The sequence below is a fragment of the Methylobacter sp. genome, from assembly GCF_036845245.1.
In the GTDB taxonomy this organism is placed as follows: domain Bacteria; phylum Pseudomonadota; class Gammaproteobacteria; order Methylococcales; family Methylomonadaceae; genus Methylobacter_A.
Window position 1 is genome coordinate 57,672 of record NZ_DAIUEH010000013.1, and the last position, 40,801, is coordinate 98,472.

Annotated in this window: 42 protein-coding genes (1 of these 42 running past the window's edge); 31 read left to right on the forward strand and 11 right to left on the reverse strand. The window is 46.6% G+C overall.

Going from position 1 to position 40,801, the window contains the following annotated elements; translation table 11 throughout:
• The 3 genes from hemW to V7051_RS07775 form a co-directional block, all read left to right on the forward strand.
• Positions 1–341 carry the 3' end of a radical SAM family heme chaperone HemW gene (gene hemW / locus V7051_RS07765; protein WP_333874370.1) on the forward strand. Its footprint begins 793 nt before the window's first position, so 341 of the gene's 1,134 nt are visible here — the last part of the coding sequence; its start codon lies beyond the left edge, outside the window; it ends in the stop codon at positions 339–341.
• Between the two features lie 30 nt (positions 342–371).
• Positions 372–1,028 (forward strand): orotate phosphoribosyltransferase, encoded by a 657-nt coding sequence (gene pyrE / locus V7051_RS07770; RefSeq protein WP_333874369.1) that lies wholly within the window; start codon positions 372–374, stop codon positions 1,026–1,028.
• Positions 1,029–1,253: 225 nt separating this feature from the next.
• Positions 1,254–3,185: a dynamin family protein gene (locus V7051_RS07775; RefSeq protein ID WP_333874368.1), complete on the forward strand. Its 1,932-nt coding sequence runs from the start codon at positions 1,254–1,256 to the stop codon at positions 3,183–3,185.
• A gap of 49 nt (positions 3,186–3,234) precedes the next feature.
• Here V7051_RS07775 and trmB read toward each other — a convergent pair whose 3' ends face one another.
• From trmB to V7051_RS07790, 3 genes are read right to left on the reverse strand one after another with little or no spacing between them, the layout of a single operon-like run.
• Positions 3,235–3,924, reverse strand: a complete 690-nt coding sequence (gene trmB / locus V7051_RS07780; RefSeq protein WP_333874367.1) for a tRNA (guanosine(46)-N7)-methyltransferase TrmB — start codon at positions 3,922–3,924, stop codon at positions 3,235–3,237.
• Positions 3,925–3,969: 45 nt separating this feature from the next.
• Positions 3,970–4,947, reverse strand: a complete 978-nt coding sequence (gene thiS, locus V7051_RS07785; protein WP_333874366.1) for a sulfur carrier protein ThiS — start codon at positions 4,945–4,947, stop codon at positions 3,970–3,972.
• Complete coding sequence (locus V7051_RS07790) at positions 4,944–6,032, reverse strand: 3-deoxy-7-phosphoheptulonate synthase (RefSeq protein ID WP_333874365.1); 1,089 nt, start codon at positions 6,030–6,032, stop codon at positions 4,944–4,946. Before V7051_RS07790 ends, thiS begins: the two co-directional genes overlap by 4 nt.
• A gap of 456 nt (positions 6,033–6,488) precedes the next feature.
• On the opposite strand from V7051_RS07790, the gene V7051_RS07795 reads away from it, so the two are divergent.
• The 13 genes from V7051_RS07795 (at position 6,489) to V7051_RS07855 (ending at position 22,348) form a co-directional block, all read left to right on the forward strand.
• Entirely contained in the window at positions 6,489–8,978 is a 2,490-nt protein-coding gene (locus V7051_RS07795) for a TonB-dependent receptor (protein WP_333874364.1), read from the forward strand.
• Positions 8,979–9,077: 99 nt separating this feature from the next.
• A complete protein-coding gene (locus tag V7051_RS07800; protein WP_333874363.1) occupies positions 9,078–11,531 on the forward strand; it encodes a TonB-dependent receptor in 2,454 nt (817 codons plus the stop codon).
• 134 nt (positions 11,532–11,665) lie between these two features.
• Entirely contained in the window at positions 11,666–12,919 is a 1,254-nt protein-coding gene (locus V7051_RS07805; protein ID WP_333874362.1) for a sialidase family protein, read from the forward strand.
• Positions 12,920–13,083: 164 nt separating this feature from the next.
• The gene (locus V7051_RS07810) at positions 13,084–13,809 is read left to right on the forward strand and encodes an ABC transporter ATP-binding protein (protein WP_333874361.1); all 726 of its coding nucleotides are present in this window, start codon (positions 13,084–13,086) and stop codon (positions 13,807–13,809) included.
• Positions 13,806–15,218, forward strand: a complete 1,413-nt coding sequence (locus V7051_RS07815; RefSeq protein WP_333874360.1) for a DUF3526 domain-containing protein — start codon at positions 13,806–13,808, stop codon at positions 15,216–15,218. Before V7051_RS07810 ends, V7051_RS07815 begins: the two co-directional genes overlap by 4 nt.
• Positions 15,215–16,570 (forward strand): DUF3526 domain-containing protein, encoded by a 1,356-nt coding sequence (locus V7051_RS07820; protein WP_333874359.1) that lies wholly within the window; start codon positions 15,215–15,217, stop codon positions 16,568–16,570. Before V7051_RS07815 ends, V7051_RS07820 begins: the two co-directional genes overlap by 4 nt.
• Positions 16,571–16,661: 91 nt before the next feature.
• Positions 16,662–17,318: a VTT domain-containing protein gene (locus tag V7051_RS07825; protein ID WP_333874358.1), complete on the forward strand. Its 657-nt coding sequence runs from the start codon at positions 16,662–16,664 to the stop codon at positions 17,316–17,318.
• A gap of 113 nt (positions 17,319–17,431) precedes the next feature.
• Positions 17,432–18,226, forward strand: coding sequence for an energy transducer TonB (locus tag V7051_RS07830; RefSeq protein WP_333874357.1), 795 nt, complete (start codon positions 17,432–17,434; stop codon positions 18,224–18,226).
• A 92-nt stretch (positions 18,227–18,318) separates the two neighbouring features.
• Positions 18,319–18,984: a MotA/TolQ/ExbB proton channel family protein gene (locus tag V7051_RS07835; RefSeq protein WP_333874356.1), complete on the forward strand. Its 666-nt coding sequence runs from the start codon at positions 18,319–18,321 to the stop codon at positions 18,982–18,984.
• A 2-nt stretch (positions 18,985–18,986) separates the two neighbouring features.
• Positions 18,987–19,397 (forward strand): ExbD/TolR family protein, encoded by a 411-nt coding sequence (locus tag V7051_RS07840; RefSeq protein WP_333874355.1) that lies wholly within the window; start codon positions 18,987–18,989, stop codon positions 19,395–19,397.
• Between the two features lie 318 nt (positions 19,398–19,715).
• Positions 19,716–20,033 carry a hypothetical protein gene (locus V7051_RS07845; protein ID WP_333874354.1) on the forward strand — a complete coding sequence of 106 codons (318 nt, stop codon included), beginning with the start codon at positions 19,716–19,718 and terminating at the stop codon, positions 20,031–20,033.
• Positions 20,018–20,209: a hypothetical protein gene (locus V7051_RS07850; protein ID WP_334181131.1), complete on the forward strand. Its 192-nt coding sequence runs from the start codon at positions 20,018–20,020 to the stop codon at positions 20,207–20,209. The genes V7051_RS07845 and V7051_RS07850 overlap by 16 nt, the downstream gene beginning before the upstream one ends.
• A 252-nt stretch (positions 20,210–20,461) precedes the next feature.
• On the forward strand, positions 20,462–22,348 hold the full coding sequence (locus V7051_RS07855; RefSeq protein ID WP_333874352.1) for a potassium transporter Kup: 1,887 nt from the start codon (positions 20,462–20,464) through the stop codon (positions 22,346–22,348).
• Between the two features lie 99 nt (positions 22,349–22,447).
• Here V7051_RS07855 and V7051_RS07860 read toward each other — a convergent pair whose 3' ends face one another.
• Entirely contained in the window at positions 22,448–22,963 is a 516-nt protein-coding gene (locus V7051_RS07860) for a hypothetical protein (protein ID WP_305268334.1), read from the reverse strand.
• 274 nt (positions 22,964–23,237) lie between these two features.
• Between V7051_RS07860 and V7051_RS07865 the strand changes: the two genes are divergently transcribed.
• Positions 23,238–23,843: a peroxiredoxin gene (locus V7051_RS07865; RefSeq protein ID WP_333874351.1), complete on the forward strand. Its 606-nt coding sequence runs from the start codon at positions 23,238–23,240 to the stop codon at positions 23,841–23,843.
• A 174-nt stretch (positions 23,844–24,017) separates the two neighbouring features.
• Here the strand turns inward: V7051_RS07865 and V7051_RS07870 are convergent, their stop codons facing one another.
• Together V7051_RS07870 and hslO are read right to left on the reverse strand one after the other, a co-directional pair.
• Positions 24,018–24,770, reverse strand: coding sequence for a hypothetical protein (locus V7051_RS07870; RefSeq protein WP_442919637.1), 753 nt, complete (start codon positions 24,768–24,770; stop codon positions 24,018–24,020).
• Positions 24,771–24,815: 45 nt separating this feature from the next.
• Positions 24,816–25,685: an Hsp33 family molecular chaperone HslO gene (gene hslO / locus V7051_RS07875; RefSeq protein ID WP_333874349.1), complete on the reverse strand. Its 870-nt coding sequence runs from the start codon at positions 25,683–25,685 to the stop codon at positions 24,816–24,818.
• An 87-nt stretch (positions 25,686–25,772) separates the two neighbouring features.
• On the opposite strand from hslO, the gene msrA reads away from it, so the two are divergent.
• From msrA to V7051_RS07895, 4 genes are all read left to right on the forward strand, one after another.
• Positions 25,773–26,405, forward strand: a complete 633-nt coding sequence (gene msrA / locus V7051_RS07880; protein WP_333874348.1) for a peptide-methionine (S)-S-oxide reductase MsrA — start codon at positions 25,773–25,775, stop codon at positions 26,403–26,405.
• A gap of 267 nt (positions 26,406–26,672) precedes the next feature.
• On the forward strand, positions 26,673–28,055 hold the full coding sequence (locus V7051_RS07885) for an ATP-binding protein (RefSeq protein ID WP_333874347.1): 1,383 nt from the start codon (positions 26,673–26,675) through the stop codon (positions 28,053–28,055).
• Positions 28,033–28,581 carry a response regulator transcription factor gene (locus V7051_RS07890; protein ID WP_333874346.1) on the forward strand — a complete coding sequence of 183 codons (549 nt, stop codon included), beginning with the start codon at positions 28,033–28,035 and terminating at the stop codon, positions 28,579–28,581. Before V7051_RS07885 ends, V7051_RS07890 begins: the two co-directional genes overlap by 23 nt.
• A gap of 509 nt (positions 28,582–29,090) precedes the next feature.
• Positions 29,091–29,282 (forward strand): hypothetical protein, encoded by a 192-nt coding sequence (locus V7051_RS07895; RefSeq protein WP_333874345.1) that lies wholly within the window; start codon positions 29,091–29,093, stop codon positions 29,280–29,282.
• A 243-nt stretch (positions 29,283–29,525) separates the two neighbouring features.
• On the opposite strand, the gene lpxD is transcribed toward V7051_RS07895, so the two are convergent.
• Both lpxD and moaC read right to left on the reverse strand, forming a co-directional pair.
• A complete protein-coding gene (gene lpxD / locus V7051_RS07900) occupies positions 29,526–30,566 on the reverse strand; it encodes a UDP-3-O-(3-hydroxymyristoyl)glucosamine N-acyltransferase (RefSeq protein ID WP_333874344.1) in 1,041 nt (346 codons plus the stop codon).
• Between the two features lie 191 nt (positions 30,567–30,757).
• A complete protein-coding gene (gene moaC / locus V7051_RS07905) occupies positions 30,758–31,252 on the reverse strand; it encodes a cyclic pyranopterin monophosphate synthase MoaC (protein ID WP_333874343.1) in 495 nt (164 codons plus the stop codon).
• A gap of 142 nt (positions 31,253–31,394) precedes the next feature.
• Here moaC and V7051_RS07910 point away from each other — a divergent pair, with 142 nt between their 5' ends.
• The 7 genes from V7051_RS07910 (at position 31,395) to V7051_RS07940 (ending at position 37,269) form a co-directional block, all read left to right on the forward strand.
• On the forward strand, positions 31,395–31,628 hold the full coding sequence (locus V7051_RS07910) for a MoaD/ThiS family protein (RefSeq protein WP_333874342.1): 234 nt from the start codon (positions 31,395–31,397) through the stop codon (positions 31,626–31,628).
• Between the two features lie 2 nt (positions 31,629–31,630).
• The gene (locus tag V7051_RS07915; protein WP_333874341.1) at positions 31,631–32,077 is read left to right on the forward strand and encodes a molybdenum cofactor biosynthesis protein MoaE; all 447 of its coding nucleotides are present in this window, start codon (positions 31,631–31,633) and stop codon (positions 32,075–32,077) included.
• A gap of 37 nt (positions 32,078–32,114) precedes the next feature.
• Entirely contained in the window at positions 32,115–32,957 is an 843-nt protein-coding gene (locus V7051_RS07920) for a DUF2797 domain-containing protein (RefSeq protein ID WP_333874340.1), read from the forward strand.
• A 258-nt stretch (positions 32,958–33,215) separates the two neighbouring features.
• A complete protein-coding gene (locus V7051_RS07925) occupies positions 33,216–34,952 on the forward strand; it encodes an acetolactate synthase 3 large subunit (RefSeq protein ID WP_333874339.1) in 1,737 nt (578 codons plus the stop codon).
• A complete protein-coding gene (gene ilvN, locus V7051_RS07930; protein ID WP_333874416.1) occupies positions 34,952–35,443 on the forward strand; it encodes an acetolactate synthase small subunit in 492 nt (163 codons plus the stop codon). The genes V7051_RS07925 and ilvN overlap by 1 nt, the downstream gene beginning before the upstream one ends.
• 60 nt (positions 35,444–35,503) lie before the next feature.
• A complete protein-coding gene (gene ilvC, locus V7051_RS07935; protein ID WP_333874338.1) occupies positions 35,504–36,520 on the forward strand; it encodes a ketol-acid reductoisomerase in 1,017 nt (338 codons plus the stop codon).
• A 92-nt stretch (positions 36,521–36,612) separates the two neighbouring features.
• Positions 36,613–37,269 (forward strand): FMN-binding negative transcriptional regulator, encoded by a 657-nt coding sequence (locus V7051_RS07940; RefSeq protein WP_333874337.1) that lies wholly within the window; start codon positions 36,613–36,615, stop codon positions 37,267–37,269.
• Positions 37,270–37,572: 303 nt separating this feature from the next.
• Here the strand turns inward: V7051_RS07940 and V7051_RS07945 are convergent, their stop codons facing one another.
• The 3 genes from V7051_RS07945 to V7051_RS07955 form a co-directional block, all read right to left on the reverse strand.
• A complete protein-coding gene (locus V7051_RS07945) occupies positions 37,573–38,922 on the reverse strand; it encodes a cytochrome P450 (RefSeq protein WP_333874336.1) in 1,350 nt (449 codons plus the stop codon).
• 137 nt (positions 38,923–39,059) lie between these two features.
• Positions 39,060–39,458, reverse strand: coding sequence for a type II toxin-antitoxin system VapC family toxin (locus V7051_RS07950; RefSeq protein WP_333874335.1), 399 nt, complete (start codon positions 39,456–39,458; stop codon positions 39,060–39,062).
• Positions 39,455–39,658, reverse strand: a complete 204-nt coding sequence (locus V7051_RS07955; RefSeq protein ID WP_333874334.1) for a hypothetical protein — start codon at positions 39,656–39,658, stop codon at positions 39,455–39,457. The genes V7051_RS07950 and V7051_RS07955 overlap by 4 nt, the downstream gene beginning before the upstream one ends.
• Before the next feature lie 195 nt (positions 39,659–39,853).
• Here V7051_RS07955 and V7051_RS07960 point away from each other — a divergent pair, with 195 nt between their 5' ends.
• From V7051_RS07960 to V7051_RS07970, 3 genes are all read left to right on the forward strand, one after another.
• Positions 39,854–40,015 carry a hypothetical protein gene (locus V7051_RS07960; protein ID WP_333874333.1) on the forward strand — a complete coding sequence of 54 codons (162 nt, stop codon included), beginning with the start codon at positions 39,854–39,856 and terminating at the stop codon, positions 40,013–40,015.
• 133 nt (positions 40,016–40,148) lie between these two features.
• Entirely contained in the window at positions 40,149–40,403 is a 255-nt protein-coding gene (locus V7051_RS07965) for a type II toxin-antitoxin system HicA family toxin (RefSeq protein WP_333874332.1), read from the forward strand.
• Positions 40,400–40,732, forward strand: a complete 333-nt coding sequence (locus V7051_RS07970; protein WP_333874331.1) for a type II toxin-antitoxin system HicB family antitoxin — start codon at positions 40,400–40,402, stop codon at positions 40,730–40,732. Before V7051_RS07965 ends, V7051_RS07970 begins: the two co-directional genes overlap by 4 nt.
• Positions 40,733–40,801 lie beyond the last annotated feature (69 nt).

Genomic DNA, 40,801 nt, shown 5'->3' on the forward strand with positions numbered 1-40,801 from the left:
CTCACGGGAAAATCAGCCAAACTTTGCCGCACTCTATTATTCGCAGTTTTAAGCCCAAAAAACCGGAACAATATTTAACCAACACGCATCAAAACGGTGGAGCCGACGTTATTGCTGTAGCGGAGTTGCCGTTGGAATTTATCATGAATCATTTACGCCTGAAGCAGGGTTTTAGCCTGGATGCTTACCAGGCAGCAACAGGTCTTGCTCCTACTACGCTGGAGCCCGCGCTATCCGCTTGTGTGAAACAAAATTTGCTTATCCGGCAAAACAATCACTATTATTGTTCAGAACAAGGCTGGAATTTTCTGGATAATATTTTAGAGAACTTCATTCCTTAATCCCTGCAAACATACTATTCATAATTCATCATGCTTGATTATCAAAAAGACTTTATTTCCTATGCACTAAATTGCGGCGTTCTCAAATTCGGCGAATTCCAGTTGAAATCAGGCCGCATCAGTCCTTATTTTTTCAACACCGGTTTATTCAATACCGGCGCCCAGTTGGGTAAACTGGGTCAGTTCTATGCACAGGCATTGATTCAATCCGAACTTAAACCGGATATTCTTTATGGTCCTGCGTATAAAGGTATCCCACTGGTAAGCGCTACATCAATTGCGTATGCCCGCTTAACCGGTGAAGATATTCCGTTCGCGTTCAACCGCAAAGAAGCAAAAGATCATGGCGAGGGCGGCAGTTTGGTAGGAGCTCCGCTACAGGGCTCGGTACTTATTCTTGATGATGTAATTACTGCCGGTACTTCGGTCAGGGAATCCGTCGACATCATAAAAAATGCGCATGCGACACCGGCAGGCGTATTAATCGCTCTGGACAGGCAGGAAAAAGGCCAAAATGACGTTTCCGCTATTTCGGAAGTTAAAGAGCAATTTGCAATGCCGGTGATTGCAATTATTACCTTGGCAAATATCATTGAATATTTAACAGATGATGCTGACGCAGAAGCGTTGCATGACAGCTCTTTGCTCAACGAAATAAAAGCCTATCAGCAGCGTTACGGTATTTAAAAACACTCAAGCTTGGTTAGATAAACACCTTAAGCTAACAGTTCTTAATATATAGACTACAATTACCCAAAAAATTATCGTCATCCGGCGACTGCATGGGCAGATTCGCTCCTCGGTAATGACTCCTGCATCAATCGATTAGACGCTATCCATGGCGTTATGCAGGAGTACAAACCGATAATTTCGACTAACTTATAAAATCATGTTAGCAACAAAAGGCGCACCATGAGGATTATGGAATTTAAAGAACAAATGCACGACTATTCGGTATGGCGTGCAAAATTGGTTCAGGCTATAGAAATGTATCACCAATGGCGCAGCCGCTATGGTATGAACGATCCTCACAGTACTGATACCATTTTAAATATCCTTAATGGCCTGCAATCAGACAAAATCACCTTGGCTTTTGTTGCTGAATTTTCCCGCGGTAAAACCGAACTGATCAATGCGCTGTTTTTTGCTGAAACAGGCGTCAGGCTACTCCCGTCTTCACCGGGGCGCACCACGATGTCGCCGACCGAACTTTTTTATGATGAAAAAGGCGGCAATTATATCCGTTTGCTGAATATCGAAAGTCGTCTTGAAGACATTTCACTGGCTGAGTTTAAAAAAAATCCGGATCGTTGGACTCAAATTGATCTTGATTTCGATTCGCCGACGCAAATGCAGGAAGCGTTTAAGGAATTGGTCGCTACCAAGCATGTTGATCGAAACATTGCCGACAAGTTGGGCTTGTGGAATGAGCGTGAAGCGGCAGAGCAGGGCATTATCAATCCTGAAAAAGTTGAAATCCCCTGCTGGCGTCATGCCTTGATCAGCTTTCCCCATCCGTTATTAAAAGAAGGCTTATCGATTTTGGATACGCCCGGCTTAAACGCTCTAGGAACCGAGCCCGAACTCACCTTAAGCATGCTACCCAATGCTCAGGCCATTATTTTTGTGCTTGCCGCCGATACCGGCGTTACCAAAAGCGACCTGGAAATGTGGCACAATCATGTTTGTCATAGTCGTGGCGGCAGCAGACAGGGCTTGGCTGTAGTGATGAATAAAATCGATGCGATGTGGGATGATCTTGTCGACGAAAACGGCTATGACGATTCCATTCGCTCACAAATAAAAACGTCGGCGATTACTTTAAAAGTAAAGGAGAGCGTGATTTTTCCGGTGTCAGCCAAACAAGCTCTGCTTGCCAAGGTTAAAGCCGATGGACCTTTACTTGAGAAAAGCCGTCTGGCCGCCTTGGAAAGCTATCTTGCTGATGACATCTTAAAACAGCGTAAAAATATTCTACTCGGCACCATTACTCGTGATATCGGCTTTCTGGTTAATGAGTCGTCCAACCTAACAGGCGCTTCGTTGGCGAATGCTGTTGCACAGCTTGAGGAATTCAAAAAAATCGATTTTCAAAACCAGGACATGACCGGCAAATTGATGGCCGAGACGAGGGATAGACAAAATCTTTATATGACCAATGTCGAAAACTTTCAGGCCAGCCGCCGGGTTTTTGCCGTTCAAGCCCAGATGCTGATTGATTCATTCGCCAAAGAAAAAATTGATAGCATCATCAAAACCACCAAACATGACATGGCAAAGAGCCTGACAACTTACGGCATGAAGCAAAACATCCGTAAATTGTTCGATGAGTTGCGTGATCTGCTGCAAGACTCCGTCGATATTACCAATGAAACCCGGCGCTTGGTAAAGGCGATACACAAAAAATTTAAAGATGAATACGGTTTTAAGGAAATCGAACCGCAGTTGTTTTCGATCAAACAATATCAGATCGAGCTGGAACAGATTTTTGATGAAGGCGAAGCATTTCGTGCCAGCGCAAAAACCACGATGTCGGAACAAAGCATTGTCATCAACAAGCTTTACAGTACGCTGATTGCCAAAGCCAGAAATATACTCAGGCAGGCGCATGCCGATGCGACAACGTGGAGTAACGGCGTTTTAACGCCTTTGATGCACCAAATTAAGGATCACAAAAAACAGATTGAAGGCCGTTTGCATATGCTGAGGAAAATCAACGAATCGAAAGACAGCATTATTGAAAACATTATCAGTCTTGAAGCGGAATTGGAGCCGTTAAAACGACAACGTGATGAATTGGCTATCATCATTAACGCGATGCAGCTGGATGTCCACAACTCGTAACATGTAGGATGAGAACCATGATGGGTTTCGGCTAGCGCCTCTACCCATCCTACGTCTTTCTAAAAATCAAATCCCAAACACCGTGTCCTAAGCGTAGACCGCGCTGCTCGAATCTTGTTAGCGGACGGTACTCGGGGCGTTCGCAATAGTCGCCGCTAGGGCTGGTATTAGTGATACCCGTACCTACCGACAATATTTTCAGCATGTGTTCCGCGTAATTTTGCCAATCCGTCGCGGCATGAAAATAACCGCCCGGCTTCAATTTTTTGGTTAATAGCTCAACAAAACTGGGGCGGACAATACGACGTTTATGATGCTTTTTTTTAGGCCACGGATCGGGAAAGAACAAATGCACGCCGGTCAGGCTATTGTCGGCAATCTTGTGTTCAATAATATCCATCGCATCGTGGCAATAGATTCTGACGTTGGTCAGGCCTTGTTGATCCAGTAGCAGCATTAAATGGCCGACACCCGGCTTATGCACTTCAATACCGATGTAATCATTATCAGGATTGGCTTCCGCCATTTTCGCCAGACTGTCACCGGTGCCGAAACCTATTTCAACAATCAACGGCGCTGCACGGCCGAATATCTGGTTGAAATCATAGTCGGCATCAGGGTCGAGACAATATTTTTCCCAATGACACTCCAAAGCCAATTGCTGGCCTTGGGTAATGCGTCCTTGTCGACGAATAAAGCTACGGATTCTATGCGCGGGAGTTTGTTCTGGAGAGAGCATGGTAATTAAGAGACATAAAGGACGCCCGGCCGACGCCCTACAAAATTAAAAAAACAAACCGTCTATTGGCGATGACGCGGAAGCAAAGCGCCTGCGCGGCATACGTCCCGCTAAAAATGCTTCCCTGCCGGCTTCGATACCTTTACGCATGGCCGAGGCCATCAATATCGGATTTTTAGCGGCGGCAATCGCGGTATTCATCAATACCCCGTCGCAACCCAGCTCCATCGCAATGGCGGCATCAGAGGCGGTACCGACACCGGCATCGACCAGAATGGGCACATTGGCATTTTCAACAATGGTCAGAATATTATAGGGATTACGCACGCCCAGGCCGGAACCGATCGGCGCGGCCAGCGGCATGACCGCCACGCAACCGATATCTTCCAGCCGTTTGGCGGCAATCGGGTCGTCATTGGTGTAGACCATCACATCAAAACCGTCTTTAACCAGCAGTTCCGCGGCTATATAGGTTTCCGCGACATCGGGAAACAAGGTAAGCTGATCGGCCAATACTTCCAGCTTGACCAGTTTGTGTCCGCCGAGCAATTCCCGGCCCAGACGGCAGGTTCTTACTGCATCTTCTGCAGTATAACAACCGGCGGTATTAGGCAGAATGGTGTATTTATCCGGCGAGATGACATCCAGTAAATTAGGCTCGCCGGGATTCTGGCCGATATTGGTACGGCGAATCGCCACGGTCACAATTTGTGCGCCGCTGGCTTCAATAGCCAGCCGGGTTTCTTCCATGTCCTTATATTTGCCTGTGCCAACCAATAATCTTGAATGATACTTTACCCCTGCCAGCATGAAAGAATCATCCTGCCCGCCGCCGATAGCATGGACAATTTCCAGGCGATCCCCGGTTTGTAATACTTGGGTATCGTATTGCTGGAACGGCAGAATTTCTTTATTCAATTCAATCGCAATTTTTTTGCCGGTCAGCCCCAACTCGGCAACCACATCGGCAACCCTGCTGTTTTCGGCGCAGTCACGGGTTTCGCCGTTAACATGAATCATCATCTACTTAAACTCCGGCTGGTGTCTACCGTTCTGCGTTTTTGCACCGCTAACGCCAGCTCTTTCAATAGCGGCACAGTATCGTCCCAGGACAAACAGGCATCGGTAATGCTTTGGCCGTAAACTAACGGTTGTCCGTCGATGACTTTTTGACTGCCTGCCTTAAGATGGCTTTCTATCATCACACCCATAATCCGATGATCACCGCTGGCGATTTGTCCGGCAACATCATCGCCGACTATCAATTGCCGCTGGCATTGTTTCAAACTATTGGCATGACTGAAATCAATCATGATATTCGGCTTTAGCTCGGCTTTTGCCAAGCCTTCGGCGACCTGCTCCACGCTGACTGCATCATAATTAGGGCGATCATTGCCGCCTCTTAAAATGATATGCACATCTTCATTGCCGGTGGTTGAAAAAATAGCCGAATGACCGGCTTTGTTCAACGAGATAAAGTGATGGGGGCTCATCGCCGCGCCTATCGCGTCGATGGCGATTTTGATCGTGCCGTCGGTGGAGTTTTTAAAACCGATAGGGCAGGATACGCCCGAAGCCAATTCGCGATGTCCCTGGCTTTCCGTGGTTCTGGCGCCAATTGCGCCCCAGGCGATCAAGTCGGAAACATATTGCGGCGTGATTAAATCCAGGTACTCGGTAGCAGCTGGAACGCCCGCTTCATTCACATCCAGCAACAAACGTCTGGCGATGCGTAAACCTTTGTTGATATTAAAACTGGAATCCAGGTCAGGGTCGTTAATCAGGCCTTTCCAACCGACCGTAGTGCGCGGTTTTTCAAAATAAACCCGCATTACGATCACAAGGTCATCGGCTAACTCATCTTTAACCACTTTCAGAAGACGGGCATATTCATGCGCAGCTATCGGGTCATGAATGGAGCAAGGTCCCACGACCACGACCAATCGATCATCCAGGCCGGTCAGTACTTTATGTATGTCTTGGCGGGCCAATGCCGTCGTCTGCGCCGCAGCTTCGCTAATCGGCATTTCGGTATGAACTTGAACAGGTGCAATGACTTCTTTAGTCCCACAAATTCTCAAGTCATCAGTGTTATATTTTGTATGCATGAATGCTATCAACCCATTGCAGGATTATTGTCAGAATTTTTCATTTTAACCGATTTTGAAATTCTTTTGTTAGCGTTCTTGCCGCGTTAGACGTGGTTACTTCAAGTCGAGCCAAGCAATTTCGGGCATAAGCAAACTGCTTAAATAACGCCATGCCTTTGAAACGAAGTCAGGGCAGTAGCTAATTAAGTTTATTATCTAATTAAACTGCGTTATTTAACGTAATAAAAATAAGTCATATGGCTCACTTTTATTGAAAACATAGCTCTCGATAAAAGCTTATCGCCTACACTGGCCGGACCCAGCAAAATAATAATAAGCAAAATCGATTTGTAAAAAAGAGTAAGTAATTGATTACGATAAATTAAAAAAGTTAAGTGGATTGGTCTTGATAGTCGGCATTGCCATGGACTTGGTAGCTTGGCATGTAATCTGCCTTGTATGAGTAGATCTACTATGACTATAAAAATTAAAACAATGAAAAAGTATCTATTCTTGCTGGGCGTGAGTTATTTAGGCAGTGGGATTGCTGCCGAACCGGTAAAGGTTAAAAAAACGGATAAGCAACAACACGCTAACCAAACCCAGAGCAAAGCAGAGAAGCAGAACGCTTCGTCGATGGTATTGTCCGATATTATAGTGACAGGCGAGTCCGAAGACGGCAGGCCTGAAACGCCTTCAAAAACCGATTTTGCAACGCCTGGCGTCAAGGTCACCAAAAAAGATATTGAAAAAACCAATGCCGTTACCACCTCCGATTCGGTTAAATACGAATCCGGCGTTTTTGTCCGTCAACGTTATATCGGCGATCCTAATGCACCGGTCGGCATGCGTGGTTCCAATCCTTATCAAGGGGGCCGGGTCATGGTATTCATGGACGGCATGCCGATCTGGAACTCATTGCAATATACCTTTAACGGTTCGCCGCGCTGGGGCTTGATCGGTCCCGGTGAAATCAAGTCGGTCGACGTGCTTTCCGGTCCTTTTTCAGCGGAATACAGCGGCAATGCGATGGGCGGCGTGATGAATTTCAATACTTTGATGCCGCAAAAGCGCGAGGTTTACACCGAAGCGACCTATATGCTGCAACCGTATTCTTACCAAGGCACCAACCAAAACCTGCAAGGCTTTAAAACCTTCGGTTCTTACGGCGACAAGTTCGGCGATCTCAGCACCTATTTCTCCTACAACCATCTGGAGAACGAAGGCCAACCGATGACGACTTACGGTTCTTCGAATTCAGCCGGAGCAAACGGCGGGCCATTACTTGCAGCCGGTAATAATTTAACCCGGGTCAACGGCGCTTATCTGGAACAAAATCCCAAAGCCATCGGCACTCAAGCGAACCAAGGCGGCTACGCCGGGCAACCGCGTATTTCCTATGGCGATAGCGGCGTGACGCAGTCGGTGGATGACCTGTACAAATGGAAAGGAGGTTATGCGATCAATTCGAAACTGGACGCTTTATTTACCGCCGCTTTCGAAAACCTGGATGTAACCAGCACCGGCCAAACCTATCTGACCAATGCCGCAGGCGCTCCAATATATGGCACTTCTAGCAACACAACCTATAACTTTAACGGCTTACAGGTCGTTCCCGCCGCCAACAATTTCGGAACAAGCCAGCAAAACAGGCAAACATTGACCTTGGGAGGCGGATTAAAAGGCAACCTGTTCGGCAACTGGAATACCAATACCAATATCAGTTATTTCGATGTGCTCCACGACCGAACCATTGCATCAACCCTAAATCCCAACGATCCGAACAACAGGAATCAGGGCCAGGTTACCGATGTCGACAGCATGGGCTGGGTTAATATTTCGACGAAATTCGATAATCAGGAATTTCTGGGGCGCAAGGATTTATCATTCGCTACCGGCTACGAGTACCAGCATTCAAAGTTGTTCACCACCCAATACGGATCGAACAATTATCTTACTGCCCAACAAACCAATGTATCGCTGAAAAGCGGTGGCGCAACCGATACGCACGGACTTTTCGGTCAATTATCCTGGCGCTTCCTGCCGTCTTGGGACGCCACCGTCGGCACCCGCCTGGAACGTTGGAATATGTCGGATGGCGTATACACGGCTAACACACTTAACGGTAACAACGTTATAACCGCTACGTCAAACAATGCCCCGGCAGACCGTCAAGCCTCGGCCTTCTCGCCCAAATTTTCATTGGGTTTCGAACCGGGTCGCTGGAAATTCCGTTACTCTGTCGCCAAGGCTTACCGCTTTCCACTGGCCGGCGAATTGTTCGACAACTCGAACAGCCTGACCGGAAGCTCAAGTCTCGGAAACGCTTCCTTGAAACCGGAAGACGGTACGCATCACAACCTGTTAGGCGAATATGATTTCGATAACGGTTATATTCGATTGAACTTGTTCCACGAAAATGTCCGCAATGCCATTTACAGCTCGTTTATCTCAAACTCGGCGCTTGGCAAAACACCGGCGGGAAACTATACCAGCGCCGTTTCCAATATCGGCGAAGTTGAGATTAACGGTATCGATTTTACGATCAATCAAAACCAGATTTTCGACTCCAATTTTGATGTAAAACTGGATACCACAATCTTGGACTCGAAAATCCTGAAAAACGACAACGACCGCAACTTTGTCGGCAAAGACTTTCCATTATTGCCGGATTATCGGGCTAACCTGCTGACGACTTACCACTATGGCAAGGATTGGGATTTTTCGGTGGGTACCCGTTATCAAGGCCGGATGTTTTCACAATTGGACAACAAAGATTTACAATTGCCCTATTACGCAGCCTTTACCGAATCAGTTTATGTGGATTTGAAAACCACTTACCATTTCAACGATAAAAAAGGTCACGTGTCAGCCGGGATAGACAATATCAACGACTACCAAGCGTTTTTCAACCATCCCTTGCCGCAACGCACATTTTTCATGCAAGTGGGTTACAAGTTTTAAGGGCTGGAACGTTTATTAACACTCTATATAAAAATACGCACAAGGATGTGCGGTGTTTAAATACTACATAATAATAATAATTTTAGGAGGACTCTTTAAATGATGCATTTCAAACCGCCGTACCCGCTTAATCCCAGACGGGCCATGATCTGCCTGCTGATGCTGACATCCCCGTTGGCCGTAGCCGAAACCAGTCAAAATAGCGCTCCTTCCGATGACAAACCTGCTGTCAGTAAAAAAGCGAAAGCCGATAAATCCAAAGCGGAACTATCGGAAATGACGATAACGGAGAAAATAACGCCTACCGCCAAGGAACGATACAAACTGCCGACAACGACAGAAAGTGTTACGCGCGAAAAAATCGACGACACCATCAATGCGATGACTGCCGAAGATACTATTAAATACCTACCCAGCATCCAAGTGCGTAAACGTTATATCGGCGATACCAATGCGCCGGTGGGTTGGCGTACATCGGGCACAGGCGCCAGTGCACGCGGTTTGATTTATGCCGACGGCATTCTGCTGTCTTCATTGCTTGGCAATAACAACGGCAACACCGGTTCACCGCGCTGGAATATGGTATCGCCTTCTGAAATTGAGCGGGTCGATGTGATGTACGGGCCTTTTTCAGCGGCTTATTCGGGTAATTCGATGGGCGGCGTGATCGATATTACTACGCGTATGCCGGAAAAATTCGAGGCTGGCGGCGATATCAGGTCGACTTGGCAGGATTACGGTTTCTACGGCAAGAAAAAGACATTTGATAGCCAGGAATATTCTTTCAATGTCGGCGATCGTTACAAAGACCTGTCATTCCGATTCGATGTCAGCCATCTGGACAGCCACAGCCAGCCAATAGCCTTCGTTAATCCTATTACGTCGACGGCCAATGCAACCGCTGCGGACAGAGTAGTAACGGGAGCCGTCTCTAACTTGAATCCATACGGGGTTAATGCGCTGGTGCTGGGCGAGTCTGCGCTCAATCACACGGTACAGGACAACTTCAAATGGAAATTCGGCTATGATATCACTCCGAGCATTCATGCGGCCTATACGCTGGGATTATGGCAGAACGAAAATAATGCCGGTTTTAACAGCTTTTTACGTGACAGCGCCGGTAATATAGTCAATAGCGGTACCGTTAATATCGGCGGCAGGCAATATAACCTGAGCGCTGCGAATGCCCCCAGTTTCGCGGAAACCAGGGCGGAACAAATGCACTGGTCGCACGGCATGAATATTAAATCCACCACCGGCGGAATATTCGATTGGGATTTGGCGGGCAGCGTAGTCGAATACGGCACAGACCTTAGCCGGACATCGACACAAACGCCTGCGCAAGCGGCGGGCAACGGTGCCGGCAGAACCACCAGCTTGACCGGAACCGGCTGGCATACTGCCGATGCCAAAGGGATATGGCGGCCAAAAGCAATGGGGCCGCATGAGGTCAGTTTCGGTTTCCATCATGATTTATATAATTTGGATAACCCGGTTTATAACGCCACCAATTGGCAAACTAGCAGTGGCGGCACTATTTTTTCCAATTCGCAAGGCAAAACCCAGACCGAAGGCTATTGGCTGCAAGACGCCTGGGACTTCGATAAAAAATGGAATTTCACGCTGGGCGGACGCCTGGAAAACTGGCACGCATTCGACGGCTATAATGCGGCGACAGTGGGCACCACACTCAGGTCGATCAACCAGTCGGACCGTAATGACCTGGAATTTTCACCAAAAGCCAAGTTGACCTGGAAACCGATGGATCGCGTACAAACAGGCTTAGCCATCGGCCAGGCTTATCGATTCCCTACCGTGACCGAGTTGTTTCAAACCACGACCACTACAGTGGGAGGGATACAAAACATTATTAACGGCAACCCCAACCTCAGGCCCGAAGAAGCGCTGTCTTCTGAATTGTCGGGAGAATATTTCCTGGATCAAGGCAAATTGCGTCTTAGCCTGTTTCAGGAGCGCGTAAAAGATGCCATTTTTACCCAGCAAACTTTTCTGGCCAACGGCGCTGTTGCCAGCACGCCTTCAAATGTCGGTGAAATTCAAAGCTACGGTGTCGAAGTTGCGGGCGAAGCCAGTGATGTCGGCATAAAAGGCCTTGATCTTTCCGGTAACGCCACGTGGACTGATTCCAGAATTACCGAGAACGCTATCGCCGATGCCGCCGCGTCTGCGGCCGGTCCTACGGCAGCCAACCCCAACGCCAATCAGCCTTCAGTGGGCATGCGTCAACCCAGGGTGCCTGAATGGCGAGCCAGCGCAACAATTTCCTATCGACCGACTGACAAACTGATTACCTCGATAAGCGCTCGTTACAGTGGTTTGCAGAGTGGTCAGTTGAATAACAGTGACGTCAATCTAGGGACTTACGGATCGGGCGGTACCTCTTATTACGTAGTGGATTTAAAGGCTAAATATCAATTTACCAAACAAATCAGCGCTTCTGCGGGTATTGATAACGTCAACAACTACGAGTACTGGTTATTTCATCCTTTCCCATCTCGCACTTACTTTGCTGAGTTGAAATATAATTATTGATAATCTAATTGTATTTAAAATGGCAACATAAAGCCGGGCTCTAATAATCCCGGCTTTATGTGCAAAGGGCGGGAAAATACTTGCTCCGCTATTCTTTAATAATTCGGCTCGACTCTTTAACTCGGATGAAATCCATGAAATCGCTAACCTTTTTTCTGTTTTTGGTAACGCTGGCACTATCCGGTTGTGCAAATGACGCGATGGTAAAAGCTGCAGACGATGCCAATCAGCAACATTCCCATCATGCGGCAGAAGCAAAAGGCGCTTGCGCTGATGCCAATGCATTGCCGTCAAACCAATGTGCAGAAACGGTAAGCGCTGCTTTTGATAATAAGGGTGTGCTATGGATTACCTGGACAAGCAATGATCACGTTTATGTGCAATCATCGGAAGATAAAGGGCTAAGTTTTTCCGAGCCGGTCATGGTCAATCCCGTCGCTGAAAAAATAGAAGCCAAAGGCGAGTATCGCCCGAAAATAAAGCCGGATGCAAAAGGCAATATTTATTTAACCTGGACGTTGAAGCTGGAAGGCAAGCATAGCGGCCATATCCGCTTTAGCCGTTCGACTGACGGCGGAGAGCATTTTTCCGCTCCGGTGACCGTCAACGATAATCTGGATATCATCAGCCATCGCTTCGACAGCATGGCGATCGGTAAAAACGGCGAAATTTTTATCGCCTGGCTGGATGCGCGTGACGTTGAAGAAGCCAAAAAAGCCGGCAAACAATTTGAAGGATCTTCGCTGTATTACAGCTGGTCGGACGATGGCGGCCAACATTTTTACCCCAATAAAAGAATCGCGATGCATACTTGCCAATGCTGCCGCCTGGATACCGCAATAGCGCCGGACAATACGCCGGTCATCACCTGGCGGCATGTTTTTGAAGGCGGCATACGCGATCACGCGTTGGTTAAATTCAACGACTGGAATACCCCCGGCGATACCCATCGTTTAGGCCGGGATAACTGGAAAATCGATGCCTGCCCGCATCACGGCCCCGGCCTGTCGATTTCAGATTCCGGCATTTATCACGCGGTATGGTTCAGCGGTTCAGCAACCAACCAGGGCCTGTTTTATGCCTACTCGACTGATGCAGGGCGGCATTTTTCCACCCCTGTTAGCTTCGGCAAGGAAGGTGCCGGTCATCCGCATGTACTGGCTTTAGGTTCGCGGGTCAATGTGGTTTGGCAGGAATTCGACGGTACTAACAATGTGATTAAATTGATCAAATCCGCCGACGACGGCAAAAGCTGGTCGAAGCCCGAGGCGGTTGCCCAAACGGCCAAGTCCGGCGATCAGCCATTCCTGGTAAGCGACGGACAGAAAATATATCTTTCCTGGAAAACCCAGCAGCAGGATTATCAATTGAAATCTATTGAAGAGTGAAACTTTTATTCACCACGAAGGCACGAAGAGCATGAAGTTTTATTTCTTCGTGCCTTCGTGGTGATACTTTTTTAAGCTTTTTAACTGATTTTTGGATTTGTCGGATATGAGTGAGAAGTTACAAAACTCCCCTAGCAAAGCGCCGAATTGTTTAGAACCTAATTATGTCTACAAATAAACCTCTGTTAGAAGCCAGGCAACTGGTGGTTAACTATAAAAACCATCGTGCGATTGATGAACTTGATTTGTCGGTCCCGGCCGGTTGCGTCTACGCCTTGTTGGGCGGCAATGGCGCGGGCAAAACCTCGACCATCAACACTTTTTTGGGTTTCAATCGGCCGACCGAGGGCAATGTCTTTATTGATGGCGAGTCGCCCGAGCAAAACCCGGCCGTAGTTCGCGCCAAGCTGGCATATTTGCCGGAAAATGTCGCGCTTTATGACTACATGAGCGGCTTGGAAAACCTGAGCTTTTTCTGCCAGCTGGCCAATATCCGCCTATCCCACCAACATGCGCACGATCTATTGATGAATACCGGCTTGCAAGCCGATGCCCACGACCGGCGCGTTTCGACTTATTCAAAAGGTATGCGCCAGAAAGTCGGTTTGGCCATCGCTTCGGCAAAGCAGGCGAAAGTCATGCTGCTGGATGAACCAACCTCCGGGCTTGATCCCAGTGCGGCTAATGATTTCGCCCAGCGGGTACGAGCGGCAGCCGATCTGGGCATGGCGGTGCTGATGGCGACTCATGATTTGTTTAATGCCAAACAGGTCGCCGACCGTATCGGCATCATGAAAGCAGGGCGTCTGGTTGAAGAGTTCGATGCGCATACCGTCGCGCATGATGAGCTTGAGCATAAATATCTGGCGCACGCACGGGGTTTGCTTTGATTCTTGCGATTGTCCACAAGGAATTGCTGTCTGTGCTGAGGGACGGAAGGCTGTTAGTATTGGCGTTTTCGGTATTCGCCGTATTGACCGGATTTTTTTTGGCTTCCGTTGCCGAACATCAGCAAGTACAGCTGGAAAAGCAATCGGTCGGCGCAACCGCCAAGGAGCAATGGGATACGCAAGGCGTCAAGAATCCCCATGCGGCGGCGCATTTCGGTATTTACGTATTCAAGCCGGATTCGCCGCTGGCATCGATCGATCCCGGATTGAGACAATATACCGGCCAGACGCTCTGGCTGGAACCGCATAAACGCAACGTTGCGCGCTTCAGTCCGGCGGCCGATCAAGGGCTCGCCAGCCGTTTCGGGCAAGCCAGCGCCGGTTTTGTGTTGTATGCACTGTTTCCGCTGTTGGTCATCGCGCTGGCTTTCAATGCGATAACCCAGGAACGGGAGCAGGGCACCTTGCGCATGCTGCATAGCCTGGGAGTATCGGCGACCAAGTTGTTGCTGGGCAAGTTTACCGGCTTGTTACTGGCTTTTGCCGTGGTGTTGATGCCGGCAATGCTGATCGCTGTGATCATTTTGTACCAAAATTTCGATTTTGCCGGTGACGACCTGTTCAGGCTATCCGCATTGAGCGGCGCTTTTTTTATTTATTATGCGATATTCGCGGCTTTGGCGATGTCCGTGTCTATCCATTTCAAAAGCAGCCGTCTGGCTTTGTTTACCTTACTGGCATTCTGGGCTGGCAGTGTGCTGATTGCCCCGCGCCTAGGCGCTGCCGCCGCAGAAATGATGGTGCCGACGCCCGGCGCTATGGCGTTCTGGGCCGCAATCAAAAACGACATTCAGCAAGGTTTGGGTAACGATGGCGATCATGATGCGCGCGAGGCGTCATTCAAGGCTCAAGTGCTAAAACGGTACGGCGTGGAGCGGGTTGAAGACTTGCCTCTAGGTTATACCGCATTGAACCGCAATTTTAATGACGGTTATTCCGAACGGGTTCATGCCCTGCATTTCGATAGACTGAGAGATGCATTCGAACGCCAGAGCCGGTTTATTCATATCGCCTCGCTACTCGGTCCGAGCATAGCGATGCGCTCGGTGTCGATGACGCTGTCCGGCATGGACCTGGCGCATCAGCGACATTTTGAGGATGCAGCGGAAAACTACCGGCATTATTTTATCGGCCTGACCGATGACTGGGATCGTGAACGCAGCCACGGCACCGAGCGCGGTGCTCAAGGCCATGATTCCGACTGGGGTAGCGTCAAGGCATTCAGTTATGAACCACCCTCAGTGGGCTTTGCGCTGCATCATGCGCTGATCGATCTGCTGGTTTTGCTGGCTTGGCTGGTTGCCGCGCTAATGTGGCTGCTGTTTTCCGCGAAGAGGCTTAAGCCATGATGGGATTGTTGCAAGCTGAAGGGCTGCGCTTCATCCGCAATCCGGTCAATCTGTGGGTAATTGCCGCATTCTTTGTTCTGTTGGCGGGTAGCGCAATATGGTCGGGACTTGCCGCCAGCGAGTTTCGCGCCAAAGCATTGCAGCCGCAACATCAATCAGGCAATAACCAAGTGCGGACGGAAATGCACGATGCTCCCGGTATCGGCAAAGCAGGTGATACAGCCAAGTTGCCTGACAATGCAACGGTGCGTCTCCCGGCGCTCGGCGGTTTGGCGTTAAGTGTACGGCAAATGGACCTGCTCGGTTCCGAACTGCGCCTATCGACCCGCAGCCGCTATACCGACGGCCGCAACAGCGATCAGCTGTTCAATCCGTTGCTGCGCGAGCTGGGCTTGCTCGATTTTGCCGGCGTACTTGCGTTATTGCTGCCATTGACTGTGATAGCGCTGACTTACGGCTTGGTGCAGGAAGACAGGGAACGGGGCGTCTGGCGCTTGGTTTGCGCGCAAATGCCCTATCCTGCGCGCTTGGTATTTGCCGCGCTTGCGGTGCGCCTGGCTGCGGTGTTGATGCCTGCGATCATGGCATCGTTGCTTGCGTTTATGCTGGATTCCGGTTCCACATTCTATGCCGCAGCATATTGGCTGGCTTTTGTCAGCGTCTTCACCGCTGTATGGATGACGATTGCAGGCCTATTCCTGTTGCTGCCCGTTTCATCGGGTGCGGCGGCTGTGGGCTTGTTAGGCGTGTGGCTGGTCACGACGTTTGCGGTACCGGCGGGCTTGAGCTGGGCGGCGAATAACATGCAGCCGATGCCCTCGCGGCTTGAAGCCATTGTCGATATTCGCCGTATTCAGGCGCAAACGTCCAAACAACAGGCTCAATTGCTGTCAGTTTGGTACCAGGCGCATCCCGAAATTGCGCCCGTGAAAGAGCCGTCCCGCGAGATTGCCGGTTTGCCTGCGAATCTGGCGCTTGACAGCAAGGTACGGCCTTTGATGTATCGTTTCGATGAGATCCGGAAAGCTCATTTCGAGTTTATGGAACGTTGGTCGGCGCTTTCGCCCGGCCTTGCCGCGGTGTTGACGGCTGATCGTCTGGCAGGTATCGATGCGCCCCGTTATGCGGAATACATTCAGGAGACCAATGAATTTGAAGACCGGTGGCGGGCGTTTTTTGCTCCCCGAATTATGGGCAAGCAAAACATGCCGTTGGATTATCGACAACTGCCTCAAGAGAAACCTTTACCAATGGCTGAAACAGTATGGACGGTCATATTGAGTCAGTCGCTGATCGGTATGTTGTTATTACTGGTATTGGTAACTTTACGCAAGCGATTCGGAAAGCCCTAAACCCTGTTTAAAATCGATTGATAATAATAATCGCCAAGGCATGACGCGTACTTTATGCTTACACATTTTCAACGATATAAGGATTACATTTATGGAAATTATTTACTTTTTATTGCACTTGCTTAAAGACCCTTTGTCGACGCTACAAGATTTTCTGGTGCATTACGAGACGTTCACTTATGTGTTTATAGCGACGATCATTTTTGTCGAAACGGGGCTAATCGTTATGCCGCTGCTGCCCGGCGATTCATTGCTTTTTGCGGTGGGCCTATTGGCGTCGTCGACCGGAAAGTTGGATATTCAAATCATCATTCCGTTGCTCATCGGCGCGGCTTTATTGGGCGACAATGTCAATCATTTCGTCGGGAAACATTTTGGCAGTTTCGTCAAATCCCGGAAACAAATTCTGTTTTTTAAACGGGAATATATTACCCAAACCGAAGCGTTCTACGGAAAACACGGCGGGAAAGCTGTTATTATTGCCCGCTTTATTCCGATTATCCGCACGATTGCCCCTTTTGTAGCCGGTGCCGGCAGCATGAAATACCTCAAATACATCATTTTTTGCATCATCGGCGCGACATTATGGGTCACGAGCATAACGTTGACAGGTTATTTTCTCGGTTCGAATGAATGGGTCAAACATAATTTCGAGAAGGTCGTTTTGGGCATTGTTTTTGTGTCGATCATGCCAATCATCTGGCAATTTGCACGAGTCAAATTGTTAAAACAGCCTCAATCCATTTAGAGTTTCTGAAGTTCTGCAATCATTATCGTGACCATGCTAAGTAAAATAAGGCGTTGCCCGGAATCTGCACATATCAGACGCACCATTGATGTTTAAAAGGTAATATTCTTCTTATGTATTTATTTAACAGTCATGAAGGCGGCTTGGCCGACCGGAATTTAAAACCTTCGGGTGACGAGGCGAGTCCGTTAGTGCAGAAAAAACGATCATTATTTACCGCTTTGACCGGCGAAGAGAACCCGCGTTTTATCGGTGGATTACTGTTGATTTTAGTGCTGCTGTTACATATTTGGGCGGGTTTTTGGCTGTTAAAACCAACCGAGCGGCCCAAAACCCCAGCGCTGATGATAATGGAGGTCTCGCTGGTTTCAGCACCGGTTCAGCCGGCACCGGTTACGCCGCCTGCGCCACCGAAACCGGTGCAGCCCAAACCGGAGCCGCCGAAAAAACAACCGGTCAAACAGCCGATCAAGAAAAAAGTGCCGGTTATTCCCAAGCAGGCGGAGCTGCCAAAACCGCAAGCTATTGCCGAAGAAAAGCCCGTGCCGTCTAATGCCGCGCCGACACCTTCAGTTTCAGCTCCGCAACCGGTCACTCGCCCCGCTCCTGCTGTCGTCAGCAATGAGCCGAAAATCAGTACCGGCGTCGTTCCATTGGAGCGGATTCCTCCGAAATATCCTGCGCGGGCGGCGAGTCGTCATATCGAGGGCTGGGTTAAAATCGAATTTACCATTACCAAGAGCGGTACAGTTGAAAATGCGGTAGTGGTTGAGGCGGAACCTGCCGAAGTCTTTGACGATGCTGCCTTGAAAGCCATTAATCAATGGATATTCAAAGAAAAGACAGTAGACGGTGTTGCTGTTGAGCAGCGTGCTGTTCAGACGCTGCAATTTAAATTGACCCAATAATCGGCTTGCGTTGACGCTACAGGATGAGTAATCAGATTGATGATTGCAGCCATGAATTTCATTTTTAACCATTTAAAATAAAGGAGATGGGAATGCCCTATCATATTGCGCCCGCTGTTATTATCGACGGTACTTTGTACACTTTGTTGGCCTTTTCGGTGGCCACATGGACAGTGATTTTGTTCAAAATCTGGCAATTTACCAAGAACAGTTATTATAACCGGCGTTTTAACGAAGCATTTTGGGGGGCCGCTAGTCTGGAGCAGGCAAAAGCCTTGCCCGCAGATATTGCCAGAGGTCCGCAAGCGCGAATTGCACAACAAGGATTTGCATGGATGGACGAAAGTAAGCAGTCTGAGGGCAAGAGCCTTAAATATTGCGGCGTTCCGGCTGAGCTGCTGGAACATTCGTTACTTGTTCAAATGCAGAAAGAGCAGCACGGAATGGAAAGCGGCCTGACCCTGCTCGCCAGTATCGGCAGCACTTCGCCGTTCGTCGGCCTGTTCGGTACGGTGCTGGGCATCATGCACGCGATGCATGAGATTACTGCCAGCGGTTCGACCAGCCTGAATGTGGTGGCCGGTCCTATCGGCGATGCTTTGGTCGCTACTGCAATCGGTATCGCGGTTGCCGTGCCTGCTGTGTTGGCTTATAACTTTTTCTTGCGCCGGGTTAAACAGCAACGTGCCGGTTTGGAAAATTTTGTTATCAGTTTTGAGCATATCGCTACACCTGCGAACGCCAACGGTAAGGAATAGACATGGCTTTTAAACCGCAATCCGAAGACGACGGAGCAATGAGCGACATTAACGTTACGCCGCTCGTCGATGTAATGCTGGTGTTGGTGATTATTTTATTGGTGACCGCGCCGTTACTCACGCAATCCGTACACGTGACCTTGCCGAAAACCGCCGAAACCACCGCGGATATTAAAGAACAACCGTTACAGCTCGGTATTGATGCGCAAGGAGCCATAACATTAAATAAGCTGCCTATGGCCGATCTTGCGGCATTGGAAGCGGCGTTGAAAGCCGAGCTTCTAAAAAATCCTGAAATCGGTTTGCATTTATATGCCGATCAAAATGTCGTTTATTCAAAAGTCGCCGAAGTCATGGCAACCGTGCAACATTCGGGAATCGCAAAAATAGCGTTCGTGACTGAGAAGCAGTAATACATTTCGGCATATTAAATTAACAGAAGAGGCCACGAAGAAACATACGGGCTTCCGTAAAAGAATCGCATTCTCCGTGGTTTGTTAACTATTTATATATACTCCGTATACAAAATCGTTCATTGATTAGTGAAGGGTTTCAGTCTACTTTTAGCCGATGCATATGCGTATGGGTGTGGTCATGTCGATCCCATAAATCAGGTGATATTTAAGATATTCACTCCTAGACTTTATTGTACAAAAAGCCTATGTCTACCCATCCTTCCTTTTTCTCCTGTTGGGCTTATCGTACTGAGCATATTTGTTATCGGCTTGGCAATGATCATCTTTGAAGTCCAGTTTGTGATGGGTTCATTGTGTGCGCTGTTAAGTCTTTTCCTCAGCAGTTTAACCACCGCCATGATTTCCGTAGCAGAAGCTATCAAACCGGGCGAACTTAGTCTTGCGTTTGTTGGCGCCTTCGCTATCATCGCAGCGGTAGTATTGAATAGGGTGATGCATGTCGATATTGATTTCACACTGGGCAGCGGTTTGGGTTTGGTGGTGATGTATATCTGGGTATTAAAAACAAAATGGTGTAATGTTGAGACAAATTTTGACGTTCAGCTACAGAAGGTTGAATGGGCTATTTTTTAATGTACTACATCGGAATTATCACCGGTATGGCGGCTCTTAGTCATGTGGGCTGGCCGTCTTATGTTCGGCAACTGTATGAAATGTTGGAGCCGGCATGGGGCAATTTTATTTTAGACATGGTATCGAGCTCTATCGACACTAACCTGCTTGAAGCGGCGGCGATCACTGGATGTTAAACGCGATGATGGTAGGCATTGGCGGCAATCTGCTTTATGGTCGCATCATCGGCCGGGGTCATGGTTATGTCTATCGACAAAAGTTATACTTTTGCCACTCACTTACGTTTTCTACCGGCAGTCCTGGCCAATATTCTCGGTTCTTTTGGTTTCCGGTATCTGCAATTCGAAATATTCACTGGGTATGACGCTACAACAGCATAGCAGCCCGTTGATTCTGTGCTCATTTTTTCACCTAATCCAATATTTATTATGTCGACAAATTCACAAGGTCATTCCAAACAACAAGTAGCCGTTTTGGCGCTAAGCGCAATCGGTGTTGTGTTCGGTGATATCGGCACTAGCCCCTTGTACGCCGTTAAGGAAGTCTTCGGCAGCCATTTGCCGATTGATAAGCTTCATGTATTGGGTGTGTTGTCACTGATTTTTTGGGCATTGACTCTGGTTGTGACAACCAAATACGCAATCTTTATCATGCGTGCCAATAATAAAGGTGAAGGCGGCATCATGGCGTTAATGGCTTTGGCATTGCAAAGCGCTAAAGATAATCCACAAAAAGCACGCTTTATCGTTACCATTGGATTGCTCGGCGCGGCTTTGTTTTATGGTGACAGTATTATTACTCCTGCAATATCAGTATTAAGCGCAGTCGAAGGGTTGCAAATAATTGCGCCTTCTTTAAATCATTATGTATTACCGATCACTATTACAGTGCTCAGCGCTCTTTTCATAGTGCAGGCTAGGGGTACCGGAGCTGTCGGAAAAATGTTTTCGCCAATCATGTGTCTTTGGTTTGGCACTTTGGGTATTCTTGGCGTAACCAATATTGTTCACGCCCCTGCTGTACTGGCCGCAGTTAATCCTTATTACGCCATTCATTTATTGTTTGAGTTGGGCTGGCACGGTTTTTTAATTATGGGGGCCGTGGTTTTGGCAATAACCGGTGCCGAGGCGCTTTATGCCGACATGGGGCATTTTGGTTTGAATCCCATCCGTTATGCCTGGTTCAGCTTTGTTTTTCCTGCATTATTACTGAACTATTTCGGGCAGGGAGCGTTGCTGCTTGAGCATCCGGAGGCGGTGAAAAATCCATTCTATTTAATGGCACCGACATGGGCAATGTATCCGCTGTTAATTTTGGCGACACTGGCGTCTGTTATCGCTTCCCAGGCGGTGATATCTGGCGCATTCTCGGTTACCAGGCAAGCCATACAGCTTGGCTATTGCCCGCGCATGAATATTTTGCATACTTCGGGTCAAGAAGTAGGGCAAGTTTATATTCCTGCGATTAATTGGTTATTGATGGTTTCGGTATTTGTCGTGGTATTGAGTTTCCGGTCCTCCTCGGCACTTGCTTCTGCTTACGGCATTGCCGTTACCGGCACTATGATTGTGGATACTCTGTTGGCGTTTATTGTCATCCAAGGTATTTGGCAATGGACAAAATCAGCCAGTGTTACTTTTTTGACAATTTTTCTAACGGTAGATTTTGTGTTTCTTTCTTCTAACAGTTTAAAAATACCGACCGGGGGCTGGTTGCCGTTAGTTATAGGAGGCGTGTTGTTTTTAATGATGACGACATGGATTCAAGGTCGTGCCTTGTTGGCGGGATATATGGATGAAAGGCGTATGTTGTTTGAGGATTTGGAAGACAAGATAATGAAACATCAGGCGGTAACCGTTCAAGGTTCGGCCATCTATCTTGCGAAAACTCTGCATGGTGTGCCGCAGGTGTTTTTACATAATTTTGAGCATAATCATGTGCTGCATGAAAAAATCGTGGTATTGACCATAGTCACCAAAGATGAGCCATACGTTGACGTGGCGCACCGAACCAAGATTCGGGCCTTCGGCAAGGATAACAATTTTTATCGGGTTAAGCTTTATTATGGTTTCAAGCAAAATCCCGATGTGAGACAAGCTTTAGAGCAATGTGCTCAGGAAGGTTTAAACATCGATTTCAAACAGACATCATTTTTTATTGGTAGTGAAAGGGTCTCTTTTCGGAAAAAAAGTCCTATGCCTACATGGCGTAGACCCTTATTCAGGTTTTTATTCCACAATGCCTCAAGCGCGATAGAATTTTTCAAAATTCCCGTTGAGCGCGTCATTGAGCTGGGCATCCGTATTGAACTTTAGCGGGGTAATTGAGAGGCCTTTGTTCGCCAATTCAATTGGGGTCTATCCGGGAATTTTGTTTTCACAAAAGTCTACAGGCCTCTAACACGAAATCTTCGTTTACATCGCTACTGCGTTCAAATTCTCGTCTTCATACAAGCGTGTTTTCTTCCAGCCGGCAAATTTACTGTCATAAAATTCAAGATCATTATCAATTGAAAATTCATAACAACTTCTGAACAGCTTGGCGGTACGGAATGCATGCAATTCATCATCGGCTGTTACTTTATCTACATTACCAACCTGAAAAGTTTTATTCCTGGATTTGCAATTGCTGACCCAAAAAACGGTATAGCAAAGATAGCTTTTATCTTTACGGTGATCATATTTGATCGTTCTGGACACGCCGGTGACACCGGTGGTGGTTTTATTTTTAGGCGGCTTAAGAAATCGTGTCTTACTGCCTTTTAAAACAGTCAGCATCTGATCACGCCAAGTAATTGCGGCTTTCAAAGACTTACCTTTGTTGCCCCACAATTTATGTGAAAAATAACGACTGCTTTCTTTGCCGCGCCGTACGATGCGTACTTGAAAACCAAACACATCGGGTTCTGTAATATGTTTATTTTTTGCCATGATAAAATTCCATCAAACGAATGAACTAAGTGAATTTAACAGCCAAGTTAGGGCGACAGGCTTCGGAAAAACCTGAGGACGGTAAATCCCTGACACTATTGTAAGCCATTAATGACAAATTATGTCTAAAATTTAAATTAAAGCAAGCTAAAAATAACAACAATTTCGCTAATCCCTACTAATCTAGTGTACAATTTCACCAATCCACTTCTTCAGTGGCTAACACTAAAGTTAACAGTCTTTTGCTTTTTCACTATTTATTTGGAGATAATCAATGAGCGTATTAGTCGGTAAACAAGCACCTGATTTTACAGTTCCTGCTGTTCTGGGCGATGGTCAAATAGTTGATTCATTTAGTTTTTCTGAGGCCACTAAAGGCAAATATGCGGTAGTATTTTTCTATCCGTTAGATTTCACCTTTGTTTGTCCAAGTGAGTTGATCGCTTTAGATCATCGTATGGACGCATTCAAAAGCCGTAATGTTGAAGTCGTTGCCGTATCTATAGACTCTCATTTCACGCACAACGCATGGCGTAATACACCTGTCAACAAAGGCGGTATCGGCCCTGTTCGTTACACTATGGCTGCGGATATATCTCACTCTATTTGTAAAGACTACGATGTTGAAGCAGATGCGCCTGCAGTGGCTTATCGCGGCACTTTCCTGATTGATCGTGACGGTAAAGTCCGTCATCAGGTTGTTAACGATTTGCCGTTAGGTCGCGACATGGATGAGTTACTGCGTATGATTGATGCGTTGCAATTCCACGAAGAACATGGCGAAGTATGTCCAGCCGGATGGCAAAAAGGCGATTCGGGCATGAACGCAAACCCAGCCGGTGTTGCAGAATATCTGGATAAAAATGCGGATAAACTGTAAGTCGTAGTTTGTATGGAGCTGGTTCGGCCAGTTCCTCTACGACATAAAAAAAGGCTTAGGCATTTAATGTCTAGGCCTTTTTTATTACAGTAATAGAGATTCGGTTGGCGGATAAATTTTCGGCCAAGACGCCGACTGTCCATAGTAACAAAAAAGAGGGGGTAGACTTAGTTGCTATTCCGGCTTGTTTTGTGCAACATCTTGGGATGCATCCTGAAACTTTCGATAATTAATTGAAACCTTGAGTCCAGCAAAGCGCCCGGCCATTCTAACTAGCTCTTGGGTCTTTTTATCAAAAGTAATTTTAACCTCGTTTAAGGCACGATCTTCATAGCCTTCTTCTATATGATGGGTTTCCAACAGAAAACGGTAAATATAGACCTCCTGCTCTCCTTCGTCCTTGATTTCAAAAGGTTCGCCCAATTGTGCCAGAACGGCCGGTTTTTTGGGTAGATCGTCAGAAATTTTGTCCAGTAATGCGGAGTTGGCTTTGAGCTGTTGTTTTTCTTTATCGATCTCGGCGCCACCTATAGAACGCAAAGAGACTTCTAAAAACTTGGGTGGGGCAATTGCCAAAAAAAGCGAAGAAAACGACCAGGCAATCAGGCGGTTTTCTTTGTTAAAATTTAAATCCGAATAAAATTTTACTTCCGGCTTGATCAGTTTATTGTTGCCGTCAACTTTGCGAAACCAGTATCGCCAGCGTCTGCCTTCCGGCGTAGGATCATCTTGACTGGCATAAAGCTTGGACAAAGAAACAAAGTCTTTGCTGTAAAGAATTGGGTCTTTGAAGCGCAAGGTAAACTCATCACCGGCGGCTACAGAAAAATGACGATCAAATTCATCCATCTGTAGGTAGACTTGGTAAGCCCGAATCCAGTACATACAACCGGATAATGAACTGACCAGTACCAACAAAAAAAACATGCGAAGAGTTCGTTTAGCGATTGCGGCTTTCATTAGCGTAATTTATCAGTGTCGTGTATCGGGATCATTAGCGGTATTGTTTCGGGACAGGATGTTTTCCACATCAACGCCATCAAAGTGGTATTGTTCGCCGCAGAATTCGCAGCTTACTTCAATAATGCCCCGCTCTTTTAGAATATCTTCCAGTTCGGTCCGCCCCATGGCTAATAATGTTCTTTCGATGTTTGACCGGGAGCAGGCGCAGTTGAATACAACGGGTTCAGCGTCGAACAGCCTGATTTTTTCCTGATTGAACAATCGATATAACAGTTGCTCGCAGTCCAAGTCGAGTAATTCCTGCTCGGTTATGGTGTTTGCCAATATCTCGATATGCTCCCAATCAGCCTCATAATGGTCCTGTGCAGGTAACTCCTGTAATAATAATCCGACAGCATGAGTGGCATTGGCAATTAACCACAAGCGGGTCTTAAGCTGCTCGGATTGCTCGAAATAAGTTTGCAAGGCGACGGCTAGGTTATTGCCCTGGAGCGGAACAATGCCTTGATAAGGAGAGCCGTTTTCCATTTCGATAGTTAATACCAGTCGCCCTTGGCCAAACATGTTTTCTAATGAACCGGGAGCTGCATTTTCCTTGCCTCTTACCAGGCCTCGTATTTCTCGCTGATCCGTTGCCTGGGCAACCAGGGTTTTAATATCGCCATCACCTTGGGCCTGAAGAATCATCGAGCCTTTAAATTTGACCGTAGCCGACAACATGACTACGGCCGCCAATGCTTGTCCCAGTTGCTGTTGCATGTTTTCAGAGCCGCGCTGATGAAGTTTAGCCGCTTGCCAGCTGCCGGTTAATTTGACCCATTCTCCACGAACGCCCAGTTCTTCAAATAAAAAACGGCGTAATAAATCTTGCTCTATCATGTTGCTCCAGCTAAAAAATCGTGCATTTTTTGACATCAGGATCATAATAATCCTTGATCTAACAGTTTTATAAAAATACCACAGGCTATGACTTTTTCATCAAAAAAACTTGTTTTGCCCGACCCTAAAGAAGCTTTGCCTGGTCGAAACACACCAATGCCTGTTACCAATAAGCATTTTGTAACAGGTAATCCAATAGTTTCACCGTTTCAGGAAACCATGGAACAAGCCCTGTTCGCAATGGGCTGCTTCTGGGGGGCGGAGCGAAAATTCTGGCAATATCCGGGTGTGTTTAGCACTGCAGTAGGTTATACCGGCGGTTTCACGCCTAATCCGACTTATGAAGAATTATGCTCCGGTTTAACAGGGCATACTGAGGCTGTTAAAGTTATTTTTGATCCGGCTGTCGTTTCATACTTTGAATTGCTTCAGATTTTTTGGGAGTCCCATAATCCGACGCAAGGTATGAGACAAGGTAATGACATCGGTACGCAATACAGATCAGGGATTTATACTTATACCCAGCAACAATTAGATCAAGCGCTTGAATCAAGGCAACATTACCAGCATCGACTCTCCCAGGCGGGTTTTAAACAAATAACGACCGAGATTATGCCGGCAGGTGAATTTTATTATGCCGAGGATATGCATCAGCAATATCTGGCTAAGAATCCTATGGGTTATTGCGGTTTAGGGGGATTGGACGTGGTTTTTGATTAGTCTTTGATTACAAAAGACAAAAAAAAGGCGGTTCAAAAAAACCGCCTTGAAATATATTTAGGAAGATATAACGCAACTTTCAGCTATGATGCTCTACAAGAGCCTTAAAAGTTAGGTTAATAATATCAATAAATAATGCAACACAAAATGTGACATATTGTCGCAGTTTAATTCTTGTTTAATTTTTAATTAAAACCTCGATAATATACTTAAATAATCCTGATTTTTTATTTAGGTTATTTCTAAATTTCATACTGTTTTTATAAAATGCTCTCATACGCCGCGCCTAAGTCAGAATTTTCTGCCCGACAAAACCTGAAGTGGCTGTTTATCCTCAGAAATTTGATGATACTCAGCGAGGTTATACTCATTGTTTTATCTGTGTACGGCCTTAATATTCGGCTGCCGGAGCAGCAGCTTTGGCTGGTGATGATGTCGATAGGGGTGGTTAATGTTTATACCTCAATGCGCTTGGAAACAGAAGAACCTGTTACTGAATTGGAGATTTTTTCTCAATTAGTAATTGATGTTTTTGCTATTACAGCATTACTGTACCTGACGGGTGGCGCATCAAACCCGATAACCTGGGTATTTCTATTGCCTCTGATTATTACAGCTATCATGCTGCACCAATCTTATGCCTGGTATATGGTGATTTTGACCACGTCCATGTATACGGCATTAATGGCCTATAATATTCCTCTGCCGTCGATAGAGCCTCACATGCCTAGACCGGAGATGCAGTATTCAGATGTGAAAAATTATGAGCTGCTGCAACAAGTTCACGCCATGAGTGACAGTCATTATTTTAATCTGCATATTTTTGGCATGTGGTTCGGCTTTGTATTTAGCGCGGGCTTGGTCGCATTCTTTGTGGTTGAGCTGGCTAAAACGCTCAAGGCGCAGGAACGGAATCTGGCTGAAGCACGGGAAAATTCATTAAGGGATGAGCGTGTTGTCGCATTAGGCACATTAGCCGCCAGTGCTGCCCACGATATGGGAACACCATTAGGTACGATTGCCATCGTGGCTCATGAACTTGAACAAGAGTTCCCGATTCATCGTTTCCCTGATCTACATGAAAAATTATTGATCATGCAACAACAGATTGACCGGTGCAAAATAGCGTTATCGGTGATGTCCGCTTCTGCGGGTGAAATGCGAGCCGAATCCGGTAGTGCAATGCTGCTGACTGATTATATTGACGAAGTGATCAACCAATGGCGTACTCACAAGCCATTGGCAAAACTATGTTTCTTTATCAATCCTGAAGTCGCAATGCAGGCAAAAATCATCGCTGAGCTCACGCTGACTCATTCGATTATTAATATTTTAAATAATGCGGCCGAGGCGTCTCCGCCGGAAAAGGGCATCGAATTTCATGCATCATGGGACTTAGAGCAGGCTATTATCAAAATTAGGGATTTCGGCCCCGGCTTGCCGCCGGAATTAATCGATTTTGCCGGTAAGCAGCCCGTCGTCAGTAAAAAGCGTGGCTTGGGAGTGGGGTTGTTCTTAGCCTATTCCACCATTAGTCGTCTGGGCGGTAAAATTAGTCTTTATAACAGCGAATCGGGCGGAGCCTGCGTGGAAATCACCCTTCCTCTTTTAAATACAGAGAACAATAATGACATCCCAGGAAATGGATAAACCACGGCTATTGCTGGTGGATGATGATGAGACCTTTTGCAAGGTGCTAAAGAGTGCGTTAGAAAAAAGGAATTATGAGGTATTGGTCGCGAATGATGTCAAAACCGGAATAGCGTTTGCCGAACGCTATTTACCTGAATATGCGGTGATTGATTTGCGGATCGGGCATGAATCAGGGCTTGAGCTGGTGAAAAAACTGATTTCTTTGGATGATAATACCACTTGCGTCATGTTAACCGGCTTTGCCAGCATTGCTACAGCGGTCGAAGCAATAAAACTGGGGGCGACACATTATTTAACCAAACCGGCAAATGCGGATGAAATTGTAAATGCTCTGCATAAAAATGAAGGCGACTCGTCGGTTTTGATTAGCGAAAATCCTTTATCCGTAAAGCGCCTGGAATGGGAGCATCTGCAAAAAGTTCTGATGCAGCACGACGGCAATATTTCGGCTGCTGCAAGGGCGTTAAATATGCATAGGCGTACGTTGCAAAGGAAGCTGGATAAAAAACCGGTACGAGAGTAGTCCGTAAAGTCTTTGCTTAAAGACGTGCATAAAGCCAAAAGCAGATCTGATTGGTCTTTAGTTAAAATCGACTATTGGCAGGGTTGGTTTGAAACACCACTTCCTTACTGTCATCATCCTCGCGGCTATAATGAAGAATGCGATTCCAGGTTTTTTGCTGGCAACTGTAATTGCGTTCTCGACTCAGTTTTCTCTTATCGAGCTCGGTTATATTCCGGCTCAGCCTGTAGCATAGTAGGCTTGTAAAGATATTTGAATTAATTTTCAATTAGTTACCGTATAGCATCTTGCTGTTTTTATAGTTATTAACACCCTCAGCTGCATCAGTAATTCTGGCATGATCGGGATTTTTTTATTTATAGTTTTGACACAACGCCGTATCTCATGATAAAAAGTACCCTGTCGTTTATTACTTAATTCGACAAGCAACTCGATAAAGCAATTTATTGAGTGGCCCCTTTGAGGAAAGGGAATAATATAAATAATATAAACTATTCGAGGATTTTAAAATGGCTGAAGAACAAGAAAAAGATAACACATGGTTGATTGCTGGTGTTGCTATTGCTGCTGTTATTGTCTTAGTTGTACTGTTGAAACAAGACGAAACAAAGCATTTACAAAGCGGTGCTGTTGCAGCGAGTAACGCTGAAGTTTTCTCGAAAATAGACGCGAAAAAAACCGGCAATAAAACTGAGCAATAAGACTCAAAATGTAGTCAATTGAAAAAGTACCTCTCGTATAGACGGGGGGTACTTTTTATTTCAAATCATTCTATTCTGATACTCTTTCTCTTTGATTCTTGAACATCTGACTTAATCAGGCTGTTCGAATAGTTACCGACAACATTAAAAGTTTAACCATGCACTCAGCTCGATGCTGAACTGGTTTGTCATTTTTAGCATAGCAAGTATTAAAAGGCTTCCCTAGCCATCTTCGGGCATTAGCTATATATCTTTTTCCAGCAGCTGGATTTTCTCCTCCAACATTTTTACTCTCTTCAATAACGCGGGCAATTTGCTGAGCGCTATCTGCTCTTTATAAGCCGTCTTCTTATCTTTTGCCGGGCTGCCGAAAACTTGGGTGCCCGCCTTGACATCACCGGCTACACCGGAGCGTGCCATGACGACTGCGCCACGACCAATCGTAACATGATCAGCAATACCTGAACTTCCTGCCAGAATCGCATAATCTTCAATGTTGCAGGAGCCGGACACGCCTGTTAAACCGCACATAATGACATTCTTGCCGACTTTGTTATTGTGCCCAATCTGTACCAGGTTATCGATTTTGCTACCCGCTCCTATCAAGGTACTCCCTAATGCACCCCTATCGATACAGGTATTAGCTCCAATCTCGACATTGTCCTCAATAACCACATTGCCGACTTGAGGAACTTTGACATGCTCATTATTCCGGAACTTATAACCAAAGCCATCGGCGCCAATGATAGCCCCTGAATGAATAATGACATTATTCCCTATAACGACATCATCATAAATAACGGCATAAGGATAAATCCGGCAGTTTTTACCTATTTTTACATTTTTGCCGATATAGGCCCCTGCATGTATTTCGCTACCGTCATCTATGCGCGAGTTCTCGCCAATTACAGCATAAGGCCCGATATATAGCTGATTACCTAGCGACACAGCAGCATCAAGAACTGCCTGCGGTGCAATTTGCCGGGTATAATTTCTGGCAGGATGCAGTAATTCGACCGCCTTGATAAAGCTGATCTCCGGATCCGCACAAATCAACAGAGCCATGTTGTCAGGCACATCCTCAACAACGAAACCTTCCGCAATAATGCAGGCTGAAGCTGTTGAGCCTTTAATATGCCGGGTATAGCGACTATTGGTTAATTGTGTGACTTGCCCATGATGTGCGGACGTAATTTCTGCCGCTGAATGAATAATTGCTGATAGGTCGCCGCCTTCAATTCGCGCACCACAAAAATCGGCAAGTTCTTTTAATGTAATCGGCATATTTGTCTCTGCTGTTGTTATTCTGAATGGCGCCAAAGCAGCCGGCACTGTTGAAAATATAAGTTTAGTGTAATAAATCTAATAAACAACCGCATTGCCTGCATTGGGTTGCTCACCGAGATAATTAAGGTGTTGAATTCTAATCGCTGGAGTTCTTTTTCGTTTATTAGTGTCCAAATATTGGAACTGGCTCACCCGGCAGTTTTCTGTTGATCGTGATGCCAATGTCCTGACTTGCCGCCATCTTTGTCCAGTAGTCGGACTGACTGGATAATCATTCCTCTATCTACAGCTTTACACATATCGTAAATAGTGAGCAAGGTGATTTGCGTAGCATTGAGCGCCTCTATTTCGACGCCGGTTTGCCCGTTGGTTTTTACAGTGGTTTGACAGCGTATCCGGCTGCGGTCAACTTCTGTATCCAGTTTGATTTCTACATGAGTTAGAGGTAACGGATGGCAGAGCGGAATCAGGTCCGCCGTTTTTTTGCTGGCCATGATACCGGCTATTCGTGCTATAGCCAGCACATCGCCTTTTTTGTAGTCGCCGTCCATGATCAGTTTGAGCGTTTCCGGCTGCATTTCAATATAGCCTTCTGTGACGGCTGTACGCTGGGTAATCGCTTTGTCGCCGACGTCAACCATATGCGCTTCGCCGGATTGATTAAAGTGAGTTAATGCAGTCATTTTTCTGTAAAATTATCGGTGAAAGGGCAAGCACGTTTTTATTATAACAACTGCCGGTTAAGAAAACTAAAAAGGCGAATCGACAGGCTTCCCCATAATGCGCCTCGTGCCAATTCTATTGTTTGTTACTGAGTGATCGATCATGTCAATTAAGGTACGTTATTTTGCCAGCTTGAAAGAGAGTATCGGCCGTTCGGAAGATAATCTGGAGTTTTCAGGATTGACTACAGTCGCCGATGTATGGCGCAGTGCTAATCCGAATAAAACATTGCCCGATAATATATTGACGGCTGTGAATATGGACTATGTTGAATTAAATAGTGCTGTTAAGGATGGCGACGAAGTGGCGTTTTTCCCGCCGGTGACCGGTGGTTGATTATGGAGATAAAAATTTACGCCGAATCTTTCGATCCTCTAAAAGAAGTTCAGGTTTACCAGAGTTCTGCGAAGGACATGGCCGGAAAGTTTGGCGCAACTAATATTTTTATAGGCACAATGCGTGATTTCAATGAAGGTGATGATATTACGGGTATGACTCTGGAATATTATCCCGGCATGACCGAAAAACAATTGGAAAAAATCGTTGCCGAAGCCTTGCGACAATGGCCTGTTATCGATGCATTGGTAGTGCATCGGGTAGGCGATATACTGCCTAATGAACCCATAGTGCTGGTGGCGGTATGGACATCGCATCGCGGCGACGCATTTGATGCGAGCCGATACATCATGGAAGCGTTAAAGTCGAGAGCGCCTTTCTGGAAAAAAGAGCTGTTAAAATCGCAAGCCGAGCGTTGGCTGCTAAAAAATACTGACGGTTATCTGTAACCGGCTCGTTGTAATCAGATTTTTAGGAAATGTTTAAATGCAGGGACAATTAAGAAAAATGCATACCCGGCTGGAGCTGGATAGATCAAGGCCGGTTCAGTACGAGTTGCCGTTAGGCGCTCAATCGATTGCTTTAAATCCGCTGATCGGTAAATCAATCAAGCTGATGTATACAGGCAATATTGTCTGCCTGCATTGCAACCGGGCAATTAAAAAAAGCTTTAATCAGGGCTATTGCTATCCCTGCTTTACCTCCCTGGCACAGTGCGACATGTGTATCATGAAGCCGGAAACTTGTCATTATGCGGCCGGTACCTGCCGGGAGCCCTTATGGGGCGAAGAGTTTTGTTTTCAGTCGCATATCGTTTATCTGGCTAACTCCAGCGGTATCAAGGTAGGCATTACCCGGCAGACGCAAATTCCGACGCGCTGGATAGATCAAGGCGCAGTCCAGGCGCTGCCGATTTTTAAAGTGCAGTCGCGCTATATTTCAGGGCTGATTGAAATTGCCATTGCCAAACACGTCAGCGATAAAACCAGTTGGCAGCAAATGCTTAAAAGCAGGGCAGAGCCTATTGATCTAATTGCAAAACGGGATGAATTAATTGCTGTTTGTGAAGCAAAGCTGGCCGAAATTACCCAACGTTTCGGGCAACAGGCCATTGAGTTTTTAGCCGATGAGCCGGTTGTCGATATTCATTTTCCGGTAGACAGCTATCCGCTCAAGGTCAAATCTTTTAATCTCGATAAGAATACCGAAGTATCCGGAATACTGCACGGTATTAAAGGTCAATATTTATTACTGGATACCGGCGTCATTAATATCCGCAAGTTTTCCGGATATGAGGTTGAGTTTATGGAGTTGAATCCACCTTTTTGATTGTCGCCAATAACATCTTGTTTAACGGTAAACAATCATTAATTGTCTAGCAGGTCAGGCAGGATTTAAAAAGCATAAGAGATGAATGTACAACTGGCTCGAAAACCTAGTAAAATGTTTAGATTAAACCGTTTGAAAAAGGCGGTTACCAGCAGCTGTCTATATGACGTTCTTTAAAATACACCGGTATTTAGGCCTTGAATTTTTTAAAAGCGCATATAATCGGCTTAATTCGAAAGTCTATTTGAGGGTATTAGCGTGGAGCTAAACGGCGCACAAATTGTAATTCAGAGTCTTAAGGACGAAGGCGTAGAATATGTTTTTGGCTATCCCGGCGGAGCGGTATTGCATTTGTACGATGCCCTTTTCCAGCAGGATGATGTCAAACATATTCTGGTTCGACACGAACAAGGCGCGACCCATGCGGCGGACGGTTATGCCCGTGCGACCGGCAAACCGGGTGTGGTCCTGGTCACTTCAGGTCCGGGCGCTACCAACGCCGTAACCGGTATTGCCACCGCTTATATGGATTCAATCCCAATGGTGGTTATTTCCGGGCAGGTGCCATTGCCGGTCATCGGTAGCGATGCGTTTCAGGAAGTCGACATGGTCGGCATTACCCGTCCCTGCGTAAAGCATAATTTCCTGGTCAAAGACGTGACCAAACTGGCTGAAACCATGAAGAAGGCATTCTATGTCGCCACAACCGGCCGCCCCGGACCTGTTGTTGTCGACGTGCCTAAAGACATCACCGATCCCAGAATAAAAGTGCCTTATAAATACCCTAAAAAAGTATCTATGCGTTCTTATAACCCGGCGGTTACCGGCCATAAAGGGCAGATGAAAAAAGCCGTGGATTTATTATTAACCGCACAAAAGCCGATCATCTATTCCGGCGGCGGTGTGGTTTTGGGTGAGGCCAGCAAAGAGTTGACCGAATTCACTCAATTGCTGGATTTTCCGATCACCAACACATTGATGGGCTTGGGGGCTTATCCTGCAACCGATAAGCAATTCGTCGGTATGCTGGGAATGCACGGCACTTACGAAGCCAACATGGCGATGCATGAGAGCGATGTGATTATTGCTATCGGTGCGCGTTTTGATGACCGCGTCACCGGCAAACTTGACCAGTTTTGTCCGCATGCCCAAATTATCCATATCGATGTCGATCCTGCATCTATTTCCAAGACCGTTAAAGTCGCGATTCCTATCGTCGGCGAAGTTAAACCGGTATTGGAACAGATGATGGAAATGATCAAGGAAAGTAAAAAGAAACCATCCAAGAAAGCCCTGGAAAGTTGGTGGAACCAGATCGACCAATGGCGCGCCGTCAAATGCATGGAATACGACCGCAACAGCCTCTTGATCAAGCCGCAATACGTGATTGAGCAGTTATATGAAGTGACCAAAGGTGAGGCGTATATCACCTCGGATGTCGGTCAGCATCAAATGTGGGCGGCCCAATATTACCCGTTCGACAAACCGCGGCATTGGATTAATTCGGGCGGTTTGGGCACCATGGGCTTTGGCTTGCCTGCGGCCATCGGCGTTAAACTGGCGTTTCCCGAGTCCGAAGTCGCCTGCGTAACCGGCGATGGCAGTATCCAAATGTGCATTCAGGAGCTATCGACGGCATTGCAATATAATGCGCCGGTAAAAATTATCAACCTGAATAACAGCTATTTGGGTATGGTCCGCCAATGGCAGGAATTTTCCTACGAAAGCCGTTACTCGCATTCGTACATGGACGCCATCCCGGACTTCGTCAAGTTGGCCGAAGCCTACGGCCATGTCGGCATGCGCATCAATAAGCCAGAAGAAGTCAGACCGGCGCTGGAAGAAGCTTTTGCGATGAAAGACCGTACCGTATTTTTGGACATCCTGACTGACAGAACCGAAAACGTTTATCCGATGATAGAAGCCGGCAAAGCCCATAACGATATGACTTTAAGAGTCGCGAACGGCACATCGACCGACAGGGAGTTGGCATGATGAGACATATTATTTCTATCCTGATTGAAAACGAATCCGGTGCATTATCGCGGGTCGCAGGTTTGTTTTCCGCGCGCGGTTATAATATTGAATCCTTGACCGTAGCACCTACGGAAGATCCCAGCCTATCGCGTATGACGCTGGTCACTCGTGGCAGCGACGACATTATCGAGCAGATCACCAAGCAGCTGAATAAACTGATTGATGTGGTTAAACTGATCGACTTGGCGGACTCCGTTCATATCGAACGGGAATTGATGATGGTCAAGATCAGGACCACCGAGCACACACGCGAAGAAATCAGAGGCATGGCGGATATATTTCGCGGCAAGATTATCGATGTAACGCCAACCACTTATGTCGTGGAAATGACCGGTCCCTCCAGTAAGCTTGATGCATTTATCGCCGCTATCGATAGCGATACCATCATTGAAGTAGTCCGCTCGGGGCCGACAGGCATCTCAAGAGGCGAAAAAGGGCTGCATTTGTAAGATTAGCCTTGGCGATTAAAAAACGACTAATATTTTAAACACCCAAAAACAGGAAAAACCATGCAAGTTTATTACGACAAAGACGCCGACCTTTCAATCATCAAAGGTAAAAAAGTAGCCATTATCGGTTACGGCTCACAAGGCCACGCTCACGCTCTTAATCTAAAAGACTCCGGCGTTTCAGTTGTCGTGGGCTTGCGCGCAGGATCACCTTCAGTAGCTAAGGCTGAAGCGCATGGATTAACCGTACAAGACGTTGCACAAGCGGTTGCTGGCGCGGACATTGTCATGATTTTGACGCCTGATGAGTTTCAATCAAAATTGTATAAAGACGAAATTGAACCCAACATCAAACAAAATGCAGTATTAGCATTTGCCCACGGTTTTGCGATTTTATTCAACCAAGTCGTGCCACGCGCCGATTTGGATGTAATCATGATCGCGCCTAAAGCACCAGGCCACACCGTCCGTTCTGAGTTTGTACGCGGCGGCGGCGTTCCTGACTTAATCGCAGTTCATCAGGATGCGTCAGGCACAGCGAAAGCGATTTGTTTATCGTATGCCTCTGCTATTGGTGGCGGTCGCTCAGGTATTATTGAAACCACGTTCCGCGACGAATGTGAAACCGACCTGTTCGGCGAACAAGCCGTATTATGCGGCGGTGCAGTTGAACTCGTAAAAATGGGTTTTGAAACCTTGGTTGAAGCGGGTTATGAACCTGAAATGGCCTACTTTGAATGCTTGCACGAATTGAAATTGATTGTTGATTTAATGTTTGAAGGCGGTATCGCCAACATGAACTACTCGATCTCCAACAACGCAGAGTACGGCGAATACGTCACCGGCCCCAAAGTCATCAACGAAGAAAGTCGTTGGGCGATGCGCGAAGCGTTGAAAAACATCAGAAACGGTGAGTACGCCAAGCAATTCATCATGGAAGGCATGACCAACTATCCGGAAATGACCGCCAAGCGTCGTTTGAATGCAGAGCATCCGATTGAAGTTGTCGGTGCGAAACTGCGCAGCATGATGCCTTGGATTAAAGCCAACCAGATTGTCGATAAAACCAAAAACTGATCATAAGTCGGTTTAAACGGTTAAAAAAGCCTGTCTTCATGACGGGCTTTTTTTTGCTATGAGGTAAATTTTCTACTTGTAGAGGGATAATCGTGTACATACCCGCACATTTCGAAGAACCGAGAATCAGCGTCATGCACGAGCTTATTCGTGCGCATTCTCTTGCCACATTAGTTACATTATCTTCAACCGGACTCAAGGCAAATCATATTCCGTTGCACCTTTCGGATGATGCTTCGCCGTTTGGTATATTGAGAGGACATGTCGCCCGGGCAAATCCAATCTGGATCGATTACGCAAAAGACGTGGACGTCTTGGCCGTTTTCCAAGGTCCTGACGCTTACATCACGCCATCTTGGTATGCGACCAAACAAGAAACAGGAAAAGTTGTGCCTACCTGGAATTATGCAGTCGTTCATGCCTACGGCACTTTGCAGGTAATTGATGATGCCGCTTGGGTACGCGCCCAGCTTGAGGCGCTTACGGCTCAGAACGAGGCGGATTTTGCCAAGCCTTGGGCGGTATCTGATGCGCCGCTGGATTTTACCGAAAAGCTAATCGAAGCCGTGATAGGTATTGAAATCGTAATTACCCGCTTATCCGGAAAATGGAAAGTAAGCCAAAATCAGCCGCCGCAGAATCAGGCAGGCGTGATAAACGGACTTAATGAACAGGGTCGTACAGGAGCATCAGCAATGGCTGAGCTGGTCGAAAAGTTCGGCGTAAAAAAAGACCTTGGGCCTCCATAAATCATAGTGTTGCCGGAGGAGGCTGTTAGCGCAACGATGCGATTTTCCAGCATAATCCCATGCACTATACGTTAAGACATCAATATTAAGGATCTGGCTATATATAATTTCCTTGAATCCCCATTTGTAGGGGCGATTTTAATCGCCCTGGGCGAATGAATTAGCCCCCTACAGGTCATTCCAGTCGGGAAATTATTTCCAACCAAATCCTAAGTTTCGTAGATAGCGTTTCGCTTGCTGTATATGTAAGTAAGACGATATTTACGAAACTTAAAATTCAATCCCACGCCGCGATGACTCTCTCTATTTACTTCGAACGGCTAACTTTGCCGGAATCCCTCCCTTCGGTTTTAGCGTCACCGCCATTTCAATTTCGGCTTCATCCGTACTAAGCAACTGCCAATCAAAATGTTGAACGATCATGCTCAACAAAAGTTGGCTTTCCAACAACGCAAAATGATTGCCGATACAGATGCGTTCACCCGTGCCAAACGGCATGAATGAAAATCTGCGGTTTTCACCGTTCAAAAAGCGTTCGGGATCGAACTGTTCAGGCTGCTGCCAAAAATCCGGGTGATGGTGAATATTGTGAATACTGAACATCGCCAGCCTGCCTTGTTTCAATAAATAGCCATCAAGCTCGGTATCTTTGATGATTTTGCGCATCATAATGCCGACCGGCGGACGCAGGCGCATCGATTCATTCAGTACGGCTCTGGTATAGACAAGCTGCTGCAAGTCTTCCGCCGTTGGGATTTCGCCTTGCACTAATGTATCGAGTTCTTGACGCAATTTAGCCAGAACAGCCGGATGGCGGGCCAGTAAATACAGCGTCCAGGTTAACAAATTGGCAGTGGTTTCATGGCCCGCACTAAAAATGGTAATGACTTCATCGCGAATCTGTTGGTCGGACATAAGTTCGCCATTGTCATCGCTTGCGTTCAGCAACATATCCAACAAATCGTTGTGTACTGGTTTTTGGGTACGGCGCTGCTCGATGATTCCGTAAATGAGCTCATCCAATAGGGCGCTTGCCGCATTGAATTCCCGATTAGCTTGAGTAGGTATAGATAACGGAATACGCAAAGGGTTCATGACGGATTTGGCCGCATACCGGAGCGCCGTATCTAAAGCAGGCGCAATGTACTCGATTTTATCGAGAACGCTGGTGCTGAACATGGTTTGAGTGATCACTTCAAGCGTCACCTGCATCATTTCATCGGCAAGATTAACTTGCGCTCCGTCACCCAATAGCCGCCATCTGACTAATAAGTTATTGCCGGCAGTGACAATTTGCGCATGTAAAGATGCCAAATTACTCCTCTGGAAAACCGGCTGCATTAACCGCCGTTGTCTTTGCCATAGCTCGCCCTGACTGGTTACTAATCCTTGCCCTAACACCAAAGCCAGACCGGTTGGTTTTTTAGGATCGTACATTTTGACAAAGACATCGCTTTGCTTGATTAAAGCCTGTTCGATCAGCTTTGGGTGGCTGATCAAATAAAAATGGCGAGTCGCCAATCTGAAACTCACTAAATCGCCATAATCACGTTGCCAGTCGCAAAGCGCTTGAAATGGATTGGCGTTCATTTGGCGTAAATTGCCTAATAAGAATTCGCCTTTGACTTTTGGGATGGGTTTATTTTGCAGCATAAGTAATGGGGCTTGAAGTTTTGGTAGATGTTATTCAATAATTTCGTAGATCGGACATGACGCTTATGCCCGACAATCAAATACTAATAGTCGGGCAACGACGAGGCTAAATTTGATAGCTGGACTTATTGCAGGGTTCACCAAATAATGTTCAAGCCATATTGGCTGTAGTGATCAAATTGACTGTCTTTAGAAATTAAAATGAGATCGTTCGATATAGCCTGCCAAATTAACATTCTATCGAAAGGATCCTTATGCGCGAATTTAGGTAATTGATAAAACAGCGCGGCTTCTTCGTGGGATAAGATTAATTTCTCAAAACCCATATCATCGATTACTTTTAGTAAATCATCGGGCTTGCATCCAAGCGTTAATTTACCCAATGCATACTTTAACGATATTTCCCATAAAGTAATGCTGCTGACAAAAACTCGGTTATCCATATTTTCTAAAACAGTAACAGCTTGTTGCCCGAGTTTTTCCGGTTGCCATATCGACCATAAAAAAGTATGTGTATCGAGTAAATAGTTTTTCACGATTGTAAAAACTCTTCGTCAGTCATTTTAAAGTTTTCATCAATAGCAAACTCCACTTTACCCTTTAATAATCCTAACGGTCGTTTTTTAACCGGCTTGTTTTTTAAAGACAACACAAAATTTAACGTGGCTTCAACTTTATCTAAAGGCAAAGAATGCATTTCTCTTAGCACGGCTTGTTCAATTTCGGATCTGTTCATTGCTTGCTCCGTTTTAAAGTTTTTTGGATGAATAGTGTCGGGCAACGAAAAAGTTGTTGCCCGACAAGGCTACAGTACTTTTATCACCGCATTGTTGCCGAGCCGGCGGAATGTGTGATTGCAAGAGCAATACTTTTTCTTTAAGGTTAAGCTGTTCGTGGTAAAGACGCAATATCAATCACAGGTACTTCCTATATGAGCATCGAAGAACTTCACAAGTTATCCGCCGTAGAAAAGCTAAAGATTATCGAGGCGCTTTGGGGCGATTTGGTCGGTGACGAAGATAATCTCTCCAGCCCGTCTTGGCTTGAAACCGAACTCATAGAGACTGAAAAAAATTTTCTCCGGCGACATTGAAGTACTGGATTGGCAACAAGCAAAGAAAAAATTACGTTCAACCCCGCTTGAAAAATAACCTGACTTCTTTTCGCTTTTGCGGCTTACAAAATATAGATTACATTGCTATCAATATCTGATAGCATTTGCCCCTATGAAAGCCAAACACCTAAAAACCTTGCATTCCGTATTTGCCTTGCCTACACGAGCGTCTATTGTATTTGCCGAGCTTGAGGCACTGCTAATCGCATTGGGTGCCGAAAAGACCGAGCGCGAGGGTTCGCGTGTGAAATTCACGCTACAAGGCATGGAATGGCATGCGCACCGGCCTCACCCAGGAAAGGATGTCAAGAAATATCAGGTTGAGCAATTACGCGAAATGCTGAGCAAACTGGAGATTAAACCATGAACACTATGACTTATAAGGGCTATACAGCCCGCATTGAATTCGATGATCGCGATGCTATATTCGTGGGCCGCGTACTGGGAGTAAAAGCCATCATCGGTTTTCATGGCGAAACAGTAACCGAATTACGCTCAGACTTCGAGGCCGCCATTGACTTCATGATTGATGATTGCAAGGCGCGCGGTGAGTCGCCGGAAAAGCCTGCCAGCGGCAAATTGATGCTGCGTGTGCCTCCAGAGGTTCATGCGGCGGCGCTGGTAGCCGCTCAGGCTACCGGCAAAAGCCTGAATCAATGGGCTGCCGAGATACTTGGAAAAGCGGCTCATGTTTAACGGATAAAAGTTGCGGTCGAGTAGCCCCAAGGAACTGCCCCTTGAGGCTCTCACAGAACCGGACGTGAA

Bases quoted from the DNA above. Each gene is read 5' to 3' on its own strand.
- moaC (WP_333874343.1), bottom strand. From the start codon at position 31,252: ATGACTGCATTAACTCACTTTAATCAATCCGGCGAAGCGCATATGGTT.
- V7051_RS07960 (WP_333874333.1), top strand. From the start codon at position 39,854: ATGAGCATCGAAGAACTTCACAAGTTATCCGCCGTAGAAAAGCTAAAG.
- ilvN (WP_333874416.1), top strand. From the start codon at position 34,952: ATGAGACATATTATTTCTATCCTGATTGAAAACGAATCCGGTGCATTA.
- V7051_RS07890 (WP_333874346.1), top strand. From the start codon at position 28,033: ATGACATCCCAGGAAATGGATAAACCACGGCTATTGCTGGTGGATGAT.
- V7051_RS07800 (WP_333874363.1), top strand. From the start codon at position 9,078: ATGATGCATTTCAAACCGCCGTACCCGCTTAATCCCAGACGGGCCATG.
- V7051_RS07965 (WP_333874332.1), top strand. From the start codon at position 40,149: ATGAAAGCCAAACACCTAAAAACCTTGCATTCCGTATTTGCCTTGCCT.
- V7051_RS07870 (WP_442919637.1), bottom strand. From the start codon at position 24,770: ATGTTTTTTTTGTTGGTACTGGTCAGTTCATTATCCGGTTGTATGTAC.
- V7051_RS07845 (WP_333874354.1), top strand. From the start codon at position 19,716: ATGATCATCTTTGAAGTCCAGTTTGTGATGGGTTCATTGTGTGCGCTG.
- V7051_RS07855 (WP_333874352.1), top strand. From the start codon at position 20,462: ATGTCGACAAATTCACAAGGTCATTCCAAACAACAAGTAGCCGTTTTG.
- V7051_RS07825 (WP_333874358.1), top strand. From the start codon at position 16,662: ATGGAAATTATTTACTTTTTATTGCACTTGCTTAAAGACCCTTTGTCG.
- msrA (WP_333874348.1), top strand. From the start codon at position 25,773: ATGACTTTTTCATCAAAAAAACTTGTTTTGCCCGACCCTAAAGAAGCT.
- V7051_RS07920 (WP_333874340.1), top strand. From the start codon at position 32,115: ATGCAGGGACAATTAAGAAAAATGCATACCCGGCTGGAGCTGGATAGA.
- V7051_RS07915 (WP_333874341.1), top strand. From the start codon at position 31,631: ATGGAGATAAAAATTTACGCCGAATCTTTCGATCCTCTAAAAGAAGTT.
- thiS (WP_333874366.1), bottom strand. From the start codon at position 4,947: ATGATGATTCATGTTAACGGCGAAACCCGTGACTGCGCCGAAAACAGC.
- V7051_RS07885 (WP_333874347.1), top strand. From the start codon at position 26,673: ATGCTCTCATACGCCGCGCCTAAGTCAGAATTTTCTGCCCGACAAAAC.
- lpxD (WP_333874344.1), bottom strand. From the start codon at position 30,566: ATGCCGATTACATTAAAAGAACTTGCCGATTTTTGTGGTGCGCGAATT.
- V7051_RS07955 (WP_333874334.1), bottom strand. From the start codon at position 39,658: ATGAACAGATCCGAAATTGAACAAGCCGTGCTAAGAGAAATGCATTCT.
- V7051_RS07830 (WP_333874357.1), top strand. From the start codon at position 17,432: ATGTATTTATTTAACAGTCATGAAGGCGGCTTGGCCGACCGGAATTTA.
- ilvC (WP_333874338.1), top strand. From the start codon at position 35,504: ATGCAAGTTTATTACGACAAAGACGCCGACCTTTCAATCATCAAAGGT.
- V7051_RS07865 (WP_333874351.1), top strand. From the start codon at position 23,238: ATGAGCGTATTAGTCGGTAAACAAGCACCTGATTTTACAGTTCCTGCT.
- V7051_RS07805 (WP_333874362.1), top strand. From the start codon at position 11,666: ATGAAATCGCTAACCTTTTTTCTGTTTTTGGTAACGCTGGCACTATCC.
- V7051_RS07810 (WP_333874361.1), top strand. From the start codon at position 13,084: ATGTCTACAAATAAACCTCTGTTAGAAGCCAGGCAACTGGTGGTTAAC.
- pyrE (WP_333874369.1), top strand. From the start codon at position 372: ATGCTTGATTATCAAAAAGACTTTATTTCCTATGCACTAAATTGCGGC.
- V7051_RS07840 (WP_333874355.1), top strand. From the start codon at position 18,987: ATGGCTTTTAAACCGCAATCCGAAGACGACGGAGCAATGAGCGACATT.
- V7051_RS07795 (WP_333874364.1), top strand. From the start codon at position 6,489: ATGACTATAAAAATTAAAACAATGAAAAAGTATCTATTCTTGCTGGGC.
- V7051_RS07970 (WP_333874331.1), top strand. From the start codon at position 40,400: ATGAACACTATGACTTATAAGGGCTATACAGCCCGCATTGAATTCGAT.
- V7051_RS07820 (WP_333874359.1), top strand. From the start codon at position 15,215: ATGATGGGATTGTTGCAAGCTGAAGGGCTGCGCTTCATCCGCAATCCG.
- V7051_RS07945 (WP_333874336.1), bottom strand. From the start codon at position 38,922: ATGCTGCAAAATAAACCCATCCCAAAAGTCAAAGGCGAATTCTTATTA.
- V7051_RS07910 (WP_333874342.1), top strand. From the start codon at position 31,395: ATGTCAATTAAGGTACGTTATTTTGCCAGCTTGAAAGAGAGTATCGGC.
- hslO (WP_333874349.1), bottom strand. From the start codon at position 25,685: ATGATAGAGCAAGATTTATTACGCCGTTTTTTATTTGAAGAACTGGGC.
- trmB (WP_333874367.1), bottom strand. From the start codon at position 3,924: ATGCTCTCTCCAGAACAAACTCCCGCGCATAGAATCCGTAGCTTTATT.
- V7051_RS07835 (WP_333874356.1), top strand. From the start codon at position 18,319: ATGCCCTATCATATTGCGCCCGCTGTTATTATCGACGGTACTTTGTAC.
- V7051_RS07850 (WP_334181131.1), top strand. From the start codon at position 20,018: ATGGGCTATTTTTTAATGTACTACATCGGAATTATCACCGGTATGGCG.
- V7051_RS07895 (WP_333874345.1), top strand. From the start codon at position 29,091: ATGGCTGAAGAACAAGAAAAAGATAACACATGGTTGATTGCTGGTGTT.
- V7051_RS07790 (WP_333874365.1), bottom strand. From the start codon at position 6,032: ATGCATACAAAATATAACACTGATGACTTGAGAATTTGTGGGACTAAA.
- V7051_RS07860 (WP_305268334.1), bottom strand. From the start codon at position 22,963: ATGGCAAAAAATAAACATATTACAGAACCCGATGTGTTTGGTTTTCAA.
- V7051_RS07775 (WP_333874368.1), top strand. From the start codon at position 1,254: ATGAGGATTATGGAATTTAAAGAACAAATGCACGACTATTCGGTATGG.